General features: G+C 63.2%; 53 protein-coding genes and 2 tRNA genes (1 of these 55 running past the window's edge). 18 read left to right on the top strand and 37 right to left on the bottom strand.

Features of this window, described 5'->3' with window-relative positions; all coding sequences use genetic code 11:
- The 24 genes from BMZ70_RS09230 to BMZ70_RS09345 all read right to left on the bottom strand — a co-directional run bounded on the left by BMZ70_RS09230 (position 1) and on the right by BMZ70_RS09345 (position 19,841).
- Positions 1-76 (bottom strand) — tRNA-Gly (locus tag BMZ70_RS09230).
- A gap of 94 nt (positions 77-170) precedes the next feature.
- Positions 171-752, bottom strand: a complete 582-nt coding sequence (pgsA, locus tag BMZ70_RS09235; RefSeq protein ID WP_092272742.1) for a CDP-diacylglycerol--glycerol-3-phosphate 3-phosphatidyltransferase — start codon at positions 750-752, stop codon at positions 171-173.
- An 87-nt stretch (positions 753-839) separates the two neighbouring features.
- Entirely contained in the window at positions 840-2,693 is a 1,854-nt protein-coding gene (uvrC, locus tag BMZ70_RS09240; protein ID WP_092272745.1) for an excinuclease ABC subunit UvrC, read from the bottom strand.
- Positions 2,690-3,085 (bottom strand): holo-ACP synthase, encoded by a 396-nt coding sequence (gene acpS, locus BMZ70_RS09245; RefSeq protein WP_092272748.1) that lies wholly within the window; start codon positions 3,083-3,085, stop codon positions 2,690-2,692. Before acpS ends, uvrC begins: the two co-directional genes overlap by 4 nt.
- Positions 3,085-3,846: a pyridoxine 5'-phosphate synthase gene (pdxJ, locus tag BMZ70_RS09250; protein WP_092272751.1), complete on the bottom strand. Its 762-nt coding sequence runs from the start codon at positions 3,844-3,846 to the stop codon at positions 3,085-3,087. Before pdxJ ends, acpS begins: the two co-directional genes overlap by 1 nt.
- Positions 3,847-3,858: 12 nt before the next feature.
- Positions 3,859-4,761 carry a DNA repair protein RecO gene (gene recO / locus BMZ70_RS09255; protein WP_092272754.1) on the bottom strand — a complete coding sequence of 301 codons (903 nt, stop codon included), beginning with the start codon at positions 4,759-4,761 and terminating at the stop codon, positions 3,859-3,861.
- Between the two features lie 19 nt (positions 4,762-4,780).
- Positions 4,781-5,686, bottom strand: coding sequence for a GTPase Era (gene era, locus BMZ70_RS09260; RefSeq protein ID WP_092272757.1), 906 nt, complete (start codon positions 5,684-5,686; stop codon positions 4,781-4,783).
- 12 nt (positions 5,687-5,698) lie between these two features.
- Positions 5,699-6,487: a ribonuclease III gene (gene rnc, locus BMZ70_RS09265; RefSeq protein WP_092272759.1), complete on the bottom strand. Its 789-nt coding sequence runs from the start codon at positions 6,485-6,487 to the stop codon at positions 5,699-5,701.
- A 9-nt stretch (positions 6,488-6,496) separates the two neighbouring features.
- Entirely contained in the window at positions 6,497-6,868 is a 372-nt protein-coding gene (locus BMZ70_RS09270) for a DUF4845 domain-containing protein (protein WP_092272762.1), read from the bottom strand.
- A 26-nt stretch (positions 6,869-6,894) separates the two neighbouring features.
- A complete protein-coding gene (gene lepB, locus BMZ70_RS09275) occupies positions 6,895-7,812 on the bottom strand; it encodes a signal peptidase I (protein ID WP_092272765.1) in 918 nt (305 codons plus the stop codon).
- Positions 7,809-9,602, bottom strand: a complete 1,794-nt coding sequence (gene lepA, locus BMZ70_RS09280) for a translation elongation factor 4 (protein ID WP_092272767.1) — start codon at positions 9,600-9,602, stop codon at positions 7,809-7,811. Before lepA ends, lepB begins: the two co-directional genes overlap by 4 nt.
- Positions 9,603-9,745: 143 nt before the next feature.
- Positions 9,746-9,997, bottom strand: coding sequence for a glutaredoxin family protein (locus tag BMZ70_RS09285; protein WP_092272770.1), 252 nt, complete (start codon positions 9,995-9,997; stop codon positions 9,746-9,748).
- Positions 9,998-10,003: 6 nt separating this feature from the next.
- A complete protein-coding gene (locus BMZ70_RS09290) occupies positions 10,004-11,491 on the bottom strand; it encodes a DegQ family serine endoprotease (RefSeq protein ID WP_373922476.1) in 1,488 nt (495 codons plus the stop codon).
- A gap of 130 nt (positions 11,492-11,621) precedes the next feature.
- Positions 11,622-11,894 carry a sigma-E factor negative regulatory protein gene (locus BMZ70_RS09295; protein WP_092272773.1) on the bottom strand — a complete coding sequence of 91 codons (273 nt, stop codon included), beginning with the start codon at positions 11,892-11,894 and terminating at the stop codon, positions 11,622-11,624.
- Between the two features lie 72 nt (positions 11,895-11,966).
- Complete coding sequence (gene rpoE, locus BMZ70_RS09300) at positions 11,967-12,569, bottom strand: RNA polymerase sigma factor RpoE (protein ID WP_092272776.1); 603 nt, start codon at positions 12,567-12,569, stop codon at positions 11,967-11,969.
- 71 nt (positions 12,570-12,640) lie between these two features.
- The gene (locus BMZ70_RS09305; RefSeq protein ID WP_130300823.1) at positions 12,641-13,066 is read right to left on the bottom strand and encodes a protein YgfX; all 426 of its coding nucleotides are present in this window, start codon (positions 13,064-13,066) and stop codon (positions 12,641-12,643) included.
- A 253-nt stretch (positions 13,067-13,319) separates the two neighbouring features.
- Positions 13,320-14,567, bottom strand: a complete 1,248-nt coding sequence (gene fabF / locus BMZ70_RS09310) for a beta-ketoacyl-ACP synthase II (RefSeq protein WP_092272783.1) — start codon at positions 14,565-14,567, stop codon at positions 13,320-13,322.
- A gap of 30 nt (positions 14,568-14,597) precedes the next feature.
- The gene (gene acpP / locus BMZ70_RS09315; RefSeq protein ID WP_055936274.1) at positions 14,598-14,837 is read right to left on the bottom strand and encodes an acyl carrier protein; all 240 of its coding nucleotides are present in this window, start codon (positions 14,835-14,837) and stop codon (positions 14,598-14,600) included.
- 143 nt (positions 14,838-14,980) lie between these two features.
- Positions 14,981-15,727 carry a 3-oxoacyl-ACP reductase FabG gene (gene fabG, locus BMZ70_RS09320; RefSeq protein ID WP_092272786.1) on the bottom strand — a complete coding sequence of 249 codons (747 nt, stop codon included), beginning with the start codon at positions 15,725-15,727 and terminating at the stop codon, positions 14,981-14,983.
- A gap of 48 nt (positions 15,728-15,775) precedes the next feature.
- Complete coding sequence (fabD, locus tag BMZ70_RS09325) at positions 15,776-16,711, bottom strand: ACP S-malonyltransferase (RefSeq protein WP_092277695.1); 936 nt, start codon at positions 16,709-16,711, stop codon at positions 15,776-15,778.
- 98 nt (positions 16,712-16,809) lie between these two features.
- Positions 16,810-17,793 (bottom strand): beta-ketoacyl-ACP synthase III, encoded by a 984-nt coding sequence (locus BMZ70_RS09330; RefSeq protein WP_092272789.1) that lies wholly within the window; start codon positions 17,791-17,793, stop codon positions 16,810-16,812.
- A 16-nt stretch (positions 17,794-17,809) separates the two neighbouring features.
- Positions 17,810-18,871 (bottom strand): phosphate acyltransferase PlsX, encoded by a 1,062-nt coding sequence (gene plsX / locus BMZ70_RS09335; protein ID WP_092272792.1) that lies wholly within the window; start codon positions 18,869-18,871, stop codon positions 17,810-17,812.
- A gap of 147 nt (positions 18,872-19,018) precedes the next feature.
- Complete coding sequence (gene rpmF / locus BMZ70_RS09340) at positions 19,019-19,201, bottom strand: 50S ribosomal protein L32 (protein WP_008449924.1); 183 nt, start codon at positions 19,199-19,201, stop codon at positions 19,019-19,021.
- A 142-nt stretch (positions 19,202-19,343) separates the two neighbouring features.
- Complete coding sequence (locus tag BMZ70_RS09345; protein ID WP_092272795.1) at positions 19,344-19,841, bottom strand: YceD family protein; 498 nt, start codon at positions 19,839-19,841, stop codon at positions 19,344-19,346.
- Between the two features lie 125 nt (positions 19,842-19,966).
- Here BMZ70_RS09345 and BMZ70_RS09350 point away from each other — a divergent pair, with 125 nt between their 5' ends.
- Entirely contained in the window at positions 19,967-20,569 is a 603-nt protein-coding gene (locus BMZ70_RS09350; protein WP_092272798.1) for a Maf family nucleotide pyrophosphatase, read from the top strand.
- A 1-nt stretch (position 20,570) separates the two neighbouring features.
- Positions 20,571-21,296, top strand: a complete 726-nt coding sequence (locus tag BMZ70_RS09355; RefSeq protein ID WP_092272800.1) for an SAM-dependent methyltransferase — start codon at positions 20,571-20,573, stop codon at positions 21,294-21,296.
- A 110-nt stretch (positions 21,297-21,406) separates the two neighbouring features.
- On the opposite strand, the gene BMZ70_RS09360 is transcribed toward BMZ70_RS09355, so the two are convergent.
- On the bottom strand, positions 21,407-22,675 hold the full coding sequence (locus BMZ70_RS09360; protein ID WP_092272803.1) for an EAL and HDOD domain-containing protein: 1,269 nt from the start codon (positions 22,673-22,675) through the stop codon (positions 21,407-21,409).
- Between the two features lie 45 nt (positions 22,676-22,720).
- A complete protein-coding gene (locus tag BMZ70_RS09365) occupies positions 22,721-23,680 on the bottom strand; it encodes a 23S rRNA (adenine(2030)-N(6))-methyltransferase RlmJ (protein ID WP_092272806.1) in 960 nt (319 codons plus the stop codon).
- A 165-nt stretch (positions 23,681-23,845) separates the two neighbouring features.
- Here BMZ70_RS09365 and BMZ70_RS09370 point away from each other — a divergent pair, with 165 nt between their 5' ends.
- Together BMZ70_RS09370 and BMZ70_RS09375 are read left to right on the top strand one after the other, a co-directional pair.
- Complete coding sequence (locus BMZ70_RS09370) at positions 23,846-24,103, top strand: hypothetical protein (protein WP_092277697.1); 258 nt, start codon at positions 23,846-23,848, stop codon at positions 24,101-24,103.
- Positions 24,100-24,336, top strand: a complete 237-nt coding sequence (locus tag BMZ70_RS09375) for a hypothetical protein (RefSeq protein ID WP_092272809.1) — start codon at positions 24,100-24,102, stop codon at positions 24,334-24,336. Before BMZ70_RS09370 ends, BMZ70_RS09375 begins: the two co-directional genes overlap by 4 nt.
- A gap of 85 nt (positions 24,337-24,421) precedes the next feature.
- Here the strand turns inward: BMZ70_RS09375 and BMZ70_RS09380 are convergent, their stop codons facing one another.
- From BMZ70_RS09380 to BMZ70_RS09390, 3 genes are all read right to left on the bottom strand, one after another.
- On the bottom strand, positions 24,422-25,498 hold the full coding sequence (locus tag BMZ70_RS09380) for an isocitrate lyase/phosphoenolpyruvate mutase family protein (protein ID WP_229205351.1): 1,077 nt from the start codon (positions 25,496-25,498) through the stop codon (positions 24,422-24,424).
- A gap of 156 nt (positions 25,499-25,654) precedes the next feature.
- The gene (rraA, locus tag BMZ70_RS09385) at positions 25,655-26,152 is read right to left on the bottom strand and encodes a ribonuclease E activity regulator RraA (RefSeq protein ID WP_092272814.1); all 498 of its coding nucleotides are present in this window, start codon (positions 26,150-26,152) and stop codon (positions 25,655-25,657) included.
- Positions 26,153-26,187: 35 nt separating this feature from the next.
- Positions 26,188-27,420, bottom strand: coding sequence for an MFS transporter (locus tag BMZ70_RS09390; protein ID WP_092272817.1), 1,233 nt, complete (start codon positions 27,418-27,420; stop codon positions 26,188-26,190).
- Between the two features lie 88 nt (positions 27,421-27,508).
- Between BMZ70_RS09390 and BMZ70_RS09395 the strand changes: the two genes are divergently transcribed.
- On the top strand, positions 27,509-28,303 hold the full coding sequence (locus BMZ70_RS09395) for an AraC family transcriptional regulator (RefSeq protein ID WP_092272820.1): 795 nt from the start codon (positions 27,509-27,511) through the stop codon (positions 28,301-28,303).
- Positions 28,304-28,412: 109 nt separating this feature from the next.
- Positions 28,413-29,339, top strand: coding sequence for a GGDEF domain-containing protein (locus tag BMZ70_RS09400; protein ID WP_092272823.1), 927 nt, complete (start codon positions 28,413-28,415; stop codon positions 29,337-29,339).
- A gap of 10 nt (positions 29,340-29,349) precedes the next feature.
- Here the strand turns inward: BMZ70_RS09400 and clpB are convergent, their stop codons facing one another.
- The 7 genes from clpB to BMZ70_RS09435 form a co-directional block, all read right to left on the bottom strand.
- Positions 29,350-31,947, bottom strand: a complete 2,598-nt coding sequence (gene clpB / locus BMZ70_RS09405; protein ID WP_092272826.1) for an ATP-dependent chaperone ClpB — start codon at positions 31,945-31,947, stop codon at positions 29,350-29,352.
- 41 nt (positions 31,948-31,988) lie between these two features.
- Positions 31,989-32,447, bottom strand: coding sequence for a molybdopterin synthase catalytic subunit MoaE (moaE, locus tag BMZ70_RS09410; protein ID WP_092272829.1), 459 nt, complete (start codon positions 32,445-32,447; stop codon positions 31,989-31,991).
- Positions 32,444-34,852, bottom strand: a complete 2,409-nt coding sequence (locus BMZ70_RS09415) for a DUF349 domain-containing protein (RefSeq protein WP_092272832.1) — start codon at positions 34,850-34,852, stop codon at positions 32,444-32,446. Before BMZ70_RS09415 ends, moaE begins: the two co-directional genes overlap by 4 nt.
- A gap of 78 nt (positions 34,853-34,930) precedes the next feature.
- On the bottom strand, positions 34,931-35,554 hold the full coding sequence (locus tag BMZ70_RS09420) for a hemerythrin domain-containing protein (protein WP_229205352.1): 624 nt from the start codon (positions 35,552-35,554) through the stop codon (positions 34,931-34,933).
- A gap of 213 nt (positions 35,555-35,767) precedes the next feature.
- Positions 35,768-38,173 (bottom strand): bifunctional acetate--CoA ligase family protein/GNAT family N-acetyltransferase, encoded by a 2,406-nt coding sequence (locus tag BMZ70_RS09425; protein WP_092272835.1) that lies wholly within the window; start codon positions 38,171-38,173, stop codon positions 35,768-35,770.
- 7 nt (positions 38,174-38,180) lie between these two features.
- A complete protein-coding gene (locus tag BMZ70_RS09430) occupies positions 38,181-39,170 on the bottom strand; it encodes a DUF2804 domain-containing protein (protein ID WP_092272838.1) in 990 nt (329 codons plus the stop codon).
- Positions 39,167-40,348: a winged helix-turn-helix domain-containing protein gene (locus BMZ70_RS09435; RefSeq protein WP_092272841.1), complete on the bottom strand. Its 1,182-nt coding sequence runs from the start codon at positions 40,346-40,348 to the stop codon at positions 39,167-39,169. The genes BMZ70_RS09430 and BMZ70_RS09435 overlap by 4 nt, the downstream gene beginning before the upstream one ends.
- A gap of 135 nt (positions 40,349-40,483) precedes the next feature.
- Here BMZ70_RS09435 and BMZ70_RS09440 point away from each other — a divergent pair, with 135 nt between their 5' ends.
- From BMZ70_RS09440 to BMZ70_RS09475, 8 genes are all read left to right on the top strand, one after another.
- The gene (locus BMZ70_RS09440; RefSeq protein WP_092272844.1) at positions 40,484-43,120 is read left to right on the top strand and encodes a sensor domain-containing diguanylate cyclase; all 2,637 of its coding nucleotides are present in this window, start codon (positions 40,484-40,486) and stop codon (positions 43,118-43,120) included.
- Positions 43,121-43,186: 66 nt separating this feature from the next.
- Positions 43,187-44,413, top strand: coding sequence for an exonuclease SbcCD subunit D C-terminal domain-containing protein (locus tag BMZ70_RS09445; protein WP_092272847.1), 1,227 nt, complete (start codon positions 43,187-43,189; stop codon positions 44,411-44,413).
- The gene (locus BMZ70_RS09450) at positions 44,410-48,312 is read left to right on the top strand and encodes an AAA family ATPase (protein ID WP_092272850.1); all 3,903 of its coding nucleotides are present in this window, start codon (positions 44,410-44,412) and stop codon (positions 48,310-48,312) included. The genes BMZ70_RS09445 and BMZ70_RS09450 overlap by 4 nt, the downstream gene beginning before the upstream one ends.
- Positions 48,313-48,353: 41 nt before the next feature.
- The gene (locus BMZ70_RS09455) at positions 48,354-48,869 is read left to right on the top strand and encodes a putative metalloprotease CJM1_0395 family protein (protein ID WP_092272853.1); all 516 of its coding nucleotides are present in this window, start codon (positions 48,354-48,356) and stop codon (positions 48,867-48,869) included.
- A gap of 43 nt (positions 48,870-48,912) precedes the next feature.
- Positions 48,913-49,122, top strand: a complete 210-nt coding sequence (locus tag BMZ70_RS09460; RefSeq protein WP_092272855.1) for a hypothetical protein — start codon at positions 48,913-48,915, stop codon at positions 49,120-49,122.
- Between the two features lie 75 nt (positions 49,123-49,197).
- Positions 49,198-50,091 carry a hypothetical protein gene (locus BMZ70_RS09465; protein ID WP_092272858.1) on the top strand — a complete coding sequence of 298 codons (894 nt, stop codon included), beginning with the start codon at positions 49,198-49,200 and terminating at the stop codon, positions 50,089-50,091.
- A 98-nt stretch (positions 50,092-50,189) separates the two neighbouring features.
- Positions 50,190-51,359, top strand: a complete 1,170-nt coding sequence (locus tag BMZ70_RS09470) for a methyltransferase (RefSeq protein ID WP_092272861.1) — start codon at positions 50,190-50,192, stop codon at positions 51,357-51,359.
- 49 nt (positions 51,360-51,408) lie between these two features.
- Positions 51,409-51,485 (top strand) — tRNA-Met (locus BMZ70_RS09475).
- Positions 51,486-51,898: 413 nt separating this feature from the next.
- Here the strand turns inward: BMZ70_RS09475 and BMZ70_RS28320 are convergent.
- Positions 51,899-52,066: a hypothetical protein gene (locus BMZ70_RS28320; RefSeq protein ID WP_165403491.1), complete on the bottom strand. Its 168-nt coding sequence runs from the start codon at positions 52,064-52,066 to the stop codon at positions 51,899-51,901.
- 134 nt (positions 52,067-52,200) lie between these two features.
- On the opposite strand from BMZ70_RS28320, the gene BMZ70_RS09490 reads away from it, so the two are divergent.
- The 4 genes from BMZ70_RS09490 to BMZ70_RS09505 all read left to right on the top strand — a co-directional run.
- A complete protein-coding gene (locus BMZ70_RS09490; RefSeq protein WP_092272870.1) occupies positions 52,201-53,868 on the top strand; it encodes an acid phosphatase in 1,668 nt (555 codons plus the stop codon).
- Between the two features lie 81 nt (positions 53,869-53,949).
- Positions 53,950-54,174 (top strand): hypothetical protein, encoded by a 225-nt coding sequence (locus BMZ70_RS09495; protein WP_092272873.1) that lies wholly within the window; start codon positions 53,950-53,952, stop codon positions 54,172-54,174.
- Positions 54,175-54,297: 123 nt separating this feature from the next.
- Positions 54,298-55,707: an ATP-dependent RNA helicase DbpA gene (dbpA, locus tag BMZ70_RS09500; RefSeq protein ID WP_092272876.1), complete on the top strand. Its 1,410-nt coding sequence runs from the start codon at positions 54,298-54,300 to the stop codon at positions 55,705-55,707.
- A gap of 71 nt (positions 55,708-55,778) precedes the next feature.
- A protein-coding gene (locus BMZ70_RS09505; RefSeq protein ID WP_092272879.1) for an aldo/keto reductase crosses the window boundary here: on the top strand, positions 55,779-56,683 show its 5' portion. 157 nt of this gene lie beyond the right edge of the window; 905 of the gene's 1,062 nt are visible here — the first part of the coding sequence; it begins with the start codon at positions 55,779-55,781; its stop codon lies off the right edge, out of view.

The following is a 56,683-nucleotide window of genomic DNA, read 5'->3' on the forward strand; positions in this document are numbered from 1 at the left end:
TGGAGCGGGAGAAGAGTCTCGAACTCTCGACCTCAACCTTGGCAAGGTTGCGCTCTACCAACTGAGCTACTCCCGCTTTGCTTCGTCGTCATCAACAACAGGCCAGCATTATAGAGGTTCTACGCCGCCTGTCAATGCCAAATGAAAATATTGTTTATTCGATTAACGTTTTACAGCTGGCCGGACTTCTCTTTGATCAGCGGCCACGCCAGGCGCAGGTAGTAGAACATCGACCACACGGTCAGCACCGCCGCCACTTCCAGCAGGCGCGCGCCCCAGAACTGGCTATCGACCGCGCCCCACAGCACGTCATGGAACAGCAGCAGCGGGATGGCGGTCATTTGCGCCGTGGTCTTGATCTTGCCCAACGAGCTTACCGCCACCGATTTGGAGGCGCCGATCTGTGCCATCCACTCGCGCAGCGCCGAAATGGCGATCTCGCGGCCGATGATGATGAAGGACAGGACGGCATTGGCGCGATCCAGCTGCACCAGCACCAGCAAGGCGCCAGCCACCATCAGCTTGTCCGCCACTGGGTCGAGGAAGGCGCCGAAGGCCGAGGTCTGGTTCCAGCGCCGCGCCAGGAAGCCATCGAACCAGTCGGTCACGGCGGCGACAATGAACACCAGCGTGGCCGCCAGATTCTGGTCCGCCACCGGCAGCATCGTGGTGGGTAGATAGTAGACGCCCACCACCAGCGGAATCAGCGCAACGCGCAACCAGGTCAACAGAATCGGAATATTGAAAGGCATAAGCTCAAAATAAAGTGCGGCCATGAAAATGTGTAATGCGCCGCTAGTCTACCTTGAGCACGCGCATTAAACCAGCACCCTTGCCTGTCAATGTAGCTGCTTGTAGATTTCCTCGGCCAGGGCGCTGGAAATCCCCTCCACGGTCTTGAGGTCTTCGACGCTGGCGTCCATCACGCCGCGCAGGCCGCCGAAACGGGCCAGCAGGCGCTGGCGGCGCTTGGCGCCGATGCCTTCGATCTCCTCCAGGCGCGAGGTCTGGCGCGTTTTGGCGCGCTTGGCGCGCATGCCGGTGATGGCGAAACGGTGGGCTTCGTCGCGGATCTGCGCCACCAGCATCAACGCCGCCGATTCCTTGCCCAGTTCCTGCGATGGGCGGCCGTCGACGAACATCAGGGTTTCGAGGCCGACGCGCCTGCCCTCCCCTTTGGCCACGCCGACGATCAGGCTGATATCCAGCCCCAGCTCGGCGAACACTTGCCGCGCCATTTCGATCTGGCCTTTGCCGCCGTCGATCAGCACCACGTCCGGCATCACGCCGTCGCCATTGGCGACTTTTTCGTAGCGGCGGTACAGCACCTGGCGCATGGCGGCGTAATCGTCGCCCGGCGTGATGTCGTTGATGTTGTAGCGGCGGTACTCGCCGTTCTGCATCTGGTGGTGATGGAACACCACGCACGAGGCCTGCGTGGCCTCGCCCTGCGTGTGCGAGATGTCGAAGCATTCCACGCGCAGGGTGTCGATGTCTTCCGGCTCCAGCTGCAAGGCCTCAACCAGCGCGCGCGTGCGCGATTGCTGCGAGCCTTGCTCGGACAGCAGCCGCGCCAGCGAGATCTCGGCGCCCTTCTGCGCCAGTTCCAGCCATTTGCGGCGCTGGTCCTGCGGCTGGAACACGAGGTTGATGCGGTGACCGCACTGCTCCTGCAAGGCTTGTATCAGCGCCGGATGATCGAATTCGATATTCAGGATCAGCGTGCCGGGAATGAATTTGTCGGCGTAGTGCTGGGCGAGGAAGGCCGCCAGTACTTCAACCTCGATGGCTTGCTCCGCAATCGCTTCAGCATCGCCAACGTGGGTCGGGAAGTAGGCGCGGTCGCCCAAGTGACGGCCGCCGCGCACCATCGCCAGATTGACGCAGGCACGTCCCCCCTGGACCAGCACGGCGATGATGTCGACGTCGGCATCGCCGGTGGTCTCCATGCTTTGCTGATGCAACACGCGCGACAGCGACTGGATCTGGTTGCGCACCGCCGCCGCCTGCTCGAATTTGAGGTCGGCCGCGTAAGCGTGCATTTTCTTTTCGAGGTCTTCCAGCACCTCGGTCTGGCGGCCGCGCAGGAAACGCGCGGCGTTCTCCACGTCCAGCTTGTAGTCTTCCTTGCTGATCAGGTCCACGCACGGACCGCTGCAGCGGCCGATCTGGTTCAGCAGGCATGGGCGGGTGCGGTTGGCGAAGACGCTTTCCTCACAGGTGCGGATCTGGAACACCTTCTGCAAGATCTGCATCGACTCCTTGACCGCCCACGAGTTGGGGAAAGGCCCGAAGTACTGATTCTTCTTGTCCACCGCACCGCGATAGTAGACCATGCGCGGCGCATCGCCACCGGTGATCTTCAGGTACGGGTACGATTTATCATCGCGGAACAGGATGTTGAAGCGCGGGCTCAGTGCCTTGATCAGGTTATTCTCAAGGATCAGCGCTTCGGCTTCGCTGTGGGTGACGGTGGTTTCGAGCCGCGCGATACGCTCGACCATCATGGCGATGCGCGGGCTGCTCAGGTTTTTCTGGAAGTAGTTCGACACGCGCTTTTTCAAGTCGCGCGCCTTGCCGACGTAGAGGACTTTGTCGTCGGCGTCGAAATAGCGGTACACGCCCGGCAGGTTGGGCAGCTTGGCGACGGTGGCCAGCACTTGTTCACGCGGATCGCTTACTTCTTCAGTCACTTTTCCTGCTCCACGATGACGAAGGCGACCGCGTAGTCTTCTTCGTCGCTGACGGTTACTTGTGCCGACAGCTTATTCTTTTCCATGAACTCTTGCAGCACGCCGCTGCACACAATCATCGGCTTGCCGCTCGGATGATTCAGCATCTGCGCGGCTGGCCAGGTCATCGGCATGCGCATGCCCAGGCCGATGGCTTTCGAGAAGGCTTCCTTGGCCGCGAAGCGCGTCGCCACGAAGCGGATGCCGCGCACCGGATGCCTGGCCTTGCGCGCAAGGTACTTTTCGAATTCCTGCGGGCCGAGGATCTTCCTGGCAAAGCGGTCGCCATGCCGCGCCAGCGCCGCTTCAATGCGCGGGATTTTGCAGATATCGGTGCCGATCCCGTAGATCATTACGCGCCCCGGCCGAGGCGCGTTGCCACCATGATGGCCTTCATTTCGCGCACTGCGTTTTCCCAGCCGACGAACACCGAGTGCGCCACGATGGCATGGCCGATGTTCAGTTCCGCGATTTCCGGAATGGCGGCAATCGCTTGCACGTTGGTGTAGTGCAGGCCGTGGCCGGCGTTGACCTTCAGGCCTTTGCTCACGCCGTACAGCGTGCCGCGATGGATGCGTTCCAGTTCGGCGGCTTGCTCGGCGCCTTCGGTGTCGGCATAGCGGCCGGTGTGCAGTTCGATCACTGGCGCGCCGATAGCGGCGGTGGCGTCCATCTGCGCTTCTTCGGCGTCGATGAACAGCGATACGCGAATGCCTTCGGCCTGCAGCTGCTTCACCGCGCGCTCGACGGCGTTGTAGTTGCCCACCACATCAAGGCCGCCCTCGGTGGTGACTTCGGTGCGCTTCTCAGGCACCAGGCACACGTCGGCCGGCTTGATCTTGCAGGCGAAGTCGATCATCTCTTGGGTGACGGCGGCTTCGAGGTTCATGCGGGTCAGCAGCTGCGGCGCCAATGCGATGACGTCGGCGTCCTTGATGTGGCGGCGGTCTTCGCGCAGGTGCAGCGTGATGCAATCGGCACCGGCCTGCTCGGCCAGCAGCGCGGCGCGGATCGGGTCCGGGTACTTGGTGCCGCGCGCGTTGCGCAAGGTGGCGACGTGGTCGATGTTCACGCCAAGGTCGATGATGGTGCCGGATGGTTGCAGGAAGCTCATATTCTTATCTCGTCATAATTGGGACAGATCGATCAGGATCTGCCGGGTATTCAACGGCGCGCCGTTCAGGTGGTGCGCGACCAGGAAACGCATCAGCTGCTTGCTTTGTACTTGCGTGGCGACGTCCTCGTAATTTTCGCACGCCATGTCGAGCAGCGTTTTGCCGGTCACACGCGGCCAGAGGTCGGAGGCGCGCTCTGGGCGCGGGCCGCGCTCGGGATCGACCACGTAAACCACGTCGGCTTGCACCGCGCGGCGCGTCTCGGCGCAGCGCGTCAGATCAGCGGCGACGCCTGTCTCTTTAAGTAAGGCCCGTTCGAATTTTCGCAAGACGATGGGCGCAGGTTCATTATGCGCCAGTTGGTTCAGCGTGGAGACGTAGTGGTCGAACAGCGCCGGGTGCGCGTCATCGCGCGCCAGCAGCTTGACCAGCAGTTCGTTCAGGTAGAAGCCGCACAGCAGCGCGGTTTTCTCAAGCGGCAGCATGCCGCCCACCCATTCGGCGTCGGTCAGGGTGCGCAGTTCGGACTTGCCGACCCAGCTCGAAGACAAGGGCTGGAAGGTTTGCAGCACGCCGCGCAGTTGCGAGTGCGGCCGCTTGGCGCCCTTGGCGATCAAGGCCACGCGGCCGAAGTCGCGCGTGAACAGGTCGATAATCAGGCTGGTTTCTTTGTAGGGATAGCTGTGCAGGACGAAGGCCGGCTGGCCGGCGACCTTGGTGCCGATGGTGCGCTCGCGGCTCGGCGCGCGCGGGCGCTTGGGCGCGGCTGGCGGCGCAGGCGCGGCCGGATGCGGCGCGCCCCCCTGCCCTGCGCCAAGCGGCGACGCGGCGGCTTGTGCCCCGGCAGGTGCGCCAGTCTCCACCGGCGCCGCTGCTGGCGGCGCGTCCAAGGTGGCGTCTGGCGTGGTGGACATGCTGGTGTGGGCGGCCCGCTTACTCGTAACCGTAAGCGCGCAGGCCCGCTTCGTTGTCAGCCCAGCCGGATTTCACTTTGACCCAGATCTCGAGGTAGACCGGACCGCCGAACAGTTTTTCCATGTCCTGGCGCGCCTGGGTCGAGATTTCCTTCAGGCGCGCGCCCTTGTTCCCGATGATCATGGACTTATGGGTGTCGCGCTCCACCAGGATGGCGGCGAATACGCGGCGCAGATCGCCCTCCTGCTCGAACTTCTCGATCAGCACCGTGCTGGTGTAAGGCAGCTCATCGCCGACGAAGCGGAACAGCTTCTCACGCACGATTTCCGATGCCATGAATTTCTCGGAACGGTCGGTGATATCGTCGGCGTCGAAGATCGCTTCGTTCTCCGGCAGGATGTTTTTCAGTTCTTTTTCCAGGCCGTCCAGCTGGAAGCGCAGCTTGGCCGATACCGGCACGATGGCGGCGAAGTTGAACTTGGACGCCACCTGCTGCGCGAACGGCATCAGCGCGGCCTTGTCCTTCACGCGGTCGGCCTTGTTGATCGCCAGGATCACCGGCACTTCGGTCGGCAGCAGGTCCAGCACTTGCTGGTCGGCCGGGCCGAAGGTGCCCGCCTCGATCACGAACACGATCACGTCCGACGAGATCAGGGTGTTGGTGACGGTCTTGTTCAGGTTGTTGTTCAGCGCATTCGCATGGCGGGTCTGGAAGCCCGGCGTGTCGACGTAGATGAACTGGGCATCGTCATAAGTCTGGATGCCGGTGATGCGGTGGCGCGTGGTCTGCGCTTTGCGCGAAGTGATGCTGACCTTGGCGCCGATCAGCGTGTTCATCAGCGTGGACTTGCCGACGTTCGGGCGGCCCACAATAGCGATGTAGCCGCAACGGAAGTTGCTGGCGGAGGTCGTTTCGGTCGTCATGGTGTTCTCGTGTTATTTGTTTGCGGCCTTGGCCGGCGATGCCGGTTGCTCTTGCACGGTGGCGATGCCGGCCAGCTTGAGCTGGGCCGCGCGCGGCTTGGACTTGCGGGCGGCGGCCGGGGCTTTCTGCACGGCCTGTTCAGCAGCGGCCAGGGCCAGCTTGGCGGCCGCCTGTTCGCCGGCGCGGCGGCTGCCGCCACGGCCAAACACCTGGATGCCCAGCTTGGGCACCAGGCATTCGATTTCGAATTCCTGGCTGTGCGCGGCGCCGTGGGTGGCAATCACGTTGTAGGTCGGCAGCGAGATTTTTTTCGCTTGGAGGAATTCCTGCAGCAGGGTCTTGGCGTCCTTGCCCAGCGTCTGCGGGTCAACCGAATCCAGGATCGGAATGTAGAACGAGCGGATCACGTCGCGCGCGTGGTTGAAGCCACCGTCGAGATAAATCGCGCCCAGCAGCGCTTCCAGCGTATCGGCCAGGATCGATGGACGGCGGAAGCCGCCCGATTTCAGTTCGCCCTCGCCCAGGCGCAGGAACTGCGACAGTTCCAGCTTCTGCGCGATTTCAAACAGCGACTGCTGCTTGACCAGGTTGGCGCGCAGGCGCGACAGGTCGCCCTCATCGATTTCCAGGTAGCGGTCGTACAGGATGGAGGCGACCACGCAGTTCAGGATCGAATCACCAAGGAATTCCAGCCGTTCGTTATGCACACTGCTATGGCTACGATGCGTCAGGGCCTGCTGTAGAAGACCAGCATCCTGGAACGTGTAGCCTAAACGAGTTTGCAATAACTGGAGATTCATTGTGATTCTTTATTCTTTCGCAGGTTTGGCGCCGCCCTTGGCGGTGGTGCCTTCATATTCAAGCAGCAGGCTGGCCGGTCCGACCAGCGGGATTTTCTTTTCGTAGGCGAAGCTGATCTCGGTCTGGCCATCGATCTTCTCGATGATCAGGTCGCGGCTGTTGATCGAACTGATGTAACCGGTCGTGGCACTGGCGTCGAACGACTTCTGGATCTCGATCACCGAGCCGCCGGTCGACTTGGCCGTGGCGATGGCATTCTGGATCGCCCGGTATTCCGCGTAGGTGGGGACGATTTTCAGTCCCAGCACCAGCACGCCACCGAGCAGCGCCAGAATCACGATCAGTCCGACCAGCGAAATACCCTCTTGCCGTTGTTGCATCTTAGTCCCTTTCGAGCCAGCGCAGATTAATGGATGCTGCCAATGCGGCGCAGGTTACCCAGGTTCATCCAAACGAAAAATGCTTTACCAACAATGTTCTTGTCCGGGACGAAGCCCCAGTAGCGGCTGTCCAGGCTGTTGTCGCGGTTGTCGCCCATCATGAAGTAGTTGCCTGCTGGAACCACGCAGGTAAAGCCTTCATACCGGTACTGGCAGTTCTCGCTCTGCGGGAACGGGAACACGCTCTCGCGGCTGTAGGTCGGCTTGGCTTCGTCATTCAGGATGCGATGGCTGACGCCAGTCAGGTTTTCCTCGAACTGCTTGTTGTACGCCATGCGCTCGTCGCTCAGGTAATCGTCCAGCGGAGTGTACTTCACTTCCACGCCGTTCACCGTTAAGCGCTTGTTTTCATACGTAATTTTATCACCAGGCACGCCAATCACGCGTTTGATGTAATCCTGGCTCATGTCCATCGGATATTTGAACACCATCACGTCGCCGCGCTGCGGGTCGTTGATCTGGATGACCTTCTTGTTCAGCACCGGCAGGCGAATGCCGTAGGTGAACTTGTTCACCAGGATCAGGTCGCCCACCAGCAGGGTCGGCACCATCGACGACGATGGGATCTTGAACGGCTCGTACAGGAACGAGCGCAGGAAGAACACCAGCGCGATCACCGGGAAGAAGCTGCCCGAGTACTCGATCCAGGTCGGCTGGCGCAGGATGCCGGCTTCGAGCTGGGCACGGTTGCCGCTGTTGTCGGCCTTGATGCCGTCGGCCGTCAGGCGGGCGTTGCGGGCGTCGTACTCGGCCAGCGCGCGGTCGGCCGCAGCGCGGCGCTGCCGGGCCAGGTAGAACACATCCAGAAACCAGATCACGCCCGTGATCACCATCAACACGAACAGGATTAATGCAAAGTTACCTAAGATGACTTGCAGGTTCATTTCTCGTCCACTTGTAAGATAGCCAGGAACGCTTCTTGTGGAATCTCGACCGAGCCCACTTGCTTCATGCGTTTTTTACCGGCTTTTTGTTTCTCCAGCAGTTTCTTCTTACGGCTGACGTCACCGCCGTAGCACTTGGCCAGCACGTTCTTGCGCAGCGCTTTGACGTTTTCACGCGAAATCACGTTGACGCCGATGGCGGCCTGAATCGCCACGTCGAACATCTGGCGCGGGATCAGTTCGCGCATCTTGGCTGCCACCTGGCGGCCACGGTAGGCCGAGTTGGAGCGGTGCACGATGATGGCCAGCGCGTCGACCTTGTCGCCGTTGATCAGCATGTCGACCTTGACCACGTCCGACGGACGGTATTCCTTGAACTCGTAGTCCATCGAGGCGTAGCCGCGCGAGGTCGATTTCAGCTTGTCGAAGAAGTCCAGCACGATCTCGCCCATCGGCATCTCGTACACCAGCTTGACCTGGCGGCCGTGGTAGCTCATGTCCATCTGCACGCCGCGCTTGCTGATGCACAAGGTGATCACCGAGCCCACGTACTCTTGCGGCATGTACAGGTTGACCGTGACGATCGGTTCGCGGATCTCGTTGTACTTGGTGGTTTCCGGCATGCGCGACGGGTTGTCCACCTTGATGACGGAACCATCGCGCATCTCGACCTCGTACACCACGGTCGGCGCGGTGGTGATCAGGTCCTGGTCGAACTCGCGTTCCAGGCGTTCCTGCACGATTTCCATGTGCAGCAGGCCGAGGAAGCCGCAGCGGAAGCCGAAGCCCAGCGCCTGCGACACTTCCGGCTCGTACATCAGGGCGGCGTCGTTCAGTTTCAGTTTTTCCAGCGCGTCGCGCAGCGCGTCGTACTGGTTGGCCTCGACCGGGAACAGGCCGGCGAACACCTGCGGCTGCACTTCCTTGAAGCCTGGCAGCGGCGCCGGCGCCGAATTGACGGCGTGGGTGATGGTGTCGCCCACTTTGGCGACCTTCAGTTCCTTGATGCCGGCAATGACGAAGCCTACCTGGCCGGCCGTCAGCTGCGGCAGCGACACCGAGCGCGGCGAGAAGATACCGATATCTTCCACCAGCTGCACCGAGTCGGTTGCCATCAGCTTGATTTTTTCTTTTGGTTTCAGCGTGCCGTTGACCACGCGCACCAGCATCACCACGCCCACATAGGCGTCGTACCACGAGTCGATGATCAGCGCCTGCAGCGGCGCGGTCGGGTCGCCCTTCGGCGGCGGCACTTTGGCGATGATCGATTCCAGCACGTCTTCCACGCCCAGGCCGGTCTTGGCCGAGCAGTGCACCGCGTCGCCGGCTTCAATGCCGATCACGTCTTCGATTTCCTTGATGGCGTTCGGCGGATCGGCGTTCGGCAGGTCGATCTTGTTCAGCACCGGCACCACTTCCACGCCGAGATCGAGCGCGGTGTAGCAGTTGGCCACGGTCTGGGCTTCCACGCCTTGCGAGGCGTCCACCACCAGCAGCGCACCTTCGCAGGCCGACAGCGAGCGCGACACTTCGTACGAGAAGTCGACGTGGCCCGGCGTATCGATCAGGTTCAGGTTGTAGACCACGCCATCGCGGGCCTTGTATTGCAGGGCGGCGGTTTGCGCTTTGATCGTAATGCCGCGTTCGCGCTCCAGATCCATCGAATCGAGCACTTGCGCCTCCATCTCGCGGTCGGACAGGCCGCCGCACAGCTGGATGATGCGGTCTGCCAGCGTCGATTTGCCGTGGTCGATGTGGGCGATGATGGAGAAGTTACGTATGTTATTCATTAACAAAAATTCAAAAACGGGTTTGATACGACGGACGCACAATACAAAAAAGCGCTCCGAACGGGGGCAATGCCCTGGCGAGCGCCTTGTGGAAATATGCTTTGCCCCGGCATTTTACCGGATTTCAGAGTGGAAAGCCCGATTTATAGCACTTGAAGCAATTGGAGCACTTTGGCTTCGTCGAGGAAGTAGTGGCATAGCTCCGGCTGGGCCAGGTCGGCAAACAGGACCGGGACCAGCTCGTCATACTTGGCCAGCAACACGGGGTCGCCGGCCTCGTCGATGTCGATGACGTTGACGCTGAACGGCCGCTGCGGCGTTTGCAACCGCAGCAGCGCGTCCAGCATGTCATGACACAAATGACAATAACTGCGCGAATAAAGTGTAAATTGCACTACAGTTTATTTTGCAGTTGGGCGCAGCGAGATGAAGCGCGTGGCGCCCTCGCGCAGCACCAGCACCACCGAAGCCTGCTTCGGATCCAGCTTGGCCACCAGCGCGTTGAACTGCTTGGCGTCCTTGATGCTGACGTTATTCAGCTGCAGCAGCACGTCACCCTCGTCCAGCCCGGCACGCTCGGCCACGCCCTCGACATCGGTCACCACCACGCCGCCGTCCACCCGCAGCTCGGCCTTCTGCGCCGCCGACAGGTCTTCAACCTTCAAGCCCAGCGCGTTGGCCTTGGCCGGTTCGGCCGGCTCGGCCTTGCCGCCCTTGCCTTTGCCGCCCTTGGCCGGCTTGTCGCCGTCGAGGTCCGCCACATTCACGGTCAGCACCAGCTCGGCGCCCTTGCGCCACACGGTCACGGCAGCCTTGCTGTCGAGCGCCGTCTCGCCCACCAGACGCGGCAGGTCGGACGAGCGATTCACGGTCTTGCCATTGAACTTGAGGATGATGTCGCCCGCCTTGATGCCGGCCTTGTCGGCAGGACCGCCCGGCTCCACCAGCGACACTTCCGCGCCCTGCGCCGATTTCAGGCCCAGCGATTCCGCCACTTCCTTGTTGACTTCACCGATCTGCACGCCAATGCGGCCGCGCGTGACCTTGCCCGATTTCTTCAGCTGGTCCGACACGCGGATCGCCTCGTTGATCGGCACCGCGAACGAAATGCCATTGGAACCGCCCGACAGCGTGGCGATCTGCGAGTTAATCCCGATCACCTCGCCGCGCATATTGATCAGCGGACCGCCCGAGTTGCCGGGATTGACCGCCACGTCCGACTGGATCAGCGGCAGGTACTCGCCGGTATCGCGCGCCTTGGCCGAGATGATGCCGGCGGTGACGGTGTTTTCCAGGTTGAACGGCGAGCCGATCGCAATCACCCACTCGCCGGCGCGGATCTTGTCCGAATCGCCCATCAGCAGGAACGGCAGCTTGTCGCCCTCGATTTTCAGCACGGCGACGTCGGTGCGGGTGTCTGCGCCCAGCACCTTGGCCTTGAATTCGCGCTTGTCGGTCAGGGTGACGAACACTTCATCGGCGCCGTCGACCACATGGGCATTGGTCAGCACATAGCCGTCGGCCGACAGGATGAAGCCGGAACCGACGCCGCGATTGACCGGCTCATCGGACGGCGCCTGGCGGCGCGGCGTGCGGCCTTGCGGGTTCGGCACATTGCCGCCGAAGAAGCGGCGCAACAGCTCCTGCATTTCGTCGTCGCCCGGCAGGCCGTTGGCGCGATTGGTTTGTTTGGGGCGTTCCGTGGTGCGGATATTCACCACCGCCGGGCCGACGCGGTCGACCAGGTCGGCAAAGTCCGGCAAGCCGATCACGGCGCCGGTGACGGCCGTGGCCGCCGTAGCGGGCGACATGCCCAGGGACATCCATAAGCTCGCGCCCAGCACCAGCGCGGACAGCGTTTTACTACCAGCAGAGAATTTATTTTTCATGGAAAGTAGTGATCTCTAAAAGTTCGGGATGCAAGCGCCTCGTCCGTGGCAAACATGCGACGTGAGGCTAGCACATGGTAAGCGAAAAATCGTCTTACAGGCAGAGCAAAATGATGATAAAGATATGCCTTTAAGGCAGAATGAAGGCGGCGGCCGCCTCTTCGGGCACCACGCCATAGGCCGGCTCGGCGGCTAGCGCGGCGGCCAGGCGTGCGCTGAAGGCGTCACTGGGCGCGCCGTCGGCCGTGCTGCGCAGCACGTCGCCGGTCAGGTGGTAGGCGCGCCAGGCGGCCTGCCCCTCCGGCGTGTCGAGCGCGGCAAAGGCCAGCTCGCGCTCGCTGTCCGACAATTCACCATCGGCCAGCGCCGAGATGTGTTCGTGCAGTTTTTTGTGGGTATCCATCGCATATCCCGCCATCTCAAAACAGTCCGTCCTTTTTGCCGGACGCCAACAGCTCTTGCCATCATTCCCGCCTTACCAGCGCTTGTCAACCGGCATATCGAGCAAGGGCCGCAATTTGTCGGCGATGACTTCGCGCGCGCGGAAGATGCGGCTGCGGACGGTGCCGATGGGACAGGCCATGATGTCGGAAATTTCCTCATAGCTCAGCCCTTCGATCTCGCGCAGGGCAATGGCCGTGCGCAAGTCCACCGGCAAGGCATCCATCGCCGCGTTCACAGTCTGGGCAATCTGCTTGCTGGCCAACATGGACTCCGGCGTATTGATGTCGCGCAAATGCTCGCCATCGTTGAAAGCTTCGGCGCGTTCGGTATCGGCGTCGGTGGACGTGGGCATGCGCCGCCCCTGCGTCGCCAAAAAGTTTTTGGCGGTATTGATGCCGATGCGGTACAGCCAGGTGTAGAAAGCCGAATCGCCGCGGAAATGCCGCAACGCCCGGTATGCCTTGATGAAGGTCTCCTGCACCACGTCCTCCGCTTCAGCCGGGTCATGCACGATGCGCGACAGCAGGCGCATGAGCCGGCGCTGATACTTCGCCACCAGCAAATCAAACGCCTGCTTGTCACCATCGCGGACCCGCTCGACCAGCAACTGGTCGCACTCGCGTTCTGTCGTCACTCCTGCATTCCTTGGTGGCTTGCAGCGCTTCGTCTGGCCATATGCTATAGAGTTAGCCCGCTGCAAGAAGTTCACACTGCCGGCATGTTTATTTGGGCGCGCGCCGCAGCACGGCAGGCCACAGCCAGCGCACGCCACTGCGGCGGCGCCACACTGTCCGGCAGCAGCGCCAGCGCCTGCTCGCCGCCGGCCGCATCGCCCAGGCGCAGCACCAGCAGGCGCGGCCAGAAGGTCGAACCAGCCAGCACGCGTTGCGGAACGCCGTTGTGTTGGTATACCGTCAGCCGCACGAGGCCGACACCGGATATATCAAGCTGACGTGCGATAGCCGATGAACGCCCGACCAGCCAACCCAGCGCGCCCATCAGCAAGCACAGCAACGGCGCCACGAGGCCAGGACAGAACGCGGCGGACGCCAGCACGCAACAACACAAGCCGGCATGCGCAAATCGCAAGCCGCGCGAGGGGCGAACGCTGACGGACACCGCAATCGACATGGCGGCAGCACCAAAACAAACACGCAAAAAGGGGATTACATCGTGGAAGCGCCGGCGCGAAGGCCGGGCAATTCAGGCGCCAGCGAATGCCGGCGCCGAATTCTCGCTCACCTTGGTTTGGACAAGGTGAGCAGAGAATTGGTTCAAACTTTTTAAGGTTGCGCAAAAATGAGCGCAGCTAGGCGCGGTGGCGAAGACAGTGCGTTAGCACGGCGAGCCGCCGCAACGACGCTGCGGTCTTTTTTGCGCGACCTTAGATCTTACCGAAGACTAAGCTGCCGTTAGTGCCACCAAAGCCGAACGAGTTTTTCACTGCATACTCGATCTTCATATCGCGGGCCACATTGGCGCAGAAGTCCAGGTCGCAGTTCGGATCCTGGTTGAAGATGTTGATGGTCGGCGGCGATTTCTGATGATGCACCGCCAGTACCGTAAACACCGACTCCAGGCCACCTGCGCCGCCCAGCAAGTGGCCGGTCATCGACTTGGTCGAGTTGACCACCAGCTTCTTGGCGTGATCGCCGAAAGTGCGCTTGATGCCCTGCACTTCAGCCACGTCGCCTTGCGGCGTCGAGGTGCCGTGCGCATTCACATACTGCACCTGGTCCGGATTGATACCGGCGTTGGCCAGCGCGGCTTGCGCCGACTTGCTGCCACCGCTGCCATCTTCCAGAGGCGAGGTCATGTGATACGCATCCGCGCTCATGCCGAAGCCAACCACTTCAGCGTAGATCTTGGCGCCGCGCGCCTTGGCGTGTTCGTACTCTTCGAGCACCATCACACCGGCGCCTTCGCCCAGCACGAAACCATCGCGGTCCTGATCCCACGGACGGGATGCAGCAGCCGGATCGTCGTTGCGCGACGACAGCGCCTTGGCCGAGGCGAAACCGCCCAGGCCCAGCGGCGACACGGTCGATTCCGCGCCACCCGCCACCATCACATCCGCATCGCCGTACTCGATCAAGCGAGCGGCGGCGCCGATGCAGTGCAGGCCGGTGGTGCAAGCCGTGACGATCGACAGGTTAGGACCACGCATGCCGTACTTGATCGACAGGTTGCCCGAGATCATATTGATGATCGAGGCTGGCACGAAGAACGGCGAGATACGGCGCGGACCGCGCTTGTCGTAGTCTTCCTTCTGTTCTTCGATCATCGGCAGGCCGCCGATACCGGAACCGACGATCACGCCGATACGGTCGGCGTTGGCTTCGGTGACGGTCAGGCCGGAGTCTTCCACGGCCTGGATGCTGGCCGCCATGCCGTAGTGGATGAAGGTATCCATGTGGCGGGCTTCTTTAGCCGAGATGTAATTCTCGATATTGAAGCCTTTGACTTCGCCGGCAAAGCGGGTGCTGAAAGCTGTTGCGTCAAACTTGGTGATGTTGGCGATACCGGATTTGCCTTCCAGCGCTGCAGCCCAGGTATCGGCAATGTTATTGCCAATCGGGGATACGGCGCCCAGGCCGGTAACGACAACACGACGGTTTTTAGAACCTCTCAAGCGATTCTCCTAAAGTCGATCGGGCAGAAATTACGCCTTGACGTGCGCGGTAGCGTAGTCGATCGCTTGCTGCACGGTGGTGATTTTTTCTGCTTGTTCGTCAGGGATTTCCATTTCGAACTCGTCTTCCAGTGCCATCACCAGCTCAACGGTGTCCAGCGAGTCAGCGCCCAGATCGTCAACGAACGACGATTCGGTTTTGATGTCTGCTTCGGCGACGCCCAGTTGTTCAGCGACGATTTTCTTTACGCGTTGTTCGATATCCGACATGTTATGGCTCCATTTTGTTTGTTACGGAAAGCGCGCATTTTATCAGGTTTGCGCGCTGAAAAACTAATTTCAGCGTCTGCTGCTAAATATGCTGAAATTACTACTAAAAGATTTGAATGGGCTTTATTTTAAGCCCATTCTCATCAGTTCATATACATACCGCCATTCACGTGGAGGGTGGTGCCGGTAATATAAGCGGCTTGCGGCGACGCCAGGAAGGCGACCGCTGCGGCGATATCCTCTGGCTTGCCGAGGCGTGCCAGTGGAATCTGAGTCAGCAAGGCGGCGTGCTGTTCTTCGCCCAGCGCCTTGGTCATGTCGGTGTCGATGAAGCCCGGCGCCACCGAGTTGACCGTGATGTTGCGGCTGCCGATTTCACGCGCCAGCGCGCGGGTCATGCCTTCCACGCCGGCTTTCGCGGCAGCGTAGTTCATCTGGCCCGGGTTGCCCGACGAGGCCACCACCGAAGTGATGTTGATGATACGGCCGGTCTTGGCCTTCATCATGCCGCGCAGGACAGCGCGCGACAGGCGGCCGACCGAGCTCAGGTTGGTAGCGATGACGCTATCCCATTCTTCATCCTTCATGCGCATCGCCAGGTTGTCCTGGGTAATGCCGGCGTTATTGACCAGGATGCCAACAGCGCCAAAGGTCTTGCCGATCTCGTCGATGGTGGCGGCGCACGCTTCGGCGTTGGTCACGTTCAGGACCATGCCCTTGCCCGCTTCGGCGCCGATCTCGGCCAGGTAAGCCGAAATCGCTTCCGCGCCGGCTTCGGTGGTGGCGGTGCCGATCACCTTCGCGCCCTGGCGCGCCAGTTCCTGGGCAATGGCCTTGCCGATGCCGCGCGATGCGCCCGTTACCAGGGCGACTTGATTTGCTAAAGTCATGTAAGTCCTTCTACAGTAAATTCCGAGTGTGCCTGAATGCGCGGGCGATTATTTGAGTTCGCTCAATACGCGTTCCAGCGTGGCTTGATCGTAGATCGCGTCGCCGATCAGGTTGCCGTCGATACGCTTGGTCAGGCCCATCAGGACCTTGCCCGGACCGCACTCGACCAGCTTGGTCACGCCTTCGGCGCCCATCTTCTGCACGGTTTCCACCCAGCGTACCGGCGCGGCGGCCTGGCGCACCAGCGCATCCTTGATCGAGGCCGGGTCGTTCAGCACGGCCACGTCGACGTTGTTGATCAGCTGGATTTGCGGCGCCGAGAAGGTGATGTTTTCCAGGTAGTCGCGCAGGCGGTCCGAGGCTGGCTTCAGCAGCGACGAGTGGAACGGCGCCGATACCGGCAGGCGCATGGCGCGCTTGGCGCCCTTGCCTTTGGCGATTTCGCAGGCGCGTTCAACGGCGGCGGTTTCACCGGCGATCACCACTTGCGCAGGCGCGTTGAAGTTGACGGCCTCGACCACGCCACCAGCGGCGGCGGCTTCGGCACAGGCGGCGCGCACGTCGTCATCCGACAGCCCCAGCACCACGGCCATCGTGCCCTGACCGACCGGCACGGCTTCCTGCATGGCTTGCGCGCGGAAACGCACCAGCGGCACCGCGTCCTTGAAGGCGATCACGCCGGCGGCGACCAGCGCCGAGTATTCACCCAGGCTGTGGCCGGCCACTACCGATGGCACGGCGCCGCCAGCGGCGATCCATGCGCGGTAAGCCGCCACGCCGGCGGTCAGCATCACCGGCTGGGTGTTGGTGGTCAGGTCCAGTTCTTCTTTCGGGCCTTCGGCCATCAGCTTGCCGAGGTCGAACTGCAGCGCGTCCGACGCTTCGGCGATGGTCTGGGCCACTACCGGGTTGCCGGCAAAGCCGTCCATCATCGCAATCGCTTGCGAACCTTGGCCTGGGAATACAAAAGCAAATTTAGTCATGACTTCTTCCATCTCTCTTATTATTGGCTGCAAAGCTAACATCCAAACATGACAGCCTTGCTACCGTTGAGCCCGTTAGAACTCTAATTCTAATTTACTTAAAACTTGGCGAGCACAGCGCCCCAGGTGAAACCACCACCGACGCCTTCCATCATGATGTTCTGGCCCGGCTTGACGCGGCCATCGCGCACAGCGGCGTCCAGCGCCAGCGGGATCGATGCGGCCGAGGTGTTGCCATGCTGGTCGACAGTGACCACCATCTTTTCCATAGGCAGGCCCAGTTTTTTGGCGGTGCCGCTCATGATGCGCAGGTTGGCCTGGTGCGGGATCAGCCAGTCGATCTGTTCGGCTTTCATGCCGGCTTTTTCCAGCGCCTCGTCAGCGACTTTCGCCAGCACCGATACGGCCAGCTTGAATACCGCAGGACCGTCCATGTACAGATAAGCTTCGCCGGCGGTTGCACCTGCGAAGGTATTCGGCATGCACAGGATGTCCGATTGGCTGCCGTCCGCGTGCAATGCGGTCGACAGGATGCCCGGTTCTTGCGATGCAGTCAGCACCACGGCGCCAGCGCCGTCGCCGAACAGCACGCAGGTGGTGCGGTCACTGAAATCGAGAATGCGGGAGAACACTTCCGAACCGATCACCAGCACGTTCTTGTGCACGCCGGCGCGGATGAAGGCATCGGCGGTCGACAGCGCGTACACGAAGCCGCTGCACACGGCCTGCACGTCGACGGCGGCGCCGTTGTTGGTAATGCCCAGCTTTTTCTGCACGATGCAGGCGGTGCTTGGGAAGCTGCCGAAGAAATCCGGCGTCGAGCTGGCAACGATGATCAGGTCGATATCGTTAGGTTGCAGGCCGGCCATTGCCAGCGCATTGTTGGCGGCATTTACCGCCAGGTCCGACGATTTCTGCTCAGGCGCGGCGAAGTGGCGCGCCGCGATGCCGCTGCGGCTGACGATCCATTCGTCCGAGGTCTCAATGCCTTTGGCGGCGAGTTGATCAGCCAGTGCCTGGTTGGTCACCCGCTTTTCCGGCAGGTAGCTGCCGGTGCCGATAATTTTGCTATACAAAGTCATGCCGTTCTACCGTCCACTAAATAGTTGAGCTGGGTACTTCCGGGGTCTCGGTGCTGCGCGGCATCAGTTCGGTGATCAGGGTCGAGATGTGCGGCAACACGTCATTTTTTGCAGCATCATACGCTCGCTTGATCGCCCATTCAAAGGAATATGCGTCGGCGCCGCCGTGGCTCTTGAACACCAGGCCGCGCAAACCCAGCAGGCTGGCACCGTTATAGCGCGATGGCGACAGGCGTTTTTTGATGTTATTCAGGGCGCCGCGACCGATCAGGGCACTCAGGATGGTCAGCGGATTGCGGGTGAATTCGGACTTGACGGTGTCGGCGAAGAAGCGCGCAACGCCCTCCACTGCCTTCAGCGTCACGTTGCCGGTAAAGCCATCGCACACCACCAGGTCGGTAGTGCCCTTGAAGATATCATTGCCTTCGACGTTGCCGTAGAAATTGAGCGCGCCGCGCTCATGGTCGGCCTGCAGCAGCTTGCTGGTGGCCTTGACCACGTCGTTGCCCTTGATGTCCTCGGTGCCCACGTTGAGCAGGCCGATGGTCGGGCGTTCGATGTTTTCCATCGCCGACACCAGCACCGAGCCCATGATGGCGAACTGGTGCAAGTGGTGCGGTTCGCAGTCGACGTTGGCGCCCAGGTCCAGCATATAGGTCGGGCCGCCTTTTTGATTCGGCATGATGGAGCAGATCGCCGGACGGTCGACGCCGCTCATGGTTTTCAGCACGTAGCGGGCCACGGCCATCAGCGCGCCGGTATTGCCGGCCGAGACCGAAGCCTGGGCGACGCCGCCCTTGACCTGCTCGATGGCGACGCGCATGGACGAGTCCTTCTTGCGGCGCAGCGCCACTTCCAGAGGATCGTCCATCGTAACTTGTTCGGAGGCATGCACGACAGAGAGGCGCGGATGCGCGTCGGCATGGTGCTTCTTCAGTTCAGCGCGGATGACGTCTTCGAGACCGACCAGGATCAGTTCGGCATCAGGTTCGCGTTGGACGAAGGAGACAGCTGCGGGAATAGTGACCGACGGGCCGTGATCGCCACCCATGCAGTCGATAGAAATTTTGATTGTCATTGTTATGGCAAGCGGCGGGACCTTGGCTACCGGACTCCGCATGGGAACATGACGGTATGCAAAACTAAATTGCAGCCGATGAAAAAAGAAAAAGCGATGCTACGCAAGTCAGCACCGCCTGTTTCCGGGTCCAGCAAAAGCGATCGATTACTCGTCGTTTTTGGTTTTCAGGACTTTACGACCACGGTAGAAGCCGTTAGGGCTGATGTGGTGACGCAGGTGGGTTTCACCGGTGGTTGGCTCGATGCCCAGTTGTGGAGCAACCAGGAAATCGTGCGAACGGTGCATACCGCGCTTCGATGGGGATTTTTTGTTCTGCTGAACTGCCATGTTAATGACTCCTAATACTTAAGTTCTAAAATTCTAACACAATCGACCGGCATAAAACATGCGAATCGAGCCCTACTACATTGCACTGCTAACTTGCCAAGACTCGATAAACACGCGTTTTGACACGTCTGTTACACACTACTTATTCGGATTTGAGGCTCTTCAGAGCATCGAATGGCGAGATTTTCGCACTTTTCGCCTTGTCCAGCAGGCTGGCATCCGGGCAGACATCGTGACGCGGCGATTGCGGCAAGGCCAGCAATGCTTCGTCTTCCACCAGATACATCAGTTCCATACTGCGACTGCCGACGATCACATCGATCGATTCGTCGTCAATTCGCTCTTCAATTTCGTCTGCGTCCGCATCATCCTTACCCAGCATCAGCACGGTCGACGAATCGAGGTGGTGAGCGTAAGGCTGCAGGCAGCGCTGGCAGACCAGGTGCACATCACCGGAAACCGACAGCGTGATCTGCGGAATATCCAGTTTGTGGGTCGTGCCTACTGCGTTCCAGGTGATTTCGCCGGACTTGTCCGCGCATTCCTTGGCCAGGCGGACCATTTCGGCCACAGGCGTCACGCCTTGCTGGCTGCTGTTGGTCCGACAGAACTCAAAGGTGTCGATCACAAGAGCATTCATTACAGAGTTTCCCCGGAAAACCTGCGATAATAGCAGGGTTTTCGCATTCAAGTCAAAGCCTTAGCGAATTTTTCGCTTTTTCTGCCGCCAGCATTACCGGCGACAGAGCATATAACAGTTCCCTCATGACATCAAGTTTACTCGTACTGGCTTCCAGCTCCGCCTACCGCAAAGAATTACTGTCGCGCCTGCAATTGCCGTTTGAAGTGGCCGTGCCCGACATCGACGAGACCCCGCAGCCGGGCGAGACGCCGAGCGCCACCGCCCTGCGGCTGGCGCGCGAAAAGGCCGCTGCCGTGGCGGCCAAGCTGCCCGGCGCCATCGTGATCGGCTCGGACCAGGTGGCCACGCTCGATGATGAGCAAATCGGCAAGCCTGGCAATCACGCCAATGCGCTGGCGCAATTGCAGAAAATGCGCGGCCGCGAGGTGATCTTCCACACTGCGCTGTGCGTGTGGGATGGGCGCAACACGAATGCAGCCGATGCGGCGCAGGTAGAAAACATCCAGACCGTGGTGAAGTTCCGCGACCTGCCGGACGAGGAACTGGACGCCTACCTGCGCATCGAGCAGCCCTACGATTGCGCCGGCAGCGCCAAGAACGAAGCGCTGGGCATCGCGATCCTGGAGCGCATCGACAGCAGCGACCCGACCGCCCTCACCGGCTTGCCATTAATCGCCCTGACAGGCATGCTGCGCAACCTTGGCGTCACCTTCTTCAAAAAATAATATGACCGGCACTCTCTTTTTAATCCCGAACACCCTGGGCGAGACCGAAGCGCTCGCCAACGTGCTGCCTGAACAGGTACAGCACATCACCTCGCAGCTTGATTACTTCGTGGCGGAAAACGCCAAGACCGCGCGCGCCTTCCTGAAACTGGTGGGCGCGCAGCATCCGCTGTGCAAGCCGATGCAGGAAATCAAAATCGCCGAACTGAACGTGAACACGCCGGCCGCCGCGCTGAACGACCTGCTGGCGCCGCTGCTGGCGGGACAAGATGGCGGACTGGTGTCGGAAGCCGGCGTGCCGGCGGTAGCAGATCCGGGGGCCGACCTGGTGCGGCTGGCGCACCAGCACAACATCCCGGTACGGCCGCTGGTGGGGCCGTCGTCGCTGCTGCTGGCGGTGATGGCGAGCGGCCTGAACGGCCAGAGCTTCGCCTTCAACGGCTACCTGCCGACCGACGCCGCACAGCGCACGGCACGCATTAAAGAGCTGGAGCAGCGCTCGCGCAAGGAAAAGCAGACGCAGCTATTTATCGAAACACCGTACCGCAACGCGGCCATGCTGGAAGCCTTGGTGGCCTCGTGCGCGCCGGGTACGCTGGTGTGCGTGGCGACCGACCTCAGCCTGCCATCCGAAACCATCCGCACCATGACCGCGGCCCAATGGAAGAGCGCGCCCGCGCCGGACTTCCACAAAAAACCGACCGTGTTCCTGCTGCTGGGCCAGTAGCGTCATTCCCGCCACTGGCGGAAATGACTCCCGGCGGAGGCCGGGATCCAAGCTGAGCACGCGTTCCTTGGGCCGCAGCGGCGGACCGCCCGCCTTCGCCGGTGCGACGATCAGATGCCGCGGGTGTACTCGGTCACCCACTCGATAGCGGCCAGCTGGATGCTGTAGAGCTCGGCCGGCTTGAGGTCCAGCTGCTGCAGCATCTGCGCCAGCACCCGCCCGTCACGCCCGCGCTCGATGTGCTCGATCAGGCTCAACATCGCGCCATAGTCGCCGGCACGGTGCAGCAGTGCCGCCCTCACCTCGTCCAGCACGTTCACGCTTTCCAGCACTTCGCGCATGTGGATCGAGAACAGCGTGTCCATCAGCGACATCACGCCCACCGTAAAGCCGATATCGGCACCCACGCGCTGCCCCGGCTTACGGTGCTCGACCATCAATTCCATCGTCTTGCCGCGCGTGGTCGCCAGTTGCAGCAGCGGCGAGGTGAATTCCTGCGAGCCGCCATTCTTCACGTACAGCAGGATCTGCAGCCAGCGCCGCAACTGCCGGCGGCCCAGCACCATCAAGGCATGCCCTACCGAGTTGATGCGCTGGCGCGCGCCCACCGCCGGCGTATTCACCAGCCGCAGCAGGTTCAGCGTGATCAGCGCGTCATGCTTGACGCTGCGCTCGATCTCGGCGCTGCTGGCGTCGCGGTCTAGCAGTTCCAGCACATGCAGCACGCTCATTTGCGAGGGCGAGATCTTCTTGCCGCTCAGGATCACCGGCCGCGCGAAGTAGTAGCCCTGGAAGTATTCAAAGCCCAGCTCCATGCACTCCTGGAACTCCTCGGCGGTTTCCACCTTCTCCGCCAGCAGCTTTTGCTTGGGGTTCTTCAGCACCTTGGCCAGCGCCGGCAAGGTGCCGGGCTGCATGTCCTTGATGTCGACCTTGATCACATCGCACAGCGGCGTGAATTTCTGCACGTCTTCCGACTGCCCGATCACGTCGTCCAGCGCGAACTTAAAGCCCGCCTGCTTGAGCTCGCCGATGCGCGCCAACACTTCCGGCGTGGCTTTTACGGTTTCCAGGATTTCAAGGATGACTTTGTCGTTCGGCAGGAAGCGGATGAAGTCGCTCATCAGCCCCACCGCGTCGACGTTGACGAAGGCCATCTGGTCGCCCACCACCTGCCCCAGTCCCAGCTCGGCGGCATTGGCGATCACGGTGGCGGTGGCTTCGGCGTTGTCGGTGACATGGACGCCAGCCTGGGCGCCGGTGTCGCGGAAGAGAAGTTCATAGGCCACCAGCCGCTGTCCCCGATTGAGGATGGGCTGGCGCGCCAGGAAAAAATTGTCTGCTAACTTAGATGATGCCGGAGGCGAGGCTAACATCATGGGACACTCCCATTGCCAATCTGCTTACCCCCAGCCTATACCCTATTATGCACTCTTGACAATATTTTTCTGCCGAACTGGTGGGCGACGCTCGCCACTGTTGCGTCCAGCCGTCGCTTGGGTGCCGGTTTCCAGCGTAAAGCGGGCGCCGCTGTCCTCGCCCAGCGCTTTCACCAGCCACGGCATGACCTCTTTCAGCATCGGTTCCAGCGTGTATGGCGGGTTCAGGATGAACATGCCGCTGCTGTGCAGGCCGCCGATCCCGTCCGGCATCGGCTTCTTGATGGTCAGCACCACGTTCAGCCAGGTGGCGGCCGGCAGCTGCTTGAGCTTGTCGGCGAACTGGCGCGACTCCATGCGCTGCAGCAGCGGATACCAGACCGCGTAGGTGCCGGTCGGGAAGCGGCCCAGCGCTTCGGCCAGCACGTCCTTGGTCTTTTTGTAGTCCTGCTTGTCCTCGTACGGCGGGTCGATCAGCACCAGCGCGCGGCGCGACGGCGGCGGCAGCAGCGCTTTCAACGCGGCGAAACCGTCGCCACGGGTGACCAGCACGCGCTTGCCGCGCACGGTGGAGCGGATGCCCTGCTGCGCCGCGTGCTCGTCGAGCTTGCGGAAGTTATCGGTGAGCAGCTTGGAATCGGCCGGATGCAGCTCGAACAGGCGCAGACGGTCCTGCTCGCGCGCCACCTTGTCGGCGATGAACGGCGAGCCCGGGTAGTAGCGCATCTTGCCGCTCGGGTTCATGCCGCGGATCAGGTCGACGTATTCCTTGACCGGAGCCGGCATGTCCGTCAGCGCCCACAGCCGCCCGATGCCGGTGTCGTACTCGGCGTTCTTGGACGCGAATGCGCCGTCCAGTTCGTAGACCCCGGCGCCCGAATGGGTGTCGATGTAGCTGTAGGCCACATCTTTCTGGTTGAGGTACTGCAGCAACTGGATGGTCACGAAGTGCTTGAGCACGTCGGCATGGTTACCCGCGTGGAAGGCGTGGCGGTAAGAGAACATAAGCTGGTGATCCTGAATGATTCAATCCGACATTATCCCCCAGAACGCGCGCGCCATCAAAAAAGCCTCGATATCGTTTGCATCAAAGCGTGCTCATTTAGCGTGACTAAGATGGAACTGCCGCGTACGCATCCGCATGCGCGGCTTTCTTTCACGGAGGAGATCATGGCTTTCAACAACGTAGGGCCGCTGACATTCCTGGCCCCTGGTCAAACCGCGTTCTGGAGCTACACCTACGGCGCCGATCACGGCACGCAGTTCGCTTCGGCCGATGTGAAAGCGCCCAACCAGGGTGCGGTCCACATGGCCGACCAGCAGCGCAAGCGCAAGGACAACAACGGCAACGCAACGTACTTCGTCAACATCCATAACCAGGGTGTCGGCGGCTGCTTCCACAATCTGCAAGGCGGAGGTATGTCATGAAGATGACCATCGTAACCGACGTGCACGGCAACGTGCTGGGCGCCGTCCAGGGGCATAGCCTGACGGAGAACAAGAATGGCGTGGAGGCGACCGTGTCGTTCTCGCCCGGCCACGCCACGCACATGATCGAAGTCGACGACGACCTGGCCACGGTCGACGACATCGATGAGTTCCAGCAGCGCCTGCGCCGTCATCTGCAGCAGCATAATCAGCAGCAGCAACTGCAGCCGTAAACGGCAAAGCGGCAGCGATTGTGTCGCTGCCGCTTCTAGTTGAGGCAGTTGTCTCCCGCCCCCGCTATCTCACTCCCTTTTACCGTTACGCCACGCTGAAACCTCGTTCAGCGGCGGCAAATTCTGCTTCCTGCAATTCGACAAAGGCCGGCATCTGGCGGCGCGCATAGCCGTAGGCCAGATTGAACATGCCGTAGTTCAGCGCGTGGTAGCCAGCCAGCGTGATGAACTGGAATTTATAGCCCATCGCGCCCAGTTCGGTCTGGAAGCGGGCGATGGTGGCATCGTCCAGGTTCTGCTTCCAGTTGAACGACGGCGAGCAGTTGTAGGCCAACAGCTTGCCCGGGAAACTGGCGTGCACCGCCTCGGCGAAGCGCTGCGCGAAGGCCAGGTCGGGCTTGGCGGTTTCGCACCAGACCAGATCGGCATGCGGCGCGTAGGCCAGCGCGCGGGCGATGGCTTGTTCCAGGCCGTTGCGTACCTTGTAATAGCCTTCCACCGTGCGTTCGCCGGTGCAGAATGGCTGGTCGTTCTCGTCCACGTCCGAACTCAGCAGGTCGGCCGCCGCCGCGTCGGTGCGCGCGATGAGCAAAGTCGGCACGCCCATCACGTCGGCCGCCATGCGCGCTGCGGTCAGGCGCTCCACCGCTTCGCGGGTCGGCACCAGTACGCTCTTTTTTGACGCCGCCAGCTGGTCGCCGCAGTGCACGCCCGCCACGCCGGCGGCGATCATCTGCTGCATTTGCTCGGCCGGGGCATCGGCCACGATGGGCGCGAAGTAATCGACATTCTGCTTGCACTGTGCCCACTGAGTCTGGTCGGCGCGCTGCAAGGCGCTGTTGATGCGCTGCACCGCCAGCGGCGCCGGTACCGTCTCGCCCGCCACCTGCCAGCCCGGCAGATAAATCGCTTTGAGACCAGCCTTGATTTGCTGCACGGCCTGGACGCCGGTCAGCGCGCCCAGCGCATTGACGAACGGCTCTTCGTTCAGCAAGCGCCACAGCTTGTCGGCGCCGCGCAGCGCCAGCGTGTGTTCAATCCTGAGCGAGCCGCGCAAGCCCACCACCTCGGCCGCAGTGTAAGCACGGGTGACGCCCATCCAGCGCGGATTGGTGTCCCAGTCTTCCTGCAGTTCAGCGATTTGTTGCTCACGCGTTGCCAATGAATTTCTCCTGTTCGATGGAGAAATCATAGAGGGTCTTCTATAAGACAAACAAGCGGAGAAATCCGCCATTAAATCAAACGCTTAAAAACGGATTTCCATGATACGAAACAATGTTTCTCAAAATGAAAGTGCTTTTAAGCGGTGATTTTCACATTACGAAACGAGTTTTTGCTGTGCGATTAAGATGCCGTCGGCATCGGCATACAGCCAGTCGCCGGGATTGACCGCCACGCCGGCGATATGGACCCGCACATTGCGTTCGCCCACGCCCTTCTTGCTGCTTTTTTGCGGATGAGCGGCCAACGCGCGCACGCCGATATCGCAGGCGTTGATTTCATCGGTATCGCGGATGCAGCCATCCACCACGATGCCCGCCCAGCCATTGTCCTGCGCCAGCAGGCCCAGCTGGCCACCAACCAGCGCCCGGCGCAGGCTGCCGCCGCCGTCCACCACCAGTACATTGCCGTCGCCCGGTGTTTCCAGCGTCGAGCGCACCAGCGCGTTGTCCTCGTGCACTTTCAGCGTGACCACGCGGCCGGCAAAGCGCACGCGCTGGCCGTAGTGCTTGAAAACCGGCGGCAGCACGGCCAGGCGGCCGTCATCCAGCAGGTTGGCGTGGTCGTCGCATAAATCGGTGGTGGCAAAGCTCATCGCGGTCCTCTTGCATAGTTAAAATAATTTCAATTCTATGCGGTTTTCGGGATGGCGGCCATGCGGCTGTTATTGCCCACGCCCAGCGCGGTCAGGATCACCAAGGCCTGGAACAGGCCGATGACGACGAACACCCCCGCTGGATGATGCGCGTCCATCACCAGGCCGAACAGCATGGCGCCCACGGCCAGCCCGCTGTCCAGTCCCGAGTACACCACGCCAAACACGCGGCCGGTGGCGTTGGCCGGGGCGGCGCTGCGGATCATCAAATCGCGCGACGGGCCGGAAACGCCGGTCACCAGGCCGATCAGGCCCATCAGCACAACTGCCATCCAGGCCGGCACCGCCGCCGCTGCGAGCACCAGCGCCAGCACCGCCGCCGTGCCGAACGCGATCATGATGATGCGGTCGTGGTTGCGGCTGCCCGCACCGAGGAAGCCGCCGTACACCATGCCGGCCGCCGAGGCGAACATGAAGCAGGTGTAGGCCGAGGTGGCGGTCGCCAGCGACATGCCGTACAGGCTCACCAGACTGGTCGCGGCGAAGGTCTGGATACCGGCCAGCGCCACGGCGGAAATGAAGAAGAAAGCAAAGCACATCCACACCACCTTCAGCTTGAGGAAGCTGAAGGCGCTGGCGTCACCGGCCACGCTCGCCGCAGCAGCGCTGCCCACCGGAATCGCCGCCGGTTCAGGCCGCAGCGCATGGCGGTTCCAGACCAGCAGCGCCAGCACCACCAGCGGCAGCGCGGCGGCGCTCAGCAGCGCGGTGCGCCAGTCGGTGCGGCCGGCCACGAAAGTCAGGAACAGCGGCGACAGCGCCCAGCCGATATTGCCGCTGATGCCATGCACCGAGAAACCATGCGCCAGCCGCGCCTTGGACACGCGCTGGTTGAGCAAGGTGTAGTCGGCCGGGTGGAATACGCAGTTGCCGCAACCGGCGATGAATGCCCCCAGCATCAACTGCGCGTAGCTATGCGCGCTCGACAGCATCATCGCCGACACGCCCAGCAGCGCAATCCCGCTGCACAGCACGGCGCGCGCGCCCAGCCGGTCGACCACGAAACCAGCCATCGCCTGTCCCACGCCGGAGACCACGAAAAAGATCGTCATCAGCAAGCCCAGCTGCGAGTAGCTGAGGCCGAATTCCGGCTTCAGCCACGGAATCAGCGCCGCCAGGATCACGTGATAAAAATGCGAAGTACCATGCGCCAGCCCGACCAGCGTAATCACGCGGGCATCCTGGCGCAGCAAAGTGTTGTCGTTCATGCTGCTCTCTCCTGTTATTTCCACAAGTTTAAGCAATTTGCCGCCGTCTGATTTAAGATAGCAAGACAACTTCTATCGCGTTTCCGCCATGACCATTCCCATCGTCAACCATACCCGCTTCGACCGGGAGTGGGAGGCCCCCACCGCCGCACAGCCGATCATGATGGCCGGCCGCGACCTGCGCGCCAGCGCCGTGATGCAGCCGCACCACCACGCCTGGGGCCAGCTCACCTACGCCGTGCACGGCGTGATGCGGGTGGAAGCCAACAACAGCAGCTGGATCGTGCCGCCGCAGCGCGCGGTATGGATTCCACCGGGCGTGGTCCACGGCACCACCGTACTGGAAGACACCCACCTGCGGCCGATGCGCGTGTATGCCGGCCGCGCGCCTTTCCCCGGCAACAGCTGCAAGGTGCTGGAACTATCCAGCCTGCTGCGCGAATTGCTGGCGGCGCTGGAAGCGCTCGACCGCCAGGGCGAGCCGCCCTCCTCGCCACGCGAACACCTGCTGATGGAAATGATCCTCGATGAAATCCCGCGCTGCGCCGAACATGCGCTGCGCGTGCCCCTGCCGAGCGACAAGCGCCTGAAAACCCTGTGCGACGCCCTGATCGCCGATCCCGGCGCCGAGGTCACGCTGGCCGGCTGGGCCAGCCAGGTCGGCGCTTCCGAGCGCACCCTGGCGCGCCTGTTCGAGCGCGAGCTGGACATGAGTTTCAGCCACTGGCGCCAGCAGGTGCGGCTGGCGCACGCGGCGCCGCTGATCGCCGGCGGCATGCCGCTGTCACAGGTAGCGGCGCAGCTCGGCTACGCCAGCCAGTCGGCCTTTTCCGCCATGTTCCGCAAGACCTTCGGCTGCTCGCCGTCCAGCTTCTTTAAATAATAACAACCATGCTGGAAGGTCAAGTTTTCAATTTTTGTGCCGATAACGTTTGCTTGGAGAAAAGTACGGTACATTAGTGGAAACTCATCAATTAGAAACTCGATATCGAATGGCGGACCTGTCCCTCTTCTCGAACGAACAAATCGCAGCGCTGTTGTCTGCGCTGCCGGACCCCGCATTCATCCTGACGCGCAGCGGCCGCTACGCCGCCATCTTCGGCGGCACCGACAGCCGCTACTACCACGACGGCAGCAGCCTGGTCGGCAAGTACATCGCCGATGTGCTGAACGACGAAAAAACCGCCTGGTTCCTGGCCCAGATCAATATCGCGCTGGCCTCGCGCGGCTTGCACGTGGCCGAGTACCCGCTGGGCGCGGAAGACGTCAAGGGCGTGGGCGGCGCCGGACCGATCGAGCCGATCTGGTTTGAAGGCCGGGTGCAGCCACTGGGCTACCAGGTACTGGGCGAAGACGCAGTGCTGTGGGTGGCGAGCAATATCACCGCCAGCAAGAAACTGGAAGCGCTGCTGCGCATGCAGAGCGAGACCGACGCCCTGACCGGCCTCGCCAACCGCCGCAAGCTGATGAACGGGCTGACCGAGCATTTTGAACTGTTTGCGCGCTACAAGACGCCGACCTCGGTGCTGATTTTCGATATCGACCACTTCAAGGGCATCAACGACCAGTACGGCCATCTGGCTGGCGACAAGGCCATCAGCACCACCGCCGAGGTGTGCCGGCACGAGCTGCGCGCAGCCGACTTCCCGGCCCGCCTGGGCGGCGATGAATTCGTGGTGCTGATGCCGCACACCGCCAGCGCGCATGCGATGACGATTTCAGAACGACTGCGGATCAAGATTGCGGAAGGCTTGCAGGCGCTGGGCGCGCTCGGCAGCGGCGCCACCATCAGCGGCGGCCTGAGCGAGATGACGGCGGGCGACACCTCGTATGAAGATGTGCTGAAACGGGCGGATGACGCGTTGTACCGCGCAAAGCGCGACGGTCGCAACCGCATCATCCGCCACGAGGCGAGTTAAGGCCTGGCGCTTAGCGGAAGGCCAGCTCGCCGCTGGCCACGTCCACGTGGATGGTGTCCTTCGGCCCGAACTTCCCTTGCAGGATCAGCTTGGACAGCGGATTTTCGATCTGCTGCTGGATCGCGCGCTTCAACGGCCGCGCGCCATACACCGGATCGTAGCCCGCTTCGGCGATCTTGTGCAGGGCATCCTCGCTCACCTCGAGGCCGATTTCCAGCTTGGCCAGGCGCTGCTGCAAGGTCACCAGCTGGATGCGGGCAATCGCGCCGATGTTCTTCTCATCCAGCCCGTGGAATACCACGATCTCGTCGATCCGGTTGATGAACTCCGGACGGAAGTGCGAGCGCACCTCGGCCATCACTGCCAGCTTGACCACGCCCGGATCCGAGTCCTCCATCGACTGGATCTTATGCGACCCGAGGTTCGAGGTCATGATGATGACGGTGTTCTTGAAGTCCACCGTGCGGCCCTGCCCGTCCGTCATGCGGCCGTCGTCCAGCGCCTGCAGCAGCACGTTGAACACGTCCGGGTGCGCCTTCTCCACCTCATCGAGCAGGATCACGCTGTACGGCTTGCGGCGCACGGCTTCGGTCAGGTAGCCGCCCTCGTCGTAGCCGACGTAGCCGGGCGGCGCGCCGATCAGGCGGGCCACCGAGTGCTTCTCCATGAACTCGCTCATGTCGATGCGGATCAGCGATTCTTCCGTATCGAACAGGAAGCCGGCCAGCGCCTTGGTCAGCTCGGTCTTGCCGACGCCGGTCGGTCCCAGGAACAGGAACGAGCCGTACGGACGGTTCGGATCGGCCAGACCGGCGCGCGAACGGCGGATAGCGTCGGCCACGGCGCTGATCGCCTCGTCCTGACCCACCACGCGCTCGTGCAGCTTGTCCTCGATGTGCAGCAGCTTCTCACGCTCACCCTGCATCATGCGCGACACAGGAATACCGGTCGCGCGCGACACCACCTCGGCGATTTCCTCGGAGCCGACTTCGGTACGCAGCAGGCGCTGCTTCGGCGGCGTATCCTTTTCCAGCGACACGCCCTTGGCCGACGCGGCTTCCGCCAGCTTGAGTTCGGCCTCCAGCTGCGGCAGGCGGCCGTACTGCAGTTCCGACACGCGCTGCCAGTTGCTCTCGCGCGTGGCCTGCTCCATCTGCTGCTTGATCTGCTCGATCTCTTCCTTGATGTGGGTACTGCCCTGCACCACGGCCTTCTCGGCCTTGAGGATTTCCTCGAAGTCGTTCAGCTCGCGCGTCAGGCGCTCGATTTCCTCGTCGATCAGCTCCAGGCGCTTGCGCGAACCCTCGTCCTTTTCCTTCTTGACGGCTTCCTTCTCGATCTTCAGCTGGATCAGGCGGCGTTCCAGCTTATCCATCACCTCCGGCTTGGAGTCGATTTCGATCTTGATCTTGGCCGCCGCCTCATCGATCAGGTCGATAGCCTTGTCGGGCAGGAAGCGGTCGGTGATATAGCGGTGCGACAGCTCGGCCGCAGCGATAATCGCGGCGTCCGAAATGGCCACCTTGTGGTGCAGCTCGTACTTGTCCTGCAAGCCGCGCAGGATGGCGATGGTGGCTTCCACGGTCGGCTCGTCGACCAAGATTTTCTGGAAGCGGCGCTCCAACGCGGCATCCTTTTCGATGTACTTGCGGTACTCGTCCAGCGTGGTCGCGCCGACGCAATGCAGCTCGCCACGCGCCAAGGCCGGCTTCAGCATATTGCCCGCGTCCATCGCACCATCGGCCTTGCCGGCGCCGACCATCGTGTGCATCTCGTCGATGAAGACGATGGTCTGGCCTTCGTCCATCGCCAGCTCTTTCAGCACGGATTTCAGACGCTCTTCAAATTCGCCACGATATTTGGCGCCGGCGATCAGGGCGGCCATGTCCAGCGCCAGCACGCGCTTGCCTTTGAGCGAATCCGGCACCTCGTTGTTGACGATGCGCTGCGCCAGCCCTTCGACGATGGCGGTCTTGCCGACGCCCGGTTCGCCGATCAGCACCGGATTGTTCTTGGAGCGGCGCTGCAGCACCTGGATGGCGCGACGGATTTCATCGTCGCGGCCGATCACCGGGTCCAGCTTGCCCAGGCGGGCGCGCTCGGTCAGGTCGAGGGTGTATTTTTTCAGGGCTTCGCGCTGGCCTTCAGCCTCTTGCGAGTCCACTTTGGCGCCGCCGCGTACGGTGTCGATGGCGGCTTCCAGCGATTTGCGGGTCAGCCCGGCTTCGCGCGCCAGCTTGCCGGCCTCCGACTTGTCGTCGGTCAGGGCCAGCAGCACCATTTCGCTGGAAATGAACTGGTCGACGCGCTTTTGCGCTTCCTTGTCGGCCATGTTGAGCACGCCCACCAGCTCGCGGCTGGCTTGCACATTGCCATCGGTGCCGGAGACTTTCGGCAGGCGTTCCAGCGCGGCGGTCAGCGCCTTGGTCAGGCCGCCGACATTGACGCCGGCGCGCTGCAACAGCGAGCGCGCGCTGCCGTCGTCCTGATTCAGCAGCGCCGTCAGCAGGTGCACCGGCTCGATGTACTGGTTGTCATTGCCCACGGCCAGACTCTGCGAGTCCGACAGGGCTTCCTGGAGTTTGGTGGTGAGTTTGTCCTGACGCATGGTGTTGCTCCGATAGATTTAACTTATCACTTACATAGGAGCTACTTCCATTTATTCAAGGCCGCGTCGTCGCTAACGCGGGCGTCGACCCAGCGCGCGCCCTCGGGCGTCTGCTCCTTCTTCCAGAACGGCGCTTCGGTCTTGAGATAATCGATAATAAATTCACAAGCCGCGAATGCCTCGCCCCGGTGTGCCGCAGTCACGGCCACCAGCACGATCTGGTCGAGCGGCTTGAGCGGGCCGACGCGGTGGATTACCAGCGCACCCATGATGGGCCAGCGCTGCCTGGCCTGATCGATAATGTCGCTGATCGATTGCTCGGTCATGCCGGGGTAATGCTCGAGCTCCATTGCCGATACCGTGGCGCCTTCGTTGAGGTCGCGTACCGTGCCGACGAAAGTCACCACGCCGCCAACCTTGGGATGGCCTGCGCGCAGCTGGGCTACTTCCGCAGACAGGTCGAAGTCTTCGGCCTGGATCCGGACTTCATTCAAGCTCATGCACGCTCCGAGGCGCCAATCCGGCGGAACAACTGCTCGATGCGGCTGGCCGTACGGGCATCGGCCAATGCCGGCATGGCGCACAGCTGCAGGTAGGCCGCCGACGCCGATTGCGGCTTCTGGCCCGACTTCAGCGACGATTGCAGCACTTCCACCTGCATCTTCAGGCGGTCGCGCGCGAACTCGGCGCCGCTGTCGACGCCGGCCACGATTTCAAGGCGCAGCACTTCATCCAGCAGCCTGGCGCGGTTGCGTTCCAGCTCGGCAGCGTAGGCGCTGCGCTTGCCATCGGTGGCGGCCAGCGCGGCCTGGAAGCGGCTGTGCAGCGCGCGTTCGTAGTCGTTGCCCAGCGATGGCAGCGCCGACCACTTGGCCTGCCAGCCGGCGGTATCGATCGCATCGCCGCTGCCGATCGCGCTTTCCAGCGACTGGCACAGGCGCAGCTTGTCGCGCAGCGCATTGGCTTGGGCCGCGCCGGCGCGCTTCTTGATGGCGTCGGCCTGGGCCTGCACCTTGCCGACGGCGTTGTGATAGCGCTGGTTGATGCGTGGCTCGGCGGCGCGCGGCACGGTGCCGGTGGCGTTCCAGGCCGCAGCGGCGTCCTTCAGCGCCTTGGCGATGGCGGCCAGCTGGACCTTGTCCTCGCCGCTGAAGGTCGCTTCCTCCAGTTCCTTGCAGATCGCTTCGCGCGCGTGCAGATGGGCTTTGCGTTCGTGATCGGCGGCGTGGGCGCTTTCCTTGCGCTTGCTGAAGATGGCGTCGCAGGCGGCGCGGAAACGCTGCCACAACGCTTGCTCGATCTTGCGTTCCAGCGGCAGCGCCTTGGCTTGCTCCTGCCAGCGCTCCTGCAGGCGGCGCAGCTTGTCCAGCGTGTGACGGTCGGACGGGTCCAGCGCTTCAGCTTCCACAATCAGCTGCTCACGCTTGGCGGCTTCGACCTTGCGCTGTTCCGACAGCGGGGCCAGCATGTGGGCCAGCACCTTGTCGAAGGTTTGGTCGAGCTTGCGTTTTTCCTTGCGGTCGATGGTGCCGAGGCGGGTCCACATCTGGCGCAGGCGCTGGCCGGCGGCGGCCACGTTTTTCAGGTCGGCGCCACCGGCGGCGACCGATTCGGCCAACGCCTGGGTTTCGGCGATCAGGGCCTGGGCCTTGGCGGCGTTGGCGTGGCGTTCGTCGGCCAGGTGCTTGAAGTGGGCCGCGGCCGGCGCGTAGGCGGCGGTGCAGGCGGCGTCAAAACGTTCCCACAGCGATTTTGGCGCGTGGCCGGAGACGGCGTCCAGCTGCTTCCAGCGGTCGCGCATGCTGCCGACTTTTTTGGCCAGTTCGCTCATCGCCAGTTTCTGCGCCGGCAGTTCTTCCACCGCCTTGACCAGTTCCTCGCGCGAGACGTTGCCGCCCCAGCGCGCCCAGTCGCCCAGACGTTTGAGTTCGGCACGGACGTGGTTCAGGTGTTCGGTTTGCGCGTGGCTGAGGCGGGTTTTGTGGTCGCGCAGCCATTTGTCATGCTCGGCGGCTTCATGCAGCTGACCGTGCTCCAAAGCGGCTTCCAGCGCTTCCATCGTTTCGAGGAACTTCTTGTCGACCTCTTTCGGCTGCGGCTTCGGTTGTTTGCGTGACGCTTCCTGGCGCGGCGCGGCTTCTGGCGCGGCGGCGGGAGTTTCCGCGACCGGCTCAGGCACAGGCGCGGCTTTCGGCGGCGTCGCCAACGCGGCGCGTGTTTGTTCGATGGCTTGCGCGAAATCGCTCAGCAGGTGGCGCGGCAGCGCATTGTGCTCAGGCGCTTCCTGGAAGACGCTTTGCTGCGCAGCGTGGCGCTCCAGCGCCTGCTGCGCCTCTTCCACCAGCAGACCGGCCTGCGGCAGCTTGCGCACCGCAGCCATCGCGTCAATGATGGTGCGCTGCAAATTCACCTGCGCTTCCAGCCGCGCCGCCAGCGTCGCGCGCGCCGAAACGTACGCGTCCTTCAGAGATGGCACCTCAGCCACCACCAGCCACTGGCGATCCAGTTCCGCCACCTGGTTCGGCGTCAGCTTTTCATCCTGCAACAGACGTTGCGCCAGATCCAGACACGCCTGTGCTTTTTGTTGCTCGGCCTGCTGGTAGCGGATCGCATCCAGGCGGCCCTGCATCAGCTTGGCGACGCGGCGGTCGGTGTTGCGCACCGCTTGCAGCACCTGTTCCAGCGCCGCCGGCGTGTGCACGTGCTCGGCCGCCGCCTGGCGCACGCCGGCAAATTCACTTTCCAGAATCAGGGCGACGGCCGCCGCCTCGTTGCCATTCAGAGCGGCGGCGCGCTGCGCCTGCTCGTCGCGGCGGCCGGCGGCCGCGTCCTGTTCCGGCGCCGCCGCCGGGGAGGACGGAATGGCCGAAGTTTCAGTGGCACGCTTAAAGAGGAATTCAAACATGGTGCGCTATGGTGATGGCTAAAACCACCATCATAGCAAAGCAGAAGGCTTTTGCCCTGCAAGTGCGCTACTGGGTGGTTATTTCATAATGACATCGTCGCGCGGCGACTGTCGCGCGGACCGGGGTACGGGCGGCACCGGCGTCTCATCCAGCTTGACGATGGGCAGCACTTGCAGGCCAGGAATCGAAATCTGGCCGTCATCCACTTCTCCGCCCGGCAGCGCGCGGCGGCGCGCCGTGACCTGCGCCGCTTCGGCCGGCGGCAGGCCCGAGCGTTTCATTTCATCCAGATGCTTGTCGTGCATCATCAGCTGGTTGGCGATCGAGAACCAGGTTTCGCCGGCAATCGAATTGCGCGCCAGCGCAAACAATTCGTGCTCCTCTTTTTCCAGCCGCTTGAGCAAGGACGCGCAGAAGGTATCAATGCTGTCGCACACTTCGCTCACTTGCTCGTCGCGCACATCGGCCAGCGCGCCCAGCTTGTCTTGCAGCAGGCGGATCGAAGTCAGCGCTGCCTGATTCAAACGGTTGAGTTCGTCCAGCAGTTGGTCGGCGCGCTCGTTGGCGTCGCGCAATGCCGGGATCAGGTACATCTCGGTCTTGCGCCAATGGCAGGCCTGATACAGGGTGTTGAGGTTTTCGCACGCGTACTCCAGCTGCGACAGGGTCATGCGGTTCTGCTGCATGAGCGTGCTGCGCATATACTTCTGGAACGATAGCAAACTCATGCGAACGCTGGCCTGTTCGACAGACAGTGCTACCAGAGTATATGTGGCGGTTAACATTCTTCTGACTCCCAAGGCTTGTATGGTGGAAGTAAAAGTGTAAATTTTCCCGACAGTGTGCGCTTTGACGTAGCACAAACCCGCCCACGCGTCGTTATCCCCAAATATATATCAAGCTTTGTTCGAATGCTATCGCAAAGGCAGTTGTAGACGCACCATTCCTGCCTCCGGATGCGGCAATACCACGCCGCCGAAATGGCGTATCAGTTTTTGCACGCCGCCGTTCTCCGACAAGGCGTCGCCGACGATCTCGCGCGTGCCTTGCGCGCGGAAATAATCCACCAGTTTCTGGAACAAAATATAGCCGAGTCCGCGCCCTTTCAAATCGGAACGCACGATGATGGCAAATTCAGCGGACTGATTATCGGGATCGGTCACCGCACGTACCACGCCCAGCGTCTCCGGCTCGCCGGCGGCGTTGGGGCGGGTGGCGATGAAGGCCATCGCGCGGTCGTAATCGATTTGCGTCAGGCGCGCCAGCTGGGCCGGTGGCAACTCGCGCATGGCGGTGAAGAAGCGCAAGCGCACATCGTCCGGGTTCAGCGCACTGAAGAAAGCTTGATGCTGCGCGCCGTCTTCCGGGCGGATGGGCCGCAGCAGGATTTGTCCGCCGCCCCAGTCCAGCCGCTCTTCCAGTTCCTGCGGATACGGGCGGATCGCCAGCGCGGCGCGGCGCGCCCTCGCCTTCGCCAACTGCATGCGCGCCCCCAGCGCCACCACGCTGCCGCCGATCGCCAGCAAGGGATTGAGATCGAGTTCGGTCAGCTCCGGCAAATCGGCCACCATGTCGGCCACTTGCACCAGCGTGCGTGTCAACGCTTCGGCATCGGCGGCGGTCTGGCTTTGCGCCAGCAGGCGCGAGACGCGGGTGCGGCTCACCATGTCGCGCGCCAACGGCATGTTCAGCGGCGGCAGGCCAGCCGCGCGGTCGGCCGCGACATCGGCCGCGATGCCGCCCTGACCGAAAAACACCACCGGCCCGAACACCGGGTCGTGGCTAATTTGAATGCGCGCCGCTGCCAGCGTGGCGCCGGTCAGCGCGGCTTGCTGAGGTGTAGCCAGTGCCAGGCCGTAAGCCGCCATCAGCGCGCGTGCATCGGTGTCGGACAATTCACTGCGACCGGCCGCCAGTGCGGCTTGCACCAGCCCGCGCGCGGCCGAACGCTCGACGGCGCTGGTGGCCGGCACGCCGGCCGGCACTTCCATCAGCAGTTCCTGATTGCGCCGGTACTGGGCGATTTGCAGGAAGCCGTTGACGGCTTTTTCCGGCGTGTCGTAAGTCGGTAGGCCCGCGTCGGAGAACACTTTACGCGCCTGCGCCACCGAGCTGCCGCCCAGCCAGCAGGACAGCACGTTCTTGTTCGCCGCCTGCATGATGGGGGCAACGGCGGCCGCAATCAGATCGCTCGCCACCATCGCAGTCGGCGCGTGCAGGAACAGCAGCGCATCGGCCTGCGGCTCGCGCAGCAGCGCCTCAACGGCGCCGGTGTAATGCTCGACCGGCGCATCGGCCAGGAAGTCGAGCGGATTGGTTTGCGGGGCGCCGGCCTGCATCAGGCGCTTGACGGTGTCGGTCGACAGCGGCGCCAGTTGCGCGCCGCTGCACGCCAGCGCGTCGGCCGCGATCAGGCCCAGGCCACCGCCGTTGGTCAGCACCGCCAGCCGCTCGCCGCGCTGCGGGCGCTGGCGCGCCAGCGTTTCCACGGCGTCGAACAAATCCTCGGTGGAGTAGACGCGCAGCATGCCGGCGCGGCGGATCGCCGCATCGAACACCAGGTCCGCACCGGGCGCCGGGTCGCGCCCGACTTTCAAAACGATGACCGGTTTGCCGCGCGCCGCCAGCCGCCCGGCCGACATGAATTTGCGCGCGCTGCTGACCTTTTCGATGCACAGCAGGATGGCTTCCGTATCGGGATCGGCGGCCAGGTAGTCGAGCAAGTCGCCGAAATCCACGTCCACGCCGTCGCCCATCGCGACGAAGCGCGAAAAGCCGATGCCGCGCTGGCCGGCCCAATCCAGCACCGCCGTCGCCAGCGCGCCCGATTGCGAGACGAAAGCCAGCCGCCCGCTGCCCGCCGCCATTTGCGTGAAGCTGGCGTTCAATCCCAGCGCCGGCGATTGCAGCCCCACGCTGCCGGCGCCGAGGATGCGCAGCAGGTGCGGCTTGGCCGCTTCCAGCATCGGTTCGCGCAACGCGCGTCCGCCGCTCTGGCCCGGATCGGCCGTCATCACGATGGCGGCCTTGGTGCCGGCCTGCCCCAGCTCCGTAATCAGGCCCGGCACCGTGGCAGGCGGCGTGCAGATGATGGCCAGGTCGGCCGCCGCCGGCAGCGCATTCACGCGCGGATAGCACGGCATGCCGCGCAGCTTGTCGTGCTTGGGATTGAGCGGCCACACCTTGCCGCCGCCGTTGGTGAAGGCGCCGTCCAGCAGGTTGGCCAGCACCCGCGTGCCGATGCGCTGCGGATTGTCCGACGCGCCGATCACGGCCACCGAACGTGGTTGGAACAGGCGGTCGAGATTGCGGATGCTCATGGCGTTTTCACCAGCGGGATGAATGGTCTTCGGTCACGCCCATCAGCTGCGAGACCATGCGTTTGGGCTGGTCCGGCGCGCTGCGCACCCAGCCACTGAAAGTACCGATCGGTTGCAGGTAGCGGCTGGCCGCCACCACCATTTTCTTGTCGTCGCGGCGCGCGCCTTCCGGCGTGAAGGTCAGGTCCAGCATATCGTCTTCGGTGAAAATATGCCACTGCGACAGCGCATCCTTTTTATCGTACAGGAAGTGGGCCGGAGCCAGCGCAATCAAGTCGCCGTCCAGCCACAGCGCATTTTCGTGATCGCCGAAATAGCCGGCCTGCAGGTTGAAGCCAAGCTCCATATTGTGCGCCGAGGCCCAGCGCCAGTCGGTATTCCGCGCCAGCAGGCCGTTGGAATAATCGAAGCTGGCCACGCCGCCATCGAGCTTGTACTCTTCACGGAAGGTGCGCACCTCTCCGCTGAGCGGCATGGCCGACGATTTCTGCGTCGCGTGCACAGAACCCTTGGCGATCGGCCCGGTGGCCAGCAGCAGCGGCGACGGGCCAGGGCCGAAGCGGGCGTCGATTTCGAGATAGTCGCAGCGCAGCGTCAATTGATAGCTGCCGTCGCCATTGGCATCCACCGCGATGTGGCAGCCCTTGGCCTTGAAGCTGCTCGATTCGCCCGCGTGGTTGGCCAGCTTGGCCGACACCAGCGGCAGACCGTCCTGCGAGAAGTTGGCCAGCATGTCGCCGTCGCTGCGGTCGAAGGCGTAGGCGAAGGCGGTGCTGATCCAGCCCAGGTCCACGATCGCCACCGCGCAGAACACCTGTTCCGTGCAAAGCGCCACGTAATGCCAGCGCTTGTGATGGAAGCGCCGCCACAGCGGGCTGCGGGCAAAGGGCTTGGCCAGCTGGCTCCAGTCGATGTTGCCGACCTGGCCGGCGTAGCGTCCAAACAGCGGTTGACCGTCTGCGGCCAGCAGGCTGGCGGGGGCGGCGGGCAATGTCATGCAGCTTCCTTCTGTGTTATTTTGATTTGCGGGCACTCATGCCAGTCGGCCAGCCGCTGCAAGGCGCCGTTCACGTCGCGCGTGAGGCGCTCGCTGATACGGACACCGGGTTCCAATATTAATGACTTCACTTCGAATATGCCCTCGCGCCGGTGCGCCTTGGCGTCGATGCGGCCGACCAGCGCGCCGCGCCGCAGGATGGGCAGCGTGAAGTAGCCGTATTTGCGTTTCTCGGCCGGCGTGTAGCATTCCAGCCGGTAGTCGAAGTTGAACAATTCCTGCGCGCGGCGGCGGTCCCATACCACCGGGTCGAACGGCGACAGGATGGTGGTCAGGGTCGGCGTCAATGCGCCGGCGGCAGCTTGTTCCAGCAAGTCAGCATGGTCGGGATGAACGTAGATCGGATCATCCCAATCCTCCACCCACGCGCGCAGCAAGGCCCCCTCTTCGACCAGCGTTTCGGGATCGAGGCGCGGCGGCTTGGTGCGGAAGTAGTCGCTGATCCAGGCGGCGCGCGCGCAGCCCAGCGCCTTCACGGCTTTCAGCACCAGCTCGCGCTGCACCTCTTCCTTTGAGCGCAGCTGGCTGTCGTCCCAATCCGGCAGCACGCGCTCCGCCAGGTCGTAGATACGCTGGAAGTTGTGGCGCGCGGCGATCATCAGGGCGCCGGTGGTGAACAGCACTTCCAGCGAGCGCTTCTCCGGCTTCCAGCTCCACCAGCCGCCGCCCTGGCCATCGGTGCGTTCAAAATCCGACGAGCGCGTGGGACCGTTGACGCGGATGTGTTCCAGTACCGCCTCCACATCGGCACGCCGTTCCGTCATCCACGTGGCCGAATATTTCCAGCCCATCGCCTCCGGATCGAGCATGCGGTGGCGATACAGGCCGTAGTCCTCGACCGGCACGAAGCAGGCCTCGTGTGCCCAGTACTCGAACAACTCGCCGGCGGCCAGCGCCTGCTCCAGCCACGCTTGCGGATAGTCGCCCAGGCGGCTCCACAGCACCAGGTAGGGGCTGCGCGCCACCACGTGGATGGTGTCGATCTGCAGCACGCCCATTTGGCGGATCGCCTCCAGCACGTCGGCTTGGCGCGCCTTGCGGCGGCGCGGCTGCAACAGCCCTTGCGCCGCCAAGTGCAGCGCCCGCGCGGCGGACAGGCTCAATATCGGTTCAGTCATGCACGCTATTCTAATAAAGAAATCAACATTGCCTGTGATCGGAATGCGACTTTTTTCACGCCAATCACGCCAAACGCAGTATTTCCGTGCAGAATAACCGCAGAGTGAACCGCCCCGTGAAGAGGACGTAATCCAATGCGTGAATTCCTGCTCCGTTTGTACCGCGCCATCCTGCTGCCCGCCTTTGGCGCTGCGCTGCTGGTCTTTATGTGGGGCGCGGTGACCTACCAGGTGAAGCAGGAAAAAATAACCGCTCGTCACGAAGCGGTCGTACAGAGTCAGTCGCTGGCGCGCACCCTCGCCGAGCACACCAACCACCTGCTGCGCCAGACCGACCACGCCACCCAGCTGTTCAAGCTCAAATACGAGGAGACCGGCGGCGGCCTGCGGCTGGCCGAATTCACCCGCAAGAACGGCCTGCTCGATTCGCTGCTGCCGACCAAGCTCGATCTGCCGCTGGCCATCCTCGACAACAAGGGCCAGATCGTCGACAGCATGAACGGCTACTTCGCGCCGGAGCTGATGCAGGCGCCCTTCTTCCAGAACCACGCCAACAACCCGGCCGACGTCTCGCTGGTCTCGACGCCGGTGGTCGACAGCCGCACCAAGAAATGGCAAATCCAGATTTCGCGCCGCCTGAACCACGCCGACGGCAGCTTCGCCGGCGTGATCGTGGTGATGATGGACCCGACCTACTTCGTCGAAGACTACGACCGCCTCGACGTCGCCCCCGGTGGCGCGGTGATGCTGATCAGCCGCGAGAACGGCATGTCGGCTGCACGCATCGACGACCAGGTCATCATCAGCGACAGCATCGACTTCAGCGTCACGCAACTGAGTGTGGCGCCGCCGCAGGAGGAGCTGGTGCTCAAGCGGCCGTTCGACGCCACCGAACGCATTTACGGCTATACCGACATGCCGCGCTTCCTGCTGATGGCGGTGGTCGGCAACCCGATGGATATCGCGCTGGAACGCTTTGAACGCCGCCGCACCATGTACTACGGCGCCAACCTGGTGGCGTCGGCGGTGGTGCTGCTGTTCTTCTACCTGCTGGTACTGCAGGCACGCCGCCTGCGCAGCAGCGCCAGCATGGTGATCGAGGCGCAGCTGATGTTGCGCGCCGCCGCCGACGCCAGCCTCGATGCGGTGTTCCTGCTCAAGGCCTGCCGCATGCGCGGCGCCCAGCGCGAAATCCTCGACTTCACCATCGCCGACCTGAATGAACGCGGCGCCCAGTTGCTGGGCCGCCGCAGCGCAGACCTGAAAGGCAAGCGCCTGCTGGAAGTGATGCCCGAGCTGCATTCGCAGGGCTTCGTCGAGAAATTCCGCCACGTGCTGGAATCGCGCCAGCCGCTGCAAGAGGAGATCGAGGCCAACTTCCTGCCCCATCGCGACATGCACTGGCTGCACCACCAGATCGTGCCGATCACCGACGGCGTGGCGATCACCGTGCGCGACATCACCTCGCGCAAGGAAACCGAACTGGCGATGCGCAAGAACCAGGCCGAACTCGCGGCCGTCAACGACGCCTCGCCGCTCGGCCTGTTGCGCGCTGACGCCACCGGCCACTGCACCTACGTCAACCGCACTTTTGAACTGATCACCGGCATCACCCGCGACGAAGCGCTGGGCGATGCCTGGATGCGCGCGGTCCACCCGCACGACCGCCCGGTGCTCAAGACGGCGCTCAAGCACATGGCGCAAACCCGCGCGCCGTACCAGGATACGCTGCGCTGCGTGCACCCGGACGGCATGATCGTGTGGGTCTCGTTCAAGGTCGCCGCAATGGTGGTGGACGGCAAAGTCTACGGCTACGTCGGCACGGTGGACGACATTACCCATGTCCGCAAATCCGTGATGGCGCTGCGCGAAAGCGAGGCGCGCCTGCGCACCATCGCCGACACGCTGCCGGCAATGGTGGCCTACATCGATGCGGAGCAGGTGTACCGCTTCCACAACCTGGCCTACGAGCGTGAATTCAACCGCACCGGCACCACGGTGCTGGGCCGCACCATCCTCGAAACGATGGGCGCGGAACGCCACGCCTTCCTCGAACCCTATGTGCTGCGCGCACTGGCCGGCGAAACGCTGACCTTCGAGGAGGACGATAACAGCGACACCAGCGACCGCACTTTCGAGGTGGTCTACATCCCGCAGATGGACGAGGAAGGCGTGAAGGTAATCGGCTTCCACGTCATGCGGCAGGACATCACTTCGCAGAAACGCGAGAAGCAGCGGCTATTGCGGCTGTCGCAAGTGGACGCCCTCACCGGCCTGACCAACCGCGCCGGCTTCCTGCAAAAACTGCACGACGCCATGATCGGCGCGCGCGCCAACGGCAACCAGATGGCGGTGATGTACATGGATATCGACCGCTTCAAGCCGGTCAACGACACCTACGGCCACGGCGTCGGCGACGCCCTGCTGAAAGCCTTCTCGGCGCGCCTGACCCACACCATGCGCGCCAGCGACACCATCGCGCGGCTGGGGGGCGACGAATTCACGATTGTCATGGACCGCATCCACCGCATCGACGACGCCACCGCGCTGGCAGCCAAGATCGTGTCGGCCATGCAGACCGAGTTTGACCTCGACGGCACGGTGGTGTCGATCTCCACCAGCATCGGCCTGACCTTCTACCGCGACGAGGATTTGAGCCCGGCCGAACTGCTGAACCGCGCCGACGTGCTGCTGTACGAGGCCAAACAGGCGGGCCGCAACACCTTCCGCGCCGGTCCGGCCATCCCCCCACTGACAAGTAACGCGGCATAAATCAAACCGGGGACGGCCAGCTTGCGCTATATTGAGCGCTTTCCGGCTGTTTGTTGATTTTTTCTCATGCGTTTGCTGCACACCTCCGACTGGCATCTCGGCCAATCCCTGCATAATTTTGAGCGTCATTACGAGCACCAGCGCTTTCTCGACTGGCTGCTGGACGCGATCGTCGCCGAACAGGCCGACGTGCTGCTGATCGCCGGGGATGTCTACGATAACGCCAATCCGTCGTCGGCCTCGCAAAAGCAGTTGTACACGTTCCTGCGCCGGGCGCGCGAGCGCGCACCGCACCTGAACCTGGTCGTCATCGCCGGCAACCACGATTCGCCAGGCCGGCTGGATGCGCCCGGACCTTTGCTTGAAGCGCACGGCACGCGCGTGATCGGCGCGGTGCAGCGCCTGGCCGACGGCCAGATCGACGTGGAATCGCTGGTGCTGCCGCTGACCGCGCGCGATGGCTCGGTGGCCGCATGGTGCCTGGCCGTGCCCTTCCTGCGTCCCGGCGACGTGCCGCGCGTGGCGAACGAGGACGGCGCCGATCCTTACCTGGCCGGCATCGCTCAGCTCTACAAACAAGCGTTTGAACTGGCCGTCAGCAAGCGGCAAGACGGCCAGGCCATCATCGCGATGGGCCATTGCCACATGGTGGATGGCCAGATGTCCAGCGATTCCGAGCGCCGCATCGTCATCGGCGGCACCGAGATGCTGCCGGCAGGGATCTTCGATCCAGACATCGCCTACGCGGCGCTGGGCCATTTGCATCTGGCGCAGAACGTCGGCAAGCAGGAACATATCCGCTATTGCGGCAGCCCGCTGCCGCTGTCGTTCGCGGAGGTGAATTACAAGCACCAGATCCTGCGTATCGACCTTGATGGCGCCGCGCTGCGCGAAATCGTGCCGGTGCCGGTGCCGCGTGCGGTGGAGTTGTTACGTGTTCCGTCCAAGCCCGCGCCGCTGGCGCAGGTGCTGGAAGAACTGGATGCGCTGTCACCGCCGGAAGCGCCGCCCGAGCAGCAGCCGTATCTGGAAGTCCGTGTGCTGCTGGAGCAGCCGGAGCCCGGCCTGCGCGCGCGCATCGAAGCGGCGCTGGATGGCAAGGCCGTGCGCCTCGCGAAGATCGAAACCTCGACCGCTGCCCGCGCCTCGTCCATCGATCAGGAGGTGATGACGCTGGACCAACTGGAAAAGCTCAAGCCCGATGACATATTCAGGCAGCTTTACCAGCAGCGCTTCGGCAACGATGCGCCGGCCGATCAACTGAGCGCCTTCGCGGAGTTGATGCAGCCATGAGAATCCTGAAAATCAGCGGTAAAAACCTGGCGTCGCTGGCCGAGGAATTCTGCGTCAATTTTGAATCTGAGCCTTTGGCATCGACCGGCCTGTTCGCCATCAGCGGCCCGACCGGCGCCGGCAAAAGCACCCTGCTGGACGCCCTCTGCCTGGCCTTGTACGACGCCACCCCGCGCCTGCTGCGCGTGGCAGGCCGTAATTACCTCGCCGACGTCGGCAACGAAACCGTCTCCACGCAGGACCCGCGCACGCTGCTGCGCCGGGGCACGGCAGAAGGTTACGCCGAAGTGGAATTCGTCGGCAGCGACAACGCCACCTACCGCGCGCGCTGGAGCGTGCGCCGCTCGCGCAACAAGGCCGAAGGCGCTTTGCAGCCGACCAGCATGTCGCTTCTTCTGCTGCCGACCGAGCAGCCTGTCGGCGGCACCAAGACCGAGGTGAAAGCGGAAATCGAGAAGCGTATCGGGCTGTCCTTCGAGCAGTTCACGCGCGCGGTGCTGCTGGCGCAGAATGAGTTCTCCGCCTTCCTCAAGGCCGAGGACAACGAGCGCGGCGAGCTGCTGGAAACGCTGACCGGCAGCACGGTCTACTCCGAAATTTCCATGCGCGCTTTTGAGCGCAACAAGCTGGAACAGGCGGCGCTGCAAAAACTGAACCTGCGGCTGGCGGACCAGAAGCCGCTAACCGCCGAGCAGCGCGCCGAGATCGAAGCGAAACAGGCCGACGCCGGCGTGGCGCTGCAAGCGCTGGACCAGCAAAAGGCGGAGCTTGAGCAGGAACTGCGCTGGCATCAGCAAGCCGAAAAACTGGCGCAGGATGAACAGGCGGCGCAGCAGGCCGTCGCCGCCGCGCAGGCCGAGGTGGCAGCCGCCGCGCCGCGTCATGCGGCACTGGCGCTGGTCGATGCGGTGCAGCCTGCGCGTCCGCTCGCGGACGAGATACGTCGCATCGATGGCGAAATCGAGGGCACGCAAGCCGCCATCGCCACCAGTACGCACAACATGCAGCAGGCCGCGCAGGCGTTGGAAGCGGCCAACGTCGCCCTCGCGCAATCGGCCGCCAGCCAGCAGGATGCCGAAGCCGCGCAACGCGCCGCAGCGCCGCAACTGGATCAGGCCAAGGCCCTGGACGCACGCATCGAAGCGATGCTGCCGGCCTATCGCCAGGCCGCCGCCGCGCACGACAAGGCACAGCAAGCCGACGCCGCCGCCAAGGCCGCGCTGCAATCGAAGCAAAGCGAGCAAACCCGCGTGGCAGCGCAACAGCAGGCCGGCGTGGCATGGCTGCAGCAGCACAAGCATTGGAAGGCTCTGGCGCTGCAATGGGAACGCTGGGACGTGCTGTTCGTGCAGGCCGGCCAGGCGGCTGCGACGGCGGAACGGCTGGCGTCCGGCCTGTCGCGCGTGCAGCGCAACGCGCAGGCGCACCGAGACGAGGAAGCTGACGCCAGCGCCAGGCTGGCCGCCGCCGTAGCGGCGCTGCAATCGCTGGACGCGCAGCGCCAGCAGGCGACGCAGGCGATGGCCGCGTACTCGGTTGAGCAGCTACAGGCGTCCCGTCGCAGCCATGAACAGCGGCGCGACGTGCTGGCCGGCGCCGAGAAAATCTGGCTGGAGCTGGCCTCGCACCAAGCACGCCACGGCCAGATCGAGGCGCAATCGGCGCAGCTGCGGCAGGCCATGACGGCGGCCGAGGCGCAGGTCGCGGCGTCGCAACAGGAAGGCATCGCCATCATGGCGGCGTTCTCGCAGGCCGAGCGCGCGCTGCGGCTGGCGGAAGCGGCTTGCGCCAAGAGCGTGGAGTCGCTGCGGCAATCGCTGGAAGACGACACGCCCTGCCCGGTGTGCGGCGCGCTCGATCATCCGTATCGCCACAACGACGACAGCCTGCAAAACATGCTGCGCGAGTTCCAGGCCGATGTGAACAAGTGCCGCCAGCAGATGGAAGCCAATGTCAACCAGCAAGCCGCGCAACGCGCCACCGCACAAGCCAGCGCCGAACAGCTAAACGTCCTCGCCATCGAACAACGCTCGGTGCAGCAAGCACTGGAGCGCGTCACCGCCGCCTGGTCAGCCCATGCGCTGCACGCGCAGTACGCACAGCAAGCAGCGCTGCCGCCGGACGTCGAGCGCGCAGCATGGTTCGTGGCGCAACTGGCCGAGACGCATCAAGCCTTGCAAGCCATCGAGCAGCAAGAACGCGCCTTGCACGCCGCCCGCACCGCTCGCGACCAGGCGCAAGCCGCCTATGACAGCGCCGCCGCCGAGCACACGCGCCTGCAAACTGTCGCCGCCGCCGCGCGCACCGCGCTGGCGCAATCGAGCACCGAATACAAGGCACTGGAAGACCAGCGCATCGAAGTCGCCCTCACACTGAGTGGCCTGCTGTCCGATCTGGATCCCGCCTTCAGCGGCGGCGAAATGCCAAGCGAAGAATGGAAAGAAGACTGGCGCTCCGGCCCGGCGCGATTCTACGAAGCGCGTCAGGCCGAGAGCAAGCAATGGCTGGCCTACCGCACCGCCTACGACGAACGCTTGGCCCTGCTGGCTGGCTTTGAAGTCGAACTAAACGCACTGGCCGACGCCCTCGCCAAAACTGGCCACGACGCGCAGGCAGCCGGCGAAGCCTTCGCCGCCGCCGACGCCGCGTTGAAAGCCAGCCAGGACCAACGCATGTCCATGTGGGGCGGCAAAGAAGTCCGCGACGTCGAAGCCGCGCTGCAAGCCGCCATCGACAACGCGAAAGCCCGCCACGCCGCCGCGCAAACCGCAGCCCAGCAAGCCGCGCAAGCCAAGGTCCGCAACGACGAAGCACTGGCGCAAGCAGGCAAACAGCTCGCAGCGCTGCAAGCCGCAAGCACCGTCGCCGCCGCGCGCCTGCAAGACTGGCTGGCCGCATTCCAGCAGCGCCAGCCCGACGCCGGCCTGCAAGACCTGCAGCAACTGCACGCGCTACTGGCCCGCTCCGCCGACGACATCAACGCCGAACGCCAGGCGCTGCAAGCCCTGTCCCGCGCCGCCGACCACGCCGCGACCGTCCTGCAAGAACGCCAGCGCCAACGCGAGCAACACCAACTCACCGCGCCGCCACCACGCAACGCCGACGGCACGCAAGCCGCCGCCGCGAGCGATCCCGCAAACGCCGACAGCGCCGCCGCCGACCTGTGGGCCGCCGATGCGCAGACCGAGGCCGAGCAGTCCACCGATGACGCCGAACCTGTCGCATCGCCAACCGCCATCATCGCCTCCCTGCTAAACGCCCTGCTAACCGAACGCAAAGCCGCCAGCGACCACGCCACCGCGCTGCAGCTCGCACTGGCGCAGGACGACGAAAAGCGCCACCGCTCCTCCGCCATGCTGGCCGAAATCGAGCAGCAAGAAACCATCGCCCAACGCTGGGCGCGCATGGATGACCTGATCGGCTCCGCCGACGGCAAGCGCTTCCGCAACTACGCCCAGCAATTCACGCTGGACGTCCTGCTGGGCTACGCCAACGCCCACCTCAACCACCTGTCGCGCCGCTACCAGCTGGAACGCATTCCCAACAACAGCGGCCCATCCCTGGCCCTGCTGGTACGCGACCAGGACATGGGCGGCGAAATGCGCTCCGTGCACTCGCTGTCCGGCGGCGAATCCTTCCTGGTCTCGCTGGCGCTGGCACTGGGACTGGCCTCCCTGTCCTCCAACCGCGTGCGGGTCGAATCGCTATTCATCGACGAAGGCTTCGGCAGCCTCGATGCCGACACCCTGCGCGTCGCAATGGACGCATTGGACGGCCTGCAAGCGATGGGCCGCAAAGTCGGCGTCATCTCCCACGTGCAGGAAATGACCGAGCGGATCTCGGCCAAAATCCTGGTCCAGCCCTCCGCCGGCGGCCGCAGCACGATTAGCGTCATGTAAAAAGCGCCGGTGCTATCATGTAGCCTCCGCGAGGCACACCCATGAGCATCGGCGCCCTATCACCGAGTTCCAACACCGCCACGCCGGCGCGCAGCGAGCCGCCGGTGCAGGTGCCGTCGTCCCCTGCGGCCGACAAGCCCACCACCGCCGCGCCCTCCAGCACCACCCAGCTCTCGTCCGAAGCCCTGGCCCTGATCGACCAGCTCAAAGCGCGCGACCTCGAAGTGCGCCAACACGAACTGGCCCACATCGCCGCATCCGGCGGACTGGCCACCTCCGGCGCCACCTACACCTACCAGCGCGGCCCGAACGGCGTCAGTTACGCCATCGGCGGCGAAGTCAATATCGACACCTCGCCCGGCGCCACGCCCGAAGAAACCATCGAGCGCGCCCGCACCATCCGGGCCGCCGCGCTGGCGCCGGCCGATCCCTCCGGCCCGGACCGCGCCGTCGCCGCCCAGGCGCAGCAGATGGAAGTTCAGGCCCGCGCCGAACTGGCGCAGCGCGCCTACCAGGACGAGCCGGCAGCCAGCCCCACGCTCGATCTCTACGCGTGAGTGATAAAATCCCGCCTTTGCCACATCCAGCGGTCATCGAAACATGTTAAAAGCACCACGCACCCTCACCTTCAAATGCGCCAAGTGCGCTAAAGCCGTCCAGGTCCGCCTGCAGAAAGTCTCGGCCTGCTCGCACATCCAACCTTACCTCGGCGTGTGCGCCTGCGGCGAAGTGCGCCACCACGCCATCGGCCAGAAAGACGCAGTCGCATCCTACCTGGCAGCTCCGGAAGGCTGGACCCACCACCACTAATTTGCGCGCCGCCCTCAAGTAATCGGATACGATACCGTTAAACAGTTGTAGAAGTAATATCAAACGGAATCCATCATGTCTACCATCTCGAACCTGGGCGGCCGCTGGCCTGCTCTTTACACCGGCCAGCAAAACGGCAACAGGCCGGGCGCCGTGCAGAAAACGCAGGACGCGTCGCCGGCCATCAAATCCGGTGGGGCGCTGGACCTGGACAAGCGCGTGGCCGCAGTCGGCAACGCGACGGTGGACTTCGCGCAGGATTTCGTCAGCAGCTTCACGCAAGCGCTGTTCGGCGATGACGCCAAGGGCGCGGTGATCGATTTCGACTCGGCCAGCCTGGAAACCTCGTCCAGCTACGCCGTCGGCTACCAGCACACCGAAGGCGCCAACGGCGTCACCGATGCCGCCGCCTTCAGCCTGTCCGACAGCTCGCACTTCATCGGTAAAGGCACCATCACCACCGCCGACGGCCGCAAGTTCGACTTCGAAGTGGAAGTCCAGTACAACTACGAACTGAATGCCGCCGCCAGCCAGACCAGCAGCCTGCCTGCGCCCGAGCAGGACAGCGACAAGCCATCGACCAAGGACCTGCCAAGCGTGCAGCTGCCGAACATCGACTTCCCAGGTACACTGGCGGACCTGTTCAAATTGATCGGCCGCGACCTGCACACCGCGCTGTCCAGCAACGACGACAACAGCAAAACTGCCGAAGGCATCGACCGCAACACCCTGCGCAGCCTGTCGCTGCGCCTGCTCAACCTGGTCGACAGCAAGGACGCCAACACCTACGCGCCGCCGTCGAGCGCCGACAAGGCCAAAGCTGCGGCCAGCGCCGGCGAAACGCAAGCGGACAGCGATGCCCCAGTGGCCAGCGATACGCCAGCCGCAACCGAAACGCCGGCCGCCGCCGATGCCGCCGCAGCACCGGCAGCCGACGACGCCGCATCACCCGACAACACCGCCGCGTAATCACGATCCGGGCCCTCCTCTGGCGCCCGGTATAATAGCGACACTCTCCGCTACGCGGCCCGCGCGTAGCGCGTCACTATTTTCTGTCGATTGCCCACATGTCCGTACAAACTTCCGCCTCGCCTGATCCACTGCACATCCACTGGGAGGAGAACGGCGAACAGCATTCCGCGCGCTGGCGTTCGGAAGCCGGCATGCCGCCACCGAAGCGCGTGGTCATCGCAGACGACACGACCAATGCCGATGTGGCCTACCGCCTGGCCTGCGAAGGCACGGCCCTGCTGTGGCGCGGTGACTTCCAGAATGCACGCCAGCTGCTGCAAGCGCTGGCGCGCCGTGCCGACCACAAAGGCGGCAAAGGCAAAAAGGCCAAGCCGGCCAAAGTCCCTTCCTCGCCGACCGAAGCGTTCCACCTGCATCGCCAGGCGCAATCGCAGCGCGCCCGCACGCTGGCCATGCTGCTGATTCCTTTCGACGAGGGCTACACCATTCCGCTGCGCCGCGCGCCGGACGTCAAGCTGGCGTGCAACGAGGCGTATGGCCGGTACGAAGAACCGTTCATCGCCTCCATGCGCGAGCTGCTTGGCCTGATCGGCGCGCACGAATGGCGCCGCACCGGCGTCGAGATCCCGGCGCTGGGCGCGCGCATCCATCCGCACTACGGCGTGTTCTCGCCGGTGCGCGGCGAATACGTGCAGATGGTGGCCGATGCGCCGCTGCCGAAAAATGCGGCGCTGGCGTTCGATATCGGCGTCGGCACTGGCGTGCTGTCGGCGGTGCTGGCCAAGCGCGGCGTGGCGCGCGTGATCGCCACCGACCAGGACCAGCGCGCCCTGAGCTGCGCACGCGAAAACCTGGCCCTGCTGGGCGTCGACCAGCAGGTCGAGCTGCAAGTGGCCGACCTGTTCCCCGAAGGCCGCGCGCCGCTGGTGGTGTGTAATCCGCCGTGGGTGCCGGCGCGTCCGAGCTCGCCGATCGAATACGCCGTCTACGATCCGGACAGCCGCATGCTGCGCGGCTTCCTCAGCGGCCTGTCGGCCCACCTGACGCCGGGCGGCGAAGGTTGGCTGATCCTGTCCGACCTGGCCGAGCACCTCGGCCTGCGTCCACGCGCACAGTTGCTGGAATGGATCGCCGCCGCCGGCCTGAAAGTAATCGACCGCATCGACGTCCGCCCAATCCACCCACGCGCCTCGGACGCCACCGATCCCCTCCACGCCGCCCGCGCCGCCGAGGTCACTTCCTTGTGGAAATTAGGGGCGGCATAAATCGGCCCTTGCGCATCGCCGCGCACTTGTATATAATTATGGCCTCAGACGCGGGGTGGAGCAGTCTGGCAGCTCGTCGGGCTCATAACCCGAAGGTCACAGGTTCAAATCCTGTCCCCGCAACCAAATTCGATAAGCCGTTGATTTTCATAAGAAAATCAACGGCTTTTTCCGTTTCTGGCCTAAGAACCCATGAACTTGCGGAAATTCTCACACTAAGCAAGCCTGCATGGCTTGCATGATCTGAATAGAATCAGCCATCATGCAAAGATAGATTTTGAGGGAATCACATTGACGATGCGGCTCAAGGGTGTGAAGCTTGGTGAAATGTGCCCAGTGATGGAGATGTGTGTCTCAAAGCGTCCAGTTCTCCACCTTTATCCCTGCAAGGCGGAAAAAATCTCCTGTATTGTTCGTGACGACAGTCAGACCACGCTTTTTTGCCTGAGCTGCGATCATCACATCGCGGTAAATCGCCTCAACCAACTGCGGGTGTCCGCGCAGGTAGTCTATGACAGCATTGGCATCTAGTAGAAACCTCATTTGGCGCTGGCTTTCTTCATTACCTTGACGGCGGCCGCGCGGCTTTTCTTAGTGTCTCGATTGAGCTGATCCATAAGGGAAAAGAACTCAGTTGAAAGACTGGACTTTGCCACATCTTTTTCAGATGTACTTCTTGCAATAGCCTTCTTCATCTTTAGCTGCATGATGACCTCCTGCGCGAGCATCCACGCTAATTCAGATTTCTCGCGCAAGCAAGCAGCATTATCAATCTAGTGCCATACACAACCAGTCACAAAGCTGTCACAATTGATCTTTTAGTCTAGCCAGGGAGGCGTGCGTGAAGGATCAAGTACCAGCAGCAGAACAACAAGAGCAAGACGCTCCGGCCAATCCTTCCCGTCGCCGCATTTTCCAGGCCGCTGGTGCTGCCGGGCTGGCGACTTCCTTGCCTGCGCTGACCGAAGCCGCGCCGGCCAAGCCTGCCACAGCATCCAAAGGCTCGCTCGACGATAAGCTCAAGACCAACATCAAGAACGTGGTGGTGATCTATCTCGAGAACCGCAGCTTCAACAATCTGTTCGCCAATTTCCCAGGCACCGCGCAGCCATTGTCCGCGGTGCCAGCCGCCGCTTGCGTGCAGCGCGACCGCGATGGTTCGGTGCTGCCTTCGCTGCCGAAAGTCTGGGGCGGCATGGTGCCGAACACGCAGGATATCGGCGGTAAGAAATACGCGATCAAGGAAGACGATGTCAAAGGCCTGCCGAACGGCCCGTTCAAGCTGGTCGACACTGAAGGCAAGCCGCTGCCGGAAGCCGTCATCACGCGCGACCTGTGGCACCTGTTCTACCAGAACCAGATGCAGATCAACGACGGCAAGAACGACGGCTTCGCCGCCTGGGGTAACACCGGCGGCATGGTGATGGGCTACTACGGCGAGACCAATAAAAACCTCGGCCTGTGGAAGATCGCCGAACAGTACACGCTGTGCGATAACTTCTTCATGGCGGCTTTCGGCGGCTCCTACCTGAACCACCAGTTCCTGATTACCGGCCGCGTGCCGGAATACTTCAACGCCAAGGACACCGCGGCCAAGAAGAAGATCGCGGTGCTGGACGACGGCCCGACCGGCTTCCGCCTGTCTACCACCCCGGACTCACCGAAATCGGCGATGGACGGCCATCCGCACTTCGTCAACAACGGCGCCATCACGCCGGACGGCTACGCGGTCAACACGATGGCCCCGCCCTACCAGCCAAGCTACATCCGCCCGGCCTTCGACGGCGACCCGCTGCACGCCGATCCAGCCGACGCAGGCACCCTGCCGCCGCAAACCTACGACACCATCGGCGACCTGCTGTCGCGCAAAGGCGTGAGCTGGGCGTGGTACGGCGGCGCGTGGCAAGCGGCCCTTGACGCGCGCGGCGGCGGCGAGAAGCCAAACTTCCAGTACCACCACCAGCCGTTCAACTACTTCAAGCAGTTCGCACCGGGCACCAAGGCGCGCGAAGAACACCTGCGCGACGGTGGCCTGGGCGACAGCCCGATTTCGAACAAGTTCATCGCCGACGCGATAGCGGGCAAGCTGCCAGCCGTGACCTTCTACAAGCCGCAAGGTAACCTCAACCTGCACGCCGGCTACTCGGATATCGAGTCCGGCGACGCCCACATCACCAACGTCATCGAGCACCTGAAAAAATCTCCCCAGTTCAGGAACATGCTGGTGGTGATTACCTTCGACGAAAACGGCGGCTGGTGGGACCACGTCGCGCCGCCGAAGGGTGATCGCTGGGGTCCGGGCTCGCGCATCCCGGCCATCATCATTTCGCCGCACGCGAAAAAAGGCCACGTCGACCACAGCTTCTACGACACCACCTCGATCATGCGCTTCATCACCCGCCTGCACGGCCTGCCGCTGCTGGAAGGCCTGAAGACGCGTAACGAAGCCTTCGCCGCGCGCCACGCCACGCCGCCGGGCGACCTGACGGGAGCCCTGAGCTTCCGCTGATATTGCGCTTGTGTTAAACTGCGCGCAATTCTGTAAGTTCACGAAGCCCGACTCACCCAGCCGGGCTTTTGTTTTTTCCCGATGAGAGATAAAAAAGATAACGCTACGTTCGACCTGCCGGGCTTTGCCCCTGCCGCGCCGCTCGAACCGGAAGCAAAGCGTCCACCGCCGCCGCGCGTGCGTCGTGCCTCGCTCAAGCAGGAACAACTGGAACTGCTGGAGCCGACCGATACCACCGGTCTGCCAATCTGGGTGCGCGATGAAAACCTTGACCTTACCGGTTTGCCGGTATGGAAGCGGGACTGAACCGGTACAGCTGCGCTACAGCACCGGTACAACATCCGTACACCTCTCATACACTTCCTGCACAGCTAAGGCGACGCGCCTGTTAGACTGTGCTGACATCCTTTTTGAACAGGGACCGCCACCATGACTTCCACCGCCTTCGCCAGCCTGCCGCTGAATCCAGCTTTCCTCGACAACCTCGACTCGCTCGGCTACAAGGAGATGACCACGATCCAGGCGCAAAGCCTGCCGTCGGTACTGGAAGGACGCGACCTGATCGCCCAGGCCAAGACCGGCAGCGGCAAGACCGCCGCCTTCGGCATCGGCATCCTGCACAAGCTGAATCCTGCATGGTTCGCGGTGCAGGCACTGGTGCTGTGCCCGACCCGCGAACTGGCCGACCAGGTGGCCGGTGAGCTGCGCCGCCTGGCCCGCTCCACCGGCAACGTGAAGGTGCTGGTGCTGACCGGCGGTTCGCCGATGCGCCCGCAAATCGCCTCGCTGGAACACGGCGCCCACATCATCGTCGGCACGCCGGGCCGCGTGCGCGACCACCTGGGCCGCAACACGCTGGACCTGTCGAAAGTCAGCACGCTGGTGCTGGATGAAGCCGACCGCATGACCGACATGGGCTTCTACGACGAAATCGCCGGCATCGTCAGCGCCTGCCCGAAACGCCGTCAGACCCTGCTGTTCTCGGCCACCTACCCGGACGACATCCGCCGCGCCACCGACGACTTCCTGGTCGATCCGATCGAAGTGACGGTGGAAGCGCAGCACGACAACAGCCAGATCGAACAGCTGTTCTTCGAGATCGGTTTCGACAACCGCAACGAAGCCGTGGCGCGCCTGCTGGGCCACTACAAGCCGGTATCGGCCATTGCCTTCTGCAACACCAAGGTGCAATGCCGCGAGCTGGTGGAATCGCTACAGCAGAAAGGCTTCTCGGCCCTGGCCCTGTACGGAGAGCTGGAACAGCGCGAGCGCGACGAGATCCTGATCCTGTTCGCCAACCGCAGCTGCTCGGTGCTGGTGGCCACCGACGTCGCCGCGCGCGGCCTCGATATCCCGAATCTGGAAGCGGTGATCAACGTCGACGTGTCGAAGGACACCGAGGTCCACATCCACCGCGTCGGCCGCACCGGCCGTGGCGGCGAGCAAGGCATGGCGTTGTCGCTGTGCGCGCCGAACGAGAAAAAGTGGGTCAAGCTGATCGAGGAATATCAGGGCCAGCCGGTTGAATGGTTCGATCTCGATAGCCTCGACGAAAACGACTACGGCGTTGATCCTGCACCGATGATGACGCTGGTGATCTCGGGCGGCAAAAAGGACAAGCTGCGTCCGGGCGACGTGCTGGGCGCACTGACCGGCGACGCCGGCCTGGCCAAGGAACAGGTCGGCAAGATCAATGTGACCGAGTTCCAGACCTACGTGGCGATCGACCGCCGCGTCGCCTACGACGCCTACGCGCGTCTTAACAAAGGCAATCCACTGGGCGGCGACTTCGGCGCCATCAAGGGCCGCAACTTCAAGATGCGCTTTATCGGCGAGTAAGCAACTAACTCTTTCGTGGCAGGCGCGCCGCGCGCCACCCTCCTATGATGTATCAACCATAGGAGGAAGCCATGAAATACCTGCATTTCGGCCGGCGTACCGGCTTGCGCGTTTCGGAGCTGGCGCTCGGCACCGGCAACTTCGGCACCGGCTGGGGCTATGGCTCCGAGCGCGGTGAAGCCAAGGACGTCTTCGACGGCTACGTCGCCGCCGGCGGCAATTTCATCGACACCGCCAACGGTTATCAGGCCGGCCAGTCGGAACAGCTGGTCGGCGACTTCATCGCCGCCGACCGCGATTACTTCGTCCTCGCCACCAAGTACACACTGGGCCTCTCGCCCGCCGACGGCGTCACCCGCACCGGCAACAACCGCAAGAATCTCATCCGCTCGGTGGAGGAAAGCCTCAAGCGCCTCAAGACCGACCGCATCGACCTGCTGTGGGCTCACATGGCCGACGGCGCCACGCCGCTCGACGAAATCCTGCGCGGCTTCGATGATCTGGTCCGCGCCGGGAAAATCCACTACGCCGGCCTGTCCAACTTCCCCGCTTGGATGGTGGCGCGCGCCGACCTGATGGCGGAGCTGCGCGGCTGGTCGCCGGTGGCCGGCATCCAGGTTGAATACAGCCTCGCCGAGCGCAGCGCCGACCGCGAATTCCTGCCGATGGCGGAAGCACTGGGACTGGGTGCGGCACTATGGTCGCCGCTGGGCGGTGGTCTCCTGACCGGGAAATACCGCGACGGCAGCAAGGAAGGCCGCATGACCGGCTTGGGCGGCGTCCTACTGCGCACCGAAAAAGGCGAGCGCGAAACCGCCACGCTGGATGCGGTGCTGGCCATCGCGCAGGAACTGGATGCGACGCCCAGCCACGTCGCCATTGCCTGGCTGCTGGACAAGGCGCGCAAATCCAGCACCGCGCTGGTGCCCATCCTCGGCTCGCGCACGCGCGCGCAACTCGATGCCACGCTGGGCGC

This window comes from Duganella sp. CF402 (assembly GCF_900109645.1).
Classification (GTDB): domain Bacteria; phylum Pseudomonadota; class Gammaproteobacteria; order Burkholderiales; family Burkholderiaceae_D; genus Rugamonas.

Bases quoted from the DNA above. Each gene is read 5' to 3' on its own strand.
- BMZ70_RS09365 (WP_092272806.1), bottom strand. From the start codon at position 23,680: ATGTTCTCTTACCGCCACGCCTTCCACGCGGGTAACCATGCCGACGTG.
- BMZ70_RS09355 (WP_092272800.1), top strand. From the start codon at position 20,571: ATGACCGGCACTCTCTTTTTAATCCCGAACACCCTGGGCGAGACCGAA.
- BMZ70_RS09400 (WP_092272823.1), top strand. From the start codon at position 28,413: ATGGCGGACCTGTCCCTCTTCTCGAACGAACAAATCGCAGCGCTGTTG.
- moaE (WP_092272829.1), bottom strand. From the start codon at position 32,447: ATGAGCTTGAATGAAGTCCGGATCCAGGCCGAAGACTTCGACCTGTCT.
- BMZ70_RS09450 (WP_092272850.1), top strand. From the start codon at position 44,410: ATGAGAATCCTGAAAATCAGCGGTAAAAACCTGGCGTCGCTGGCCGAG.
- BMZ70_RS09305 (WP_130300823.1), bottom strand. From the start codon at position 13,066: ATGTCGATTGCGGTGTCCGTCAGCGTTCGCCCCTCGCGCGGCTTGCGA.
- pgsA (WP_092272742.1), bottom strand. From the start codon at position 752: ATGCCTTTCAATATTCCGATTCTGTTGACCTGGTTGCGCGTTGCGCTG.
- BMZ70_RS09270 (WP_092272762.1), bottom strand. From the start codon at position 6,868: ATGCAACAACGGCAAGAGGGTATTTCGCTGGTCGGACTGATCGTGATT.
- BMZ70_RS09445 (WP_092272847.1), top strand. From the start codon at position 43,187: ATGCGTTTGCTGCACACCTCCGACTGGCATCTCGGCCAATCCCTGCAT.
- acpP (WP_055936274.1), bottom strand. From the start codon at position 14,837: ATGTCGGATATCGAACAACGCGTAAAGAAAATCGTCGCTGAACAACTG.
- recO (WP_092272754.1), bottom strand. From the start codon at position 4,761: ATGTCCACCACGCCAGACGCCACCTTGGACGCGCCGCCAGCAGCGGCG.
- fabD (WP_092277695.1), bottom strand. From the start codon at position 16,711: ATGACTAAATTTGCTTTTGTATTCCCAGGCCAAGGTTCGCAAGCGATT.
- BMZ70_RS09350 (WP_092272798.1), top strand. From the start codon at position 19,967: ATGACATCAAGTTTACTCGTACTGGCTTCCAGCTCCGCCTACCGCAAA.
- lepB (WP_092272765.1), bottom strand. From the start codon at position 7,812: ATGAACCTGCAAGTCATCTTAGGTAACTTTGCATTAATCCTGTTCGTG.
- BMZ70_RS09430 (WP_092272838.1), bottom strand. From the start codon at position 39,170: ATGACATTGCCCGCCGCCCCCGCCAGCCTGCTGGCCGCAGACGGTCAA.
- BMZ70_RS09465 (WP_092272858.1), top strand. From the start codon at position 49,198: ATGTCTACCATCTCGAACCTGGGCGGCCGCTGGCCTGCTCTTTACACC.
- BMZ70_RS09415 (WP_092272832.1), bottom strand. From the start codon at position 34,852: ATGTTTGAATTCCTCTTTAAGCGTGCCACTGAAACTTCGGCCATTCCG.
- plsX (WP_092272792.1), bottom strand. From the start codon at position 18,871: ATGACAATCAAAATTTCTATCGACTGCATGGGTGGCGATCACGGCCCG.
- BMZ70_RS09375 (WP_092272809.1), top strand. From the start codon at position 24,100: ATGAAGATGACCATCGTAACCGACGTGCACGGCAACGTGCTGGGCGCC.
- BMZ70_RS09435 (WP_092272841.1), bottom strand. From the start codon at position 40,348: ATGACTGAACCGATATTGAGCCTGTCCGCCGCGCGGGCGCTGCACTTG.
- BMZ70_RS09440 (WP_092272844.1), top strand. From the start codon at position 40,484: ATGCGTGAATTCCTGCTCCGTTTGTACCGCGCCATCCTGCTGCCCGCC.
- dbpA (WP_092272876.1), top strand. From the start codon at position 54,298: ATGACTTCCACCGCCTTCGCCAGCCTGCCGCTGAATCCAGCTTTCCTC.
- BMZ70_RS09295 (WP_092272773.1), bottom strand. From the start codon at position 11,894: ATGGATACCCACAAAAAACTGCACGAACACATCTCGGCGCTGGCCGAT.
- BMZ70_RS09360 (WP_092272803.1), bottom strand. From the start codon at position 22,675: ATGATGTTAGCCTCGCCTCCGGCATCATCTAAGTTAGCAGACAATTTT.
- BMZ70_RS09290 (WP_373922476.1), bottom strand. From the start codon at position 11,491: ATGAAAAATAAATTCTCTGCTGGTAGTAAAACGCTGTCCGCGCTGGTG.
- lepA (WP_092272767.1), bottom strand. From the start codon at position 9,602: ATGAATAACATACGTAACTTCTCCATCATCGCCCACATCGACCACGGC.
- BMZ70_RS09370 (WP_092277697.1), top strand. From the start codon at position 23,846: ATGGCTTTCAACAACGTAGGGCCGCTGACATTCCTGGCCCCTGGTCAA.
- rraA (WP_092272814.1), bottom strand. From the start codon at position 26,152: ATGAGCTTTGCCACCACCGATTTATGCGACGACCACGCCAACCTGCTG.
- BMZ70_RS09455 (WP_092272853.1), top strand. From the start codon at position 48,354: ATGAGCATCGGCGCCCTATCACCGAGTTCCAACACCGCCACGCCGGCG.
- BMZ70_RS09470 (WP_092272861.1), top strand. From the start codon at position 50,190: ATGTCCGTACAAACTTCCGCCTCGCCTGATCCACTGCACATCCACTGG.
- fabG (WP_092272786.1), bottom strand. From the start codon at position 15,727: ATGACTTTAGCAAATCAAGTCGCCCTGGTAACGGGCGCATCGCGCGGC.
- clpB (WP_092272826.1), bottom strand. From the start codon at position 31,947: ATGCGTCAGGACAAACTCACCACCAAACTCCAGGAAGCCCTGTCGGAC.
- rpmF (WP_008449924.1), bottom strand. From the start codon at position 19,201: ATGGCAGTTCAGCAGAACAAAAAATCCCCATCGAAGCGCGGTATGCAC.
- BMZ70_RS09460 (WP_092272855.1), top strand. From the start codon at position 48,913: ATGTTAAAAGCACCACGCACCCTCACCTTCAAATGCGCCAAGTGCGCT.
- BMZ70_RS28320 (WP_165403491.1), bottom strand. From the start codon at position 52,066: ATGCAGCTAAAGATGAAGAAGGCTATTGCAAGAAGTACATCTGAAAAA.
- era (WP_092272757.1), bottom strand. From the start codon at position 5,686: ATGACGACCGAAACGACCTCCGCCAGCAACTTCCGTTGCGGCTACATC.
- BMZ70_RS09345 (WP_092272795.1), bottom strand. From the start codon at position 19,841: ATGAATGCTCTTGTGATCGACACCTTTGAGTTCTGTCGGACCAACAGC.
- rnc (WP_092272759.1), bottom strand. From the start codon at position 6,487: ATGAATCTCCAGTTATTGCAAACTCGTTTAGGCTACACGTTCCAGGAT.
- BMZ70_RS09495 (WP_092272873.1), top strand. From the start codon at position 53,950: ATGAGAGATAAAAAAGATAACGCTACGTTCGACCTGCCGGGCTTTGCC.
- acpS (WP_092272748.1), bottom strand. From the start codon at position 3,085: ATGATCTACGGGATCGGCACCGATATCTGCAAAATCCCGCGCATTGAA.
- BMZ70_RS09420 (WP_229205352.1), bottom strand. From the start codon at position 35,554: ATGCGCAGCACGCTCATGCAGCAGAACCGCATGACCCTGTCGCAGCTG.
- BMZ70_RS09395 (WP_092272820.1), top strand. From the start codon at position 27,509: ATGACCATTCCCATCGTCAACCATACCCGCTTCGACCGGGAGTGGGAG.
- BMZ70_RS09425 (WP_092272835.1), bottom strand. From the start codon at position 38,173: ATGAGCATCCGCAATCTCGACCGCCTGTTCCAACCACGTTCGGTGGCC.
- BMZ70_RS09390 (WP_092272817.1), bottom strand. From the start codon at position 27,420: ATGAACGACAACACTTTGCTGCGCCAGGATGCCCGCGTGATTACGCTG.
- pdxJ (WP_092272751.1), bottom strand. From the start codon at position 3,846: ATGAGCTTCCTGCAACCATCCGGCACCATCATCGACCTTGGCGTGAAC.
- BMZ70_RS09330 (WP_092272789.1), bottom strand. From the start codon at position 17,793: ATGACTTTGTATAGCAAAATTATCGGCACCGGCAGCTACCTGCCGGAA.